Here is a 57671-nt window from a genome sequence, read left to right as displayed (position 1 = left end):
AGATGAAAATCCGGCTGGTGAATGCAGGGGTTTTTACGCCTATTGACAATATTGAAGAAACTTTAACCGCCCCTGCTGAGGGGTTCTACTGGATTGATGCCGATGTGGAGGACCTTGTAGAGCTTCAGCCTATATACGGCCTGCATGATCTGGCTGTGGAAGACTGTCTAAGTGAAGAGGATCAGCGTCCGAAGCTGGAGATTTATGAGAGTCATTATTTCATCGTGGTGAACAGCATCCGGTTCGATGATGAGGAAATCTTCCTCCGTGCACTCAATGTATTCCTTGGCAGACATTTCATTATTACCGTTACGAAGCAGAAGATCCATGAACTGCGTGTCCTGAAGCCCGTACTGTGGGAGCAGGAGGTCAGTACGCCTGACCGCTTCCTGTATCTGCTGATCGACCTCGTTGTCGACAACTTCTTCTCGGTCGGTGACCGGATTGAAGCGCGGATCGAGAAGCTGGAAGAAGACATCCTCATGCATACCAAGAAATCGCATCTGAGCGAGATCATCGGTCTGCGCAGTGAGATTCTCTGGCTGAAGAAGATGCTCGGCCCGCAGAAGGAAGTTATCAACACACTCAACAAGAAGGATCTTCGCCTGATCGACGATCAGCTGCAGAAGTATTTCAGCGATATTTATGAGAATGCGGTCAAGATCTCTGAGACCTTCGAAACATACCGCGATCTCATGGGCAACTTGCGCGAAGCTTATCAGTCCAGTATTGCGAACCGAGCCAATGAAATCATGCGTGTATTTACAGCAATTACTACCATATTCATGCCGCTGACCGTGATTACCGGAATCTACGGCATGAACTTTGACAATATCCCGGAGATCCACACCGAGTACGGCTACTATGGCGTCATTGCCGTTATGGTGACGCTAGGCTGCGGAATGCTAATTATCTTCCGTAAGAAGGAGTGGCTATGAAGCAGAGCGGACGAATACGAAGGACGAAGGCACCGTATACCCGGCTACCGGGACTCGGAGAGCCTTCGTCTTTTTGGTATGTCACCAGTATGTAATGCGTCTGCGCCGATCAGGAATTCCGGTCATCAGGACCGTAGATTGGGACTGATGCAGGCCATCAGACTCAATAATTATTGAGGGGTAACTATCCCTAACGCCGCCGGATGCTCCCGCCGGAAGCGGATGCGGATCAGCCGCAGGCGTTCGTAATACAGATCAAGTCCGTCAGCAGGTACGAAGTTGTCGCCGTAGGCTTTGTAGAGGACAGGCTTCAGGAAGTTGTCGCCGATCAGTTCATAGGCTGTCCAAATATTGTTCTGTTCTTCGGGACTCACCTCTCTCAGCTCCAGGGCAATAAGCTTCTCGGCCGAGTAGCCGTCCTTCTCCAGCTCCTCTACCACTTCAAGCACTTCACGGCGGGAAACTCCGCTAAGCACTCTGAGCTGCTCCATCCCCTGTCCCTCTTCAATCCCCTGTAATAGAACGCGCCGCAGTCTCAGCCGCTCCAGCTGCTTCTTGTACTTAAGCTCCTTCTGCTTATAGTGCCAGGATACGAAGCTCTCTTCGTCTATGGCATGATTCACCCAGCTTAGCGGAAAATCATGCTCACGCTCAGCCGCCGCGGTGATGCTAAGCCAGTCTGCACCATACTGTGAGACTTTGCCTTCACCCACACCCGGGAGCTGCAGCAGCTCCTCCTCCGTGCGGGGAAGAAATGCGCTGATCATGCGCAGCAGTCGGTTGCTGGCCAGGATATAAGGCGCCTTCCGCTCACTGGAGGCCTTCCCTCTGCGCCAGGAGCACAGCTCCTCGAAGATGGCTTCATTCCCGTATTGCTCACTGTAATACTGCAGCTTAAGCTGCTCCTGGCTGCGGCTGCTGAGGTTATCGTCATCATGAAATACCCCGTCAATCAGCGGGCGGTAGCCATCCCCCATCTTCACGGCAAGCTCGTGCCGGTAAACACACAGCATCTCATTCCATGATCCGCCTTCATACCACAGGCTGTCGCCCGTCTCCTCTTCGCCGGAGAAATCACGCCAGCCAAGACGCCACTGACCCTCTTCCTCTCCAATCCACAGCTGGGCAAAATTCTCTTCGTCCATTCCTGATCTTCTGCACAAACGGTTCATAAATACGATCTGCATATGAATCCCTTCTTTCGTCGTCTTACAGTACGCATGAGCGCTCTGAACGCAAAAAAAGCACCTCTCCCACGACATTCGTGAAAGAGGTGCTTCCTCTTAAATGCTATACTGTTAAAACCTAGAATACCATATATTACGTAACAGTCAATCTCTTTTTGACAAAATATCCTACTTGCGGTCTAAAGCCAGCTTGGCCAGACCCAGTGCTCCCGACAGACCGGCGTTATCTCCAAGCTGCGGAGGCACAATGTAGCTGCCAATCTCTTCATTGAGCGCTGGATGCTGCACATATCCGCCGAGCAGCTCCTGCAGCTTGGCATGGATCAGCGGGAAGAGCTGGCTCTGCTTCATCACACCGCCGCCCATTACGATCTTCTGCGGCGAGAGGATCAGCACATAGTTCATAAGAGCATGAGCCAGATAGTGGGCCTCCATCGCCCAGGCCGGATGATCCGCAGGCAGCTCGCCCGCGGGCTTACCCCAGCGCTTGCCGATGGCCGGCCCCGCCGCCAGACCCTCCAGGCAATCGCCGTGATAAGGGCAAAAGCCTTCGTAGTGGTCCTCAGGATGACGACGGACCAGGATATGGCCCATCTCGGGGTGGGACAGCCCGTGAACGAGCTTCCCGCCTACCACAGCACCGGCACCAATCCCGGTGCCCACCGTGATATAGAGACAACTGTCCAGCCCTTGCGCTGCTCCCCAGGTGTACTCGCCCAGCGCTGCGCCGTTCACATCTGTATCAAAGCCGATCGGAACCCGGAATTGCTCCTCAACGGCTCCAACCAGATTATACCCGCCCCAATGCGGCTTCGGTGTGGTTGTAATATATCCATAGGTGGGGCTGCCGATAACAGGGTCAATCGGTCCGAAGGAACCGATCCCGATAGCCTCCACAGCTTTTCCGCTGAAATAATCCATTACCTGGCCCATAGTCTCCTGAGGAGTAGCCGTCGGAAAGCTCACCCGGTCGATAATCGTCCCGTCCTCATTCCCGATACCGCATACAAACTTCGTTCCCCCTGCTTCAATCGCTCCCAACAATTTCACTGCAGCGTTCCCCCTTCTCCTGATGCATCCATATGCTGTTGCTTCTGATAATTTCGATAGACTCCTGAGATACGATAAATACAATGATAGTTTCCTGCGCTGGAACTAGCCGGTTGACCAGTCCGAGCGCATTAATGAAGCGTTCTCTTGTCCTATTATACGTATCAAATATACGTATGACAAGCGGTTGACATATAGTATAAAGAAGTGGTTTGCTGATGAGGCTTAGGCCGCATTGAACGGGACGGGGGTAGTTGGATTTTCTACAGTTGCTAATGAACGAATAGCCGATGCTAGAACAACAGTTGGAAAAACAACACTTAATGTTGCCCATTTTAGCCCAAGTAGCTAAAAGTAACATGAATAGATGTTGTTTTTCCACTTATCGCCACACATTTCGTTAGAATTAATAATTTAAGATACGTTATTCCACTTGTTGGTTCCGGGAGCCGGGAACATGCTGCTGCACAGCCTGTTTGCGGCCACGATAGGCCCGGCAGGCTGCTACAAGCCGGGCTGCTGCCGGGAGATGGGAGGCCAGATGGATATGCGCATAAGCAGCCATAATGCTGCCGCTGATGTAGCCTTCCGGCTGGCTGCCCCCTCTGCCCTTACTCTCGTAGGCATAGGTCCGGGCTGCCCCCTCAGGATAGCTCATGACGGAGTAATGAAATTCATGGCCGCGCAGACGCTCGCCCTGCTTCAGCAGCAGACAGTCGTGAAGTGCCGTAACTTCACGATACCCGAGTGCCGCCCGGCGTTCCTGCATCACGGTATGCGCAGGAATGATTCCGGCCATCTCATGCACCGTGCCGGTGCGGTCGGTCAGACTGCGGGCCAGCACCATATAGCCGCCGCACTCCGCATACAGTGGCATTCCAGCGTCTGCGGCGGATCTCAGGCCGCTTAGGAAGAGTTGGTTCGCGGCAATCACCGCCGCGAATTCTTCCGGGAAGCCGCCGCCGAGATAGATGCCGTCAGCTTCCGGCGGAATGCCTTCACCGCTGAGCGGGCTGAAGTAAGCCAGCTTAGCACCCGCATGTGCGAGCAGCTCCAGATTATCGGCGTAGTAGAAATTGAACGCCGCATCCCGGGCTACGGCAATGAGCGGGCCAGGCCCCGCCGGGCCTGCCTGTGTCTTATGTATCTGAGCAGCGGGGTTACAAAGTTCAGCCGCATATGTAAGGGAGCGGACTTGCTGGTCCGGCATCTGCATGCAGGCAAGCAAAGCTTCTTGCTCCGGCGCCACAGGCTGCCCTTGCACAGCAGGCGCGGCCGCAGCAAGCTCCAGCAGCCGTTCCAGATCCGTGCCTTGCTCCAGCATGTCGGCGGCACGCTCGAACAAGGGCGCAAGCTCCCCGCGCTCCACAGCGGGCAGCAGGCCCAGATGCCGCTCCGGGATGTCCAGCCCGCTGTCGCGGGGGAGCCAGCCAATCACGGGAATCCCGCAGGCTGCTTCAATGGCAGCCTTAACTAACCGGTAGTGACCCTCGCTGCCGCAGCGGTTCACCAGAACGGCGGCAATCTGCACCTGCGGCTCCAGCTGCCGGAAGCCCAGCACTATCGCCGCGGCACTGCGCCCCATGCTGCGGACATCGACCACCAGCAGCACAGGGCTGGCGGTCAGGATGGCGATCTCCGCCGTGGATCCGGTCAGTGCTGTGTCTTCCTTGCCGTCATACAACCCCATCACGCCCTCAATGACGGACAGGTCAGCATCCGCCGAAGCCTGCAGGAAATACTCCTGCAGATAGTCGCTTGAAGTCATCCAGGAGTCCAGGTTGCGCGAGGGATGGCCTGTGACCGCAGTGTGATAGGCGGGATCGATATAGTCAGGGCCGCATTTGAAGCCCTGAACCTTCAGGCCCCGCCGGGCAAAAGCGCGCATCAGCCCCAGTGTGACCGTTGTTTTGCCCGAGCCGCTGCCTGTGCCTGCGATGACCAGGCGGGGATGCGCCTGCGGCTCACGGGGGGCTGATCCAGGCTTTTTTTCATATCCGGCTGCATTCCTCAGCTCATTCACCGCTCTTCCCCTCCTTCTCTCCGGGATAGACAATCCGGGCTACGGCGATGGTCACATTGCCGCTCTTGAGCTTAGGCTGCAGGAGCGAATGCGCACCTGAAGACAGCAGCGCAGCAGGTTCACAGACACCGTAAGCCCCGGTTGCCCTGAATACCACCTCAGACGGATGGTCCAGATCTACTGTATTGAGCTGCTCCGGGGTGTACAGAACCAGCTCCCAGCTGTATTTGACGCACAAGGCCAAGAGTCCCGCTTCATCCCCCTTGATCCCGGCTGTCGCCACATTCCGCACACTATCGAGCGACAGACGAAGCTCATTCAGAGTGCGCAGGACCACGGCTTCCAGCTCTTCCGCAGACGTCCCGCGGTTACAGCCGAGTCCAAGCACCAGACTGCGCGGGCGATACACTACAGTGTACTCGGCCAGAGTAGTATCTGCCGGTGCGTCCTCCTCTGGTTCCTCCGTCACCCGGTCGCTTACCACAATCGCTGCACTGAAGCTGCGTCTGCTATACCGAAGCTCGGCTCTGCTTGCGAACATAAAGACATGCTCCGGCACCTCAGCACCCGGCGGCAGCCAGTCACGTTCCCCGCTCTCCTGCACAAAGGCTACCGGCTCCCCGTTAACGAGCGCAGCACTAACCCCCTTCATGGAGGTGAAGCTGTCGGCACGCCAGCCGTACTCCCGGCCCAGCAGATCAACAGCGAAGGTGCCCTGCACATCCGAAGCCGTGGTGATCACCGGATGGCTGCCCAGCAGCTCCGCAATCTCCAGTGTCAGCCTATTCGCTCCGCCAAGATGGCCGGAGAGCATGCTGATGACATGCTCCCCGCGCTCATCGATGACGATGACGGCAGGATCGGTTCTTTTATCCCGCAGCAGCGGAGCCGTCAGCCGGACAGCCGCCCCCAGTGAGAAGAACAGAATGACCGCCTCATAGCTCCCGAAGAGCCCAGGCAGCACCCCTCTGACCGGTCCGTCAAATACAGTGATCTCCCCGCTCCGCGCCTCCAGCTCTCCGCTATACTTGGCATAGACAAAGACCTCAGTCCCGCCAAGCCGCCCGCCGAGCTTCACAGCCAGCTCTATGCCACTCCGCGTAATGGCAACAGCCGCATACCGCTTACTCACCGGAGCCGATTCCTTCCCTGCAGCCGTGGGTGAAGGTCTTGTCATACAGCTTGGAGCGGTGCTGATCGCGGTCCGTCAGCCCGGGGGCCAGCGCCCAGCCGGCCAGGATCATGGCATGCATGGTGATGCCGGCACCTTGCAGGTCCGCCTCCAGCTTCTCAACCGTGGTCCGCAGAATCTGCTGATCCGGCCAAGTGGCCCGCTTCACGACCGCCACCGGGGTCTCCGGGCTCCAGCCTGCGGCCAGGAATTCACTGCTCACATGACCGGCCAGTGATGCACTCAGAAACAGCGCCACCGTGCAGTGATGCTCCGCCAGCTTGCGCAGCTGCTCGCGCTCCGGCACGGGTGTGCGCCCTTCCGCACGGGTCAGAATGACCGTCTGCGTCAGCTCCGGCACGGTCAGCTCTGCGCCAACCGCCGCCGCAGAGGCAAAAACCGAGCTGACGCCCGGTACAATCTCGTAAGCGACGCCACGTAGCTTCAGCAGCGACATCTGCTCCAGAATCGCGCCGTACATGGCGGGGTCTCCGGTGTGGACGCGGGCTACGCTTTTACCGGACTGCACGGCAAGCGTCATCAGCTCCACCTGCTGCTCCAGATCCATGCCCGAGCTCTGAAGCACCTGCGCACCGGGCTTAGCGCTGCGGATCAGCTCCTCGCTGACCAGCGAATCCGCATACAGCACCAGATCAGCGGAGCGCAAGATTCGGCTGCCTTTTACAGTGATCAGCTCGGGGTCACCCGGTCCGGCACCTACAATGTATACCTTCGACGCAAGCTCTGTCATTTGCTCACCACCATCAGACTCAGGTACTCCACTTCCTTGCCCCGCAGGTCCCGTGCATCGCGCCAGACAGTCTCATAGGGGGAGGTGACCTTGGTTACCACCGAGGCGCGGCCGGACAAGCCCAGCTCATCCAGCACATCCAGCACCACATCCAGCACCTTGGCCACCTTAAGGAACACCACCGTATCATGATGCAGCAGCGCTTCCCGAAGCGCCTCCCTGTCGTCCGTAGCCGGGATGATCCCCACCCGCTGATTGCCGTCTGCCAGGGGCTGCTCCAGCGCAGCCGCCGCGCCCAGCACCGAGGATATTCCCGGAACCGAGACGACCGGCACACCGGGGTGCAGCTCTTGCATCAGCCGGGCCAGATGAATGAAGGTACTGTAGAGATTAGGATCGCCTTCGGTCACGAAAGCCACATCCCGCCCCTGTCTCAGCTCTCCCCAGCACAGCTCTACCGTACGGGTCCAGCCGCCAGCCAGCAGCTCCGGGTCCTTCGTCATCGGAAAGACCAGTCCGAGCATGATTTTGTCCTGCGGGTCTACATGCAGCTCAATGATTTCATAGGCGTAGGATTTGCCGCCCTTCTTGGTTGCCGGGTAGGCAATCACCGGACATTCCCGCAGCAGACGGCAAGCCTTAAGCGTAATCAGCTCCGGGTCGCCGGGGCCAACGCCTATGCCGTATAACGTTCCGAGCGCCCGGGGAGTCAGTCTTTCCTCCAGCTCCAGCTCTTCTGCATCCAGCGGGTCAAATAACGCACTGGCCGCCTGTATCGCTGCTTCTGTCCACAGCGTCCCTGCCGCTTCTCCTGACGATATTTCCTGTCCCTCCGCAGCCTGCTCACGCGGCTCAGTTACATCGGTCTTCATTGCGGGTTCCTCCTTCGTTATTGTCTGATGATTAATGAAGCCTCCGGCCGCTGACCACATAGACGGGATTCATTCCGTCGAACCGGGTCATGCCGAGAATCGGCTTGCCGCGCGACGCCTGAAGCATCGTCACCTCGCAGGCCAGCCCTGCGGCCTTAAGCGCCTCCATGCTGCCATGCAGGGTCTCCACCGTAATCGCCCCAACCACAATCCTTCCGCCGGGCTGAAGCCTCGCAGCGCTATGTTCAATAATGGCCGCCAGCTCACCGCCGCTCCCGCCGATGAAGACGGCATCCGGGTCAGGTAGAGCCGTTAAGCCCTGCGGCGCCTTCGCCTGAATGATCTGGAAATCCGCCCGGAACTTCAGACGGTTCGCTGCCATATTCGGCAGGTTCTCCGCACTTTTCTCCAGAGCGTAGACCCTCCCGAGTCTGGCGATCCGCGCACATTCCGCAGCCACCGCACCCGAGCCGGAGCCGATATCCCACACGACTGCATCCTCGGACAGGTTCAGCTCCGACAGCACCAGAGCGCGGACCTCGCGCTTCGTAATCAGGCCTTTCTCCGGCTTACGCTGCCGGAACTCCCCGTCGGGATAAGCGAATCCGCGCCGCACGGGAGCGGAGACCTCCTGCTTACGGCGCAGGATCACGACATTAAGCGCCGCGAACTCCCTGGTCTCCATTTCCTCCAGCGTCCAGAACCGGCAGATCTCCTCTGCGCCGCCAAGCCGCTCGCAGACAAACGCCTCATATTCCACCATCCCGAACTCCTGCAGATAAGCGGCAATGACCGCAGGGGTGTTGTTCTCGTCTGTCAGCAGGGCGATTTTGTGCCTGCCGTCTATACGCTGGGCCAGTCCCTGAATGGGACTCCCGTGCAGACTGATCAGCTCCGCATCCTGCCAGCTGTCCCCGAGCCGCGCGAACGCAAGCTGCACGCTGCTATAATGAGGGATCACCTCCACATGCTCCGGCCCGAACCTGCGGACAAGATACCCGGCAATCCCAAAAAAGAACGGGTCCCCCGAGGCCAGCACCACCGTCCGCCGCTCACGCCACACCTCCTCCAGCTTGTCTGTAAAAGGCTTCAGCCCGCCTTGCAGCACGATTTTCTCCCCTCTGTATCTGCCGAAAAAATTCAATTGCCGCTCGCCGCCCAGCAGCACCTCGCTGTTGTTCACTATGCTTAAGCTATCCGGGGTCAGGCCGCCGGCACCATCCTCACCGATCCCGATCACATAAATCAGGTTATCCATGAATCTCCGCCCTTCCCAGCACCCTGCCCTTCATTGTAATGAGCACCATTTCCACAATCATGCCTCCGTTTATATGCGCCAGACTCTGTTCACAGGCATGCCTGCACAGCTGCTCGAAAAAAGTGTGATTCCCCGCCTCAGTCATCATATCCACGACCTGTGAGGCTGTGTTGGCGGCGGCAATCTCCTGCACCTGCTCAGGGGACGCTCCCGCACCCGCCGCAACGGCTGCCAGAAATCCGAAATCGACGGGCGCGTTCTTGGAGTGAATCAGCATGGCCCCCTGAGCCACCTTGGAGAATTTGCCGGCCATCCCGACGAAGGTAACCTTGCGAATTCCGTATGCCTTGGCATGCTCCAGCGAGAAGCCCACATATTCCCCCATCTGTATAAAAGCTTCCTCCGGAAGCTCTGCGAACATCGCGATGGCGTATTTCTCGCTGCTGCCGCCTGTGGTGAGCACAACCTGCCGGTTCCCCGCCGCAGCCGCCACCGAGATAGCCTGAACCACACTCGCCTTGTAGGCCTCGGTGGAGAATGGGGTCACCACCCCCCGCGTGCCCAGGATCGAAATGCCGCCCAGAATACCCAGCCGGGGATTCAGCGTCTTCATGGCGATGCTCTCGCCCTCCGGCACGCTGATGACTACCCTCAGGCCCCGCACTGCACCGTGCTCCTCCAGTACGGCGGATACCGCCTCCTGAATCATCCGCCGGGGCACCGGATTAATCGCCGCCTCTCCCACGCCCACCGGCAGCCCCGGCTTCGTCACCCGGCCAACACCGCGGCCCCCGTCAATCTCCACGCCCGGCTGATCCCGCCAGCTCACCGCCGCCTCGATCCACGCCAGATGCGTCGCATCCGGATCGTCTCCGGCATCCTTCACTGTGGCACAGCTTGCCGTGTGCGACCCTGCGCGCTGCCAGCCAGTCAGCTCAAAGGTATGACGGAACCCGGCCGGCAGATCAATCTCTACCACAGGCAGGCTCTCCCCTGTAATGAGCAGGGTGGCCGCACCTGCGGCTGCCGCTGCGGCACAGGCCCCTGTCGTGTAGCCCCTGCGCAGCGGAGGAGCGGGCGTTTCACCTGCGGATTCGGGAGCGGGCAATCCGGGTTCTACAGCCTGCTTTACCTGCTCAGCCGCTGGCTTGAACTCGAGGCAGCTGGCTTGCTCCGGTTGCTCAGTTGCCTGATCGAATCCGGACAATCCGGGTTCGATAGGCTGGCGTACCTGCTCGGCCGTCTGCCCGATCGCGGGGCTGCTGGCTTGCTCCAGCCGTTCAACTGCTTCTGCGGATTCGGGGCCGCCTACTTGCTCCAACTGCTCAGATCCCTGATCGAATTCAGGTCCGGCTGCTTGCTCTACCCGCTCTGCTTGCCCTGCCCCTGCCTCCCCGCTTTCTTGGCCCCGGTTCTGCCTGACGGCTTGATCGGCTATTTCCTTGGTCATGGCACTCCCTCTTTGCTGATGGTCTAAGAATGAATCCTCAGAATCTGAACAATCTGCACACCGCTGAAGCTTATCCGCTGAGCGTTCGCCCTGGGCAGGTAACCTGTCTTACTCTCTATATAACCTGATTATACTGCTGCTTCTAAGCAAATCAGGAGATTTTTATACAAATTCTGGATCCATTGCACTTTGTACATTAGTTGAACCCCAAATCCGCCAAAAAAGTAAGTCTGCTGCATTTTGTACATTAGAATTTGGCGGGGGAGGTGTTTTGGAGCTGTTATCCACAAATCAAGTGTATGAACTACAGTAGAACCAGATTTCAACTATAAAATCACGAATTCTGTTGTACAGAATACTATTAGAACTAAAGAAGTAAATAATTTGAGATAGTTGTATTCTGTACATTTAAAACCCGCAAAAAGGGAGGATTTCCTCATCTAACTGTAATCTGTACAACTATATCTGCCCAAATGAAGGAGAACACCGATTATAGAAAAGTATAATTGCACGTTTTACAGCTAATTGGCTATTCACTCGTAGATCAGAGCATTTAGTTGTACAGAGTGCGATTAAGCATACCACTTGCACCTTAAGCGGGATATGACAACTCACCAGCCCTACGCTTCAGCGATCTGATTCTCTGATCAAGCTAACCCAGCTCGCCCGCCGCCCGGCGGACTGCCAGCAGACTTAGTGCGTTCACTGCGGCGACCACGATTGTACTGCCGCCTTTGCGGCCGATATTGGTGATGTAGGGAATATCCAGCTTGCGCAGCTCATCCTTGGATTCCGCCGCAGAGACGAAGCCAACGGGCATGCCGATGACAAGTCCGGGCTGGGCGGCGCCTGCTTTTACCAGACGGATCAGCTCCAGCAGGGCAGTCGGCGCGTTGCCGATGACATAGATTCCCCCCGGTGCCTGGGCGCAGGCCTTGCGCGTTGCGATAATCGCCCTTGTGGTTCCCAGCGCCTTCGCCTCGTCCACCACATCAGGATCTGAAATATGTACCCGGACCTCGCCGCCGTACCGCTGAATCCGCTCCTTGGCAATGCCCGCCTCCACCATCCGCACATCCGCTATAATCGGCTTGCCCTGCAGAATGGCGTGAATCCCCGCCTCAATCGCCCCGGGATGGAACACCAGGCTGCGCCCCAGCTCAAAATCAGCCGAAGCATGAATAATCCGCTGTACAATCGGGTACTCCAATGCACTAAACGAATGTTCACCCAGCTCCTCCGTAATCATCTGAAAGCTTAGACCCTCTATCTCCTGCGGCTGTACGGTCACCGGCTTGAACTCTGTCCCGAAATCCACATTCATCCCTCTTCCCTCGTCATTAGCAGCGCATTCTTCACAGCAGCCGTAATCTCGTCAAAAGAATCAAACACCGTTCCGCCATCCCCGAAGGGCAGCCCCGGCCGCATAATCAAAATCACATATAACCCCATATCCAGCGCGGCATGCAGCTTCTCATCCACCGAGCCTTCGGCCCCGCTCTCCTTGGTAATCATCACCCGGGTGCCGTACTGCCGGTATAAGGCCTCATTCATCTCTCTGCTAAAAGGGCCCTGAAGCGCAATAATATTCCGCTGCTCAATCCCAAGGGTCAGACACTTCTCCAGATTCTCCAGACAAGGCAGCAGCCTTACGGTCAGCCGGATATCCGGATCTCCCAACAGCTCCTCCGCAAAAATCTCCAGCGTTTTGCCGCCGGTAGTCAGCATCACAGAGCCCTTCAGCTCCTTAGCCTTGCGCGCAGCCTCTTCATAGGAATGCACTAGCAACAGCCGGGGGTGGCTGTTATAGATAAGGCTCTGCCGCTCGTAGCGGAAGTAAGGCAACCCCAGGGCAGCAGCAGCTTCCATTGCATTAGCATGGGCCTCCAGCGCAAAAGGATGGCTGCCGTCCACCACGGCACGGTACCCGCCCGCTTGCAGCAAAGCGATCATCGCCTCGCGGTCCAGTCTGCCGACGCGGGTGCGGATGCCTGCGGCCATAAGGCGTTCTGCCCCGCTGGGCGTCACCACGCTGGCCTGCAGCGGCAGGCCTTGGCGCAGGAGGCTCTGAGCCAGCTCGCGGGCGTCGCTGGTGCCGCATAACATGAAGATCATCGCGGCTGGCGAAGCGCCAGATCGTCTGCCAGAGCCGCCGCCTCCGTTACATCATGCCGCCCATGGCAGTGATGCTCATGCGCGTGATGCGTGTGCCCATGTTCATCATGCCTGTGATGCGCACACTCGTGATGTGCATGCTCATGCTCCCTATGGCAGTGATCATGCGTATGCCCATGTTCCCCGTGGCAGTGGCGCCCGTGTCCATGTCCCTCATGACTGTGATGCCCATGCCCGTAATGTCCATGCCCATGCTCCCCGTGCTCCTCCTCACCATGATGGTGATGGTGATGGTGATGATGGTGCAAAGAGGCTGCATCGCGGTATTTGCAGTTATCGCAGTTACTGAAGGCACGGCCTTCCAGCGTCTCCTCGATCCGCTCTGTCAGCATATCCGCCAGCAGCGGATGTGCGCCCAGTGTGCCGCCGATCTCCACTTCAAGCCCGGGATGCTCCGCTGCGAATTGCGCCACTCTCTCTGCGAACTGCTGCATTAGCACTCCGGTGAACAGCAGGTACGGCAGAACAATAATTTTGCGCGCACCCAATGCAAGGCAGCGCTCAAGCCCGTCCGGCAGCGAAGGCTTGGCGATGGCAATGAAGCAGCTTTCCACGCTGCGGTAGCCTGTTCTCTCCCAGAGCAGCCGGCTTATTTTATACAGATCGCTGTTGGCATCCGGGTCACTGCCCCCGCGTCCCATCAGTAGCACGATGGTGTCCTTATCCTCTATGGTGGATGCACCGTTCCCGCGCAGGTCCAGGTCCATTCCGCCAGCCACCTTCACCTGCAGGAGTGGAAGTCGTTCTGCTTCCTGAATCCGCTCCAGCAGAATATCGACGGCACGGTCCTGCACCCCCAGCGGACGTCCGTAGATGAACTTCACCCCGGGATATCTCTGCTTGGCTTCATCAATGGCCATTGGAATATCAAGCTTGGAATGCCCCGCCGCGAACAAAATAATCGGCACTACGTATATCTCCGCCGCACCACCCTCAATGCATCTGGCAATTCCGCCAGCGATGGAAGGCGAGGCCAGCTCTATGAAGCAGGTCTCAACCTTCAGCTCCGGCTTACGGGCTGCGAGCCGGCGGGTGAATTCCAGCAGCTCCTCATTTCCCGCTTGAACCCGGCTCCCGTGTCCCACCAGTAATACCGTTCTCATCGTCTGCACTCCTTCTTTGCTGTTATCGTTATCTGATGTATGGGCTGCACTCCCTGTTGCGCTGTCCATCCGTTCCCGGAACGCATGATACCGCTCCTGCTCCCGGCCATGAGCCCTGTAGTCCTCAACTGCGGCAGCTACAGCGGCTACCGCTTGCTCTTCGTCCATCCCTTCACGCACCAAAATCCCTGCATGGGCACCCCGCCCGGACTTCTTGCCGCCGAGATACAACTCATAGCTGCCGCGCGACATTACCAGTCCGATATCATCCAGCACAGCGGAGCTGCAAGCCATCCCGCAGCCGGCTACACTGATGTGCAGCTCTCTGGGCACAGCCATTCCATGCAGCAGGGTGTGGAGCCGGACAGCAGCACTTAACGCTCCGCTTCTGCGCAGCTCACAGAATCCGCAGGTCTTCACCTTCACGTAATCTCCAGGTGTACTTACATTCAGTCCGGCCTCCAGCAGCCTTGCTCCTGCCTCTGCCTCTTCATTCCGGCTGCCGCGCAGCAGGAAATATCCGTCCTTCGTATAGATCAATTGCCCATCGCTGCCTGCAAGCTCAGCCAGCAGCTTCATCTGATCACCGTTGAAGCTGCGGCTGCCGGTTGCGGGAGCAATCTCCAGCTCGAAGGAAGAATCGGTGGATGCCTTCAGGCGACCGGATAAGCTCCGCAGCCGCTCCACCTGCGGAGCAGCAGCCAGGCTCTGCGCAGCAGCCTCTTCCGTCTGTCCTGGTTCCGCTTCGCCACAGCCCAGCGCCCATTCCATCCGAACCGAACCTGATGCTTCTGCACTTTTCACCTGTCCCGGCTCGGTCTCGCTTCCAACATCTGCTGCATCCCTCTGCCCAGTCTCTGCTGCTCTCCCAGCATCCACAGTTTTGGCCGCTCCGGCTCCAGCTGCCCCCTCTGTCTGCCCGGACTCCGCCGCAGCCAGCGACCACGGTTCTGCGGCTGTGCGCAGCCGCTCGTGCGGCTTCAGCGTCTGCGTCTGTGCTCCGAGACTGTACTTGCGCTCATATCCGCGCGGCGTAATCATCAGGTCCTCATAGACAACGGTAGCAGAGTTGCCGACCACCACGGTTGAGAGCATGCCGATCTCATGCTCCAGCATATCCTGCAGCGTCGTTACGACTGTCTGCTGGCGGTCACGGTAGGCGCTTTTGACAATGCCTACCGGTGTAGCCGGATCACGGTAACGCAGCAGAATAGTGCGCGCTTCTTCAATCTGACGCGTCCGTCTGCCGCTGCGCGGATTATAGAACGCAATGACGAAATCTGCTGCCCCCGCCGCTTCCACACGCGCAGCAATGCTCTCCCAGGGGGTAAGATGATCGCTCAGGCTGATCGTGCAGGAATCATGCATAATCGGCGCTCCAAGCAGCGAGGAACAGGACTGGATCGCCGATATTCCCGGGATCACCTCCACCTGTACCCCCTCTGAGCGGCTCCAACCGCGTTCGATCAGCACCTCGTATACCAGCCCGGCCATCCCGTAGACACCGGCATCGCCGCTGGAGATTACTGCAATCGTCTGTCCCGCTTCTGCTCTGCGGACGGCCTCCTGGGCCCGGCTGACTTCTTCAGTCATCCCCGTGCCGACAATCTCCTGGTGCCGCAGCAGCGGCCTGATCAGATCTACATAAGTGGTATAGCCGATGACCGCCTCACTCTCATCCAGCGCAGCCAGTGCGCGGCCGGTAATATGCTCCAGCGCTCCGGGGCCGAAGCCGATAATCAGCAGCTTTCCTTGTTTCTTCATTCTTCTTCCCCCGTTCATGAATAGCTGTGGTTAAGCGCAAGCAGCTTATGCAGTTTGTCCTTGAATTCCCCGGCGGTGCGGGGAGCGCTCTGCCCTGCGGTCAAGCTGGCAGGCAGGCTGAACCATAAGTCAGCCAGCAGCGGCAGTCCCAGTCCGATGGACAATAGCTCTTCCCGTCCCGCAAAAATCTCCTCCGGAGTCCCCGCCGCCCGGCATCTTCCATGCTCCAGCACAATAATCCAGTCCGCCCAGCGGTAGGCCAGGTCCATATCATGCGTAGCCATAACTACGGTTGTCCCTTTATCATGTATGGCTTCAAGCCCCTTCAGCATCTTCGTTTCCGATAACGGGTCCAGATAAGAGGTCGGCTCATCCAATAGAATCAGCTCCGGCTCCATAGCCAGTACACCGGCGAGTGCCGTGCGTTTCTTCTGGCCCAGGCTAAGCTGGTGCATCGGTTTATCGCTCAGATCGGTCAGATTCAGCAGCTCCATGACCTCCCGGCAGCGCGCAGCAATAGCCGGTTCAGCCATGCCGCTGCCGCGCAGCCCGAACGACACATCCTCCAGCGGTGTGCTGAGGATCAGCTGCTGCTCAGGGTCCTGGAAGACCAGGCCCACCTTCCGCCGCAGAGCGGCCAGCTCTTTTTTGGAATAGGATAACGCCTTCCCTCCTTGCACAACCGTACCCTGCTGCGGGCGCAGAATGCCGACGGCATGCAGGAACAGCGTCGATTTGCCCGAACCGTTATGACCGAGTACCGCCGTCTTGCTGCCTGCGGGGATGGAGAACGTCAGTTCATGCAGTGCAGGCTCCTTCGTATCCGGGTAATGAAAGACCACTCCGTCACAAGCCAAGCTAGATTCCTGATCCATGGCCGGCTCCTTTCATATGCTTATGATAAAATACGCCTCAGCCAGCAGCAGCACCGCAATACCAGCATAAGCCTGAACAGTATAGCGCCGTGGCACAGGACGCGCCGTATAAGGCGGGAGAATAATCTCGTCTGTGAAGCCGCGGGCCAGCAGCCCCTGCGATAATCCGTAATAACGGTGCATCGTGTTGCCGAATAGCGCCCCTGCCATGGCCGCAGTCTCCCGCAGTCTGGCCTTGTAGCCCCGGCGGCCTCCGCGCAGCCTGCGGGCCAGCAGCAGACCATGCGCTGCATCACTCAGCAGGAACAGGAAGCGGTACATAATCAGCATCAGCTCCAGGACAATCTGCGGCATCCGCAGCCTGCGCAGCACCTGCAACAGCTCACTAAACGGAGTAGTGAACATCAGGAAGAAGAAACAGCTCATGCAGGCAGAGATTCTGGCCAGCAGCTCCCCTGCCCGCTGAAGCCCGGCCGCTGTAACATATACCTGCAGGTTCAGTCCCGGAAGCGGGAATATTCCTGCCTCTCCCGCTGCCGGATGCCCGAATTCCACGAGCAGCGCCGGTACGCTAAGGGCATAGAACAGCAGCGCTGTGCCGAACAGCATGCCATAAGCACGGAAGGGAATACGGGCCTGTAATACACACCAGGACATCATCCATAGGGTGATTGCAGCCTGTAGTACCGGATGTACGGTGTAAGATAGCAGGAACATCAGGGCTGCGAACGAGCTTTTCCACATCGGGGACAACTGGCGCAGAGCATTATTGTAAGAGAGAACGTCAATCCGCCGGATCACTTGCTGCTATGCTGCTTCGTCCCGCCTTGCTTGCCCTTGAGCAGCCCCAGGGTATAACCGATCACACCGGCACCAATCGCGGCCTGCAATGCAAACAGCATACTCTCCGTCTCACCCGGCAGCTCGGTCAGCGGCTTGAACCACGGCTTATAGTCAGGATTCATTTCGGTAATCACACCTTCAGCCGCATCATCGGCCCCTCCGAATTCCCCATTAACCAGCAGCAGCGGCAGAATGACCAGCAGAATAACAACCAGCAGCATCAACCCATTTTTCCATTTATTGCTCATTAGGCTCTTCCTCCGTTCACCTTGCGTTTCAGCAGCGACAATTCATTCGGGCTATACGATTTCAGCCAGTTCCAGAGCAGTACCGTCAACAGCCCTTCACTGATGGCCAGCGGGATTTGCGTCACGGCAAAGATGCCCCCGAATTTGAGAAAAGATGCCAGAACGCCGCCATCCGCCGCCGGAAACGCCACCGCTAGCTGGAAGGACGTCACCACATACGTACTAAGGTCCGCTACCGCTGCGGCGCAGAACAGGGCCAGCTTCTCGCGGTCCGGCATTTTCATCATCAGTTTATACACTGCATATCCGGCAAAAGGACCCGCCACCGCCATCGAGAACGCATTGGCTCCAAGCGTAGTGATCCCGCCGTGCGCCAGCAGCAGCGCCTGAAACAGCAGGACAATCGAGCCGATTACGCTCATGGGCAGCGGCCCCAGCATTACCGCACCTAGTCCGGTACCGGTGGGGTGGGAGCTGCTTCCGGTCACGGAAGGCATTTTGAGCGCAGACAGTACGAAGGTAAACGCCCCGGCCAGACCCAGCAGCAGCTTCAGCTCCGGATTCTCCCGGGTCATGGCTCTCAGCTTGAAGATTCCAAGGACAAAGAACGGGATAAACGCCGCCCACCAGAACACTGCCCAGCCAACCGGCAGGAATCCTTCCATAATGTGCATCGCCCGGGCCGTCCCCGGTTCGTTCAGCATAAAGTACACCGTAAATCCGGCAACCAGTGCCGCAAAGCTCCACCATCTGTGCTTTTTCATTTGTCACCCTCCATGTTTGTTGATTTCCCATTACAGATCATAAAGCCCAAAAAACCCACCCTATAGGGTGGGAGTGTATGTACGCAGGCAAGTTCGATAGAGCGCGCAACCCGTGGCGAAGCGGAACAAGGTGCTTTTCACCGTCCCATCACTATGGGCCGTATCCTTGTATCCAGCAGCTATAACCGGGGATCACCTTGAAGCACCAAGCTTTCTCCGGTCCATCAGGGCAGAACGCCTCTTCTCATTAACCTATCCGTACACCGCTCCTATCCGCGTAGAGTCGTGGTGTGCGTAGACAAGGTAGGTCTCCTGGCTTGGAATACAGGCGCTGCAGACTTCGTCTTCCCCGGGGGCTTCCCGAGTGACCTCATGAAGTGCAGCTCTTCCATACAGTGGCGGGACCGCTCGGGAGTTGCACCCGATTCCCTGTTATCCCTTGCCGCTTCCGGCAAGAGCACCTTGTTTCATCGCTAATTCATCTCAAATCATAGCTGACAGAGATTGGCCTGTCTGTGATATAAATTGGAAAAGCTCGCCTGCAGCCAATCATGGCTTGTAGAAATTTTATTTGAGTAATATAATTATTAACTATATAACCTGAACGTGGAGGCATCCGATGAAACTTGATCTAACCGAACAATCTTTGCCCGTGTACGAGGCCCTGTCCAGTACCGTGCGCCTGCATATGCTGCGGCTGCTGTCCGATAAGCCCATGAACGTGAAGGAGCTGGCCGCAGCCCTCAAGCTCAGCAGTGCGATTATGACCATGCATGTGCGCAAGCTCGAAGCCGCCGGGCTGATCCGCAGCCATATGGCTCCCGGCAAAAGCGGCCTGCAGAAGATCTGTACACTGGCCGCCGACGGGGCTGAGATTGTTTTTCCGGGACAGGCCCGGACTCCGCGCAGAGGGTACCGCAAGGACATCCCTGTGGGGCATTATTCCGACTTCCAGATCGAGCCTACCTGCGGACTGTCTACGACAGAGAGGGTCATCGGGCACTTTGACGATCCCCGTTATTTCTGGGACCAGGAGCGGGTGAACGCCGGGATTCTCTGGTTCGGCAAGGGGTTCGTCGAGTATAAAATCCCGAATTTCCTGCTGTCGAGCCAGCAGCCGGAGGAGCTTGCCATCACGATGGAGATCGCCTCCGAAGCCCCGTCGGTCAACAATAACTGGCCGTCGGATATTACCTTCACACTGAACGGACAATCGCTCGGCTTCTGGACCAGCCCCGGTGACTACGGAGACAACCCGGGAAAATACACCCCGGCCTGGTGGCCTGCACTCACCAATCAATACGGCCTGCTCAAGCAGCTGCGGATTACGCAGACAGGTACCTACATGGACGGGCAAAAGCTGTCGGAGGTCACCCTGGATCAGGTAGGCATCCGCAACAAACAATGGACCTTCCGGCTCTCTGTCGAGGAGGATGCCGAGCACATCGGCGGTCTCACCCTGTTCGGTAAAGGCTTCGGCAACTACAACGAGGATTTGGTGTTTGAGTTGTTTTATACAGATGGCGTGGCAGATTTGCCGGGTCCTATATGAAAGCCAGATTAGGGTGTGTAGAAGGTAGGTAGGTAGGTAGGTAGGTAGGTAGGTAGGTAGGTAGGTAGGTAGGTAGGTAGGTAGGTAGGTAGGTAGGTAGGTAGGTAGGTAGGTAGGTAGGTAGGTAGGTAGGTAGGTAGTAGAGATAGATTAGTTAGATTAGTTAGACTAATTAGGTTAGTTTTCGTTTCAGCTACTTTTAGAGCTAATACTCCTTATTTCTGCTTAACGCCCACTTTCGGCCGATTCAGGGGCATTAGTGCTCTTCATTTCTGCTCAACGCTCACTTTCGGCCAATTCAGGGGCACTTATGCCCCTCATTTCCGCTCATCGCTCACTTTCGGCCAATTCAGGGGCACTTATGCCCCTCGCAACATCCATCCAGCCCACTTCCAACCGCACCAAAGGGATTTTCCCCTCTCTTTTCCTCATCCAGCCCACTTTCAGCCGCATTAGAGGGATTTATCCCTCTCTTTTGCTCATCCAGCCCACTTTCAGCCGCATTAGATGGATTTATCCCTCTCTTTTGCTCATCCAGCCCACTTTCAGCCGCATTAGATGGATTTATCCCTCTCATTTCCTCTTCCAGCCCACTTTCACGCCGCTTAGAGGGATTTATCCCTCTCATTTCCTCCTCCAGCCCACTTTCACGCTGCATTAGAGGGATTTATCCCTCTCATTTCCTCTTCCAGCCCACTTCACGCCGCATTAGATGGATTTTCCCCTCTCATTTCCTCTTCCTCCCCCTCACCTCCACAACGCAAAAAAAGCCCCTCCAACTGCCGTATTGTACAGGTTGTAGGGGCTATCGGTGATCGATTCGTCTCTTATGGCAAGAGCGGCTTCTGCCTATCTTTTCGCCTGGCCCCTAGCCGTTAGGCGTGGGCCGTCATTCCGCCACTGGCTGCCACTTGCCGCCGCCCGGCAACGGACAGCTGCGGGCCTTCAGCCGGGCCACGACAGGAATGATACAGCCGCAGGCGGTACAGGTCACGCCATCCTGCAGCTTGGGGCAAGCCCCGCAAAGCGCAAGCCGCTCGGCATAGACCTCGTCTGAAGCGGTATTGCCGGGGTTGAACATGGAGGACGCCAGAATGCGGGCAATCTGTGCTTCCGTGACCTTGTACTCCTCCCGGCATCCTTTGCAGGCTGAAGTGGTTGTCATGCAGTTCTCTCCTTAGGCTTGTGGAGTGATGGCCAGTACCGTTACCGACATTGGCGGCAGCTCTACAGTCAGCGTATCCCCTTCAAGCTTGAAGGCGCTGAATGCCTGCGGTGTTACAGCTTCCGGCTGCTCAAAGCTATTGTGGGCATCGATGGAAGCTCCGGCCAGCGTCGTTCCGCTTACGGATGCTTGACCAGCCAATCCGCGCAGGGCAAGCGGCAACACTGCCGATGATGCGTGATTCAGGTTACACAGGCTGACATGAATGATGCCCTCAGCATTGACTGAAGCCGAAGCCGATACTTCAGGAATCTCTACGCCTTCGTAGCTGTATACCGGGCTGTCTACAGTCAGCTCCAGCAGTTCTGCATCCTGATGTACTTTGTACATGTTAAATACATGGTAAGTAGGAGTCAGGAGCATTTTCTCGCCTTCGGTCAGAATAACTGCCTGCAGCACGTTCACGGTCTGGGCAATGTTCGCCATCCGTACACGGTCACTATGCTTGTGGAAAATATTCAGCGTCAAGCCGGCCACCAGCGCATCGCGGATCGTGTTCTGCTGGTAGAGGAAGCCCGGGTTTGTACCCGGCTCAACATCATACCAGGTGCCCCACTCGTCAACGATTAGGCCCACTCTTTTCTCCGGATCGTATTTGTCCATGATGGCGATATGGCGGGTAACCAGCTCATCCATGAATAGTGCCTTCTTCAACGTTGTGAAGTATTCGTCTGTTCCGAAGCCTGTAGCCGCGCCCTTATGATTCCAGTCCGAAGTAGGCAGGGTGTAATAGTGCAGGGTAATTGAATCCATGAAGCGGGTAGCTTCACGCATCAGGACTTCCGTCCAGTTATAATCATCCGCATTCGCCCCGCAGGCGATCCGGTGGATCTTATTGTCACCATAGTTACGTACATACGTCTGATATTGGCGGTACAGATCAGCATAGAACTCAGGACGCATGTTACCGCCACAGCCCCAGTTCTCGTTGCCCACGCCGAAATACTTAACGCTCCAGGCATCTTCCTGGCCGTTCTTCTGACGCAGCTCAGCCATTGGCGAGACTCCGTTGAAGGTCAGATATTCCACCCACTCGGACATCTCTTGAACAGTTCCGCTACCTACGTTACCGTTGATGTACGGCTCGCAGCCCAGCATCTCGCAGAGGAGCATGAATTCATGCGTACCGAAATGGTTGTTCTCTACCGCGCCGCCCCAGTGTGTGTTGATCATCCGCTTGCGCTCTTCGCTCGGGCCGATACCGTCCTTCCAGTGGTATTCATCGGCGAAGCAGCCGCCCGGCCAGCGAAGTACCGGAATTTTCATTTCTTTAAGCGCTTCCACTACGTCGTTGCGGATACCCTTGGTGTTCGGAATAGGGGAATCTTCGCCCACCCAGATGCCTTCATAGATACAGCGTCCAAGATGCTCAGCGAAATGTCCGTAGATGTTGCGGTCAATCTTACCTTTGCGGATGTCGGTGTTCAGTACAATGCGTTCTGCCATGGGAAGTTAACGCTCCTCTTTAGATTAATATATTTGTTAATCATTTAACACTTATATTAACATTATAATCAAGCTTCCTCCGGTTCGTCAATCTTTATCTTAACCGCATATCTCTCACTCCCGCATTTCACTTCCCCGCCAAAAATGATATTATGGACACACAAATACAGCATAATTGGAGAGTATGATGATTAGACCTATCAATAAAGATATATCGCTTCTTAGCCAGAAATCTGCGCCGGCCACGGAAAAGGATCTGCCCGTGTTAATGGATCTTGTGGAGACCCTGAACGCCAACTCCGACCGGTGCGTCGGCATGGCTGCGGACATGATTGGCGTCAACAAGCGCATCATCGCCATCCGCGTGGAGCAGCAATTAACCCTTTCGATGATCAATCCGGTGATCGTCAAGCGTGCCCGTCCTTATGACACTGAGGAAGGCTGCCTGTCGCTCGAAGGCGTACGTCCTGCGAAACGATACGACTATATTGAGGTAGAGTACCTCGATTATAATTTTAAAAAGCACCGGGATAGCTTTACCGGATTTACGGCGCAGGTTATCCAGCATGAGGTGGATCACTGCGAGGGTATTGTCATTTGAGCCGGGACCTGAGAGCGATAACCTTCAGCAAGACGGCCGCCGAGCAAATTCTGAGGAATGAGACCGATACCCGTACGCTTTTGTCAGAATATCCGGAGTACAAGGAAGAAGTGCTGCTTGAGATCAATGCCCTATCGAGCCAAAAGCGCGCCAACCTGATCCATAATCTGCTCGCCAGCTATACCAGCAGCGCCAAAATAGCGAAGAGCAAAATTGTCAAAAGCGGCTTTAATCAAACCACTATCAACTCTTTTCTTCCTAATATTATTAAAGCCCGCTTTGCCATTTATCTGATCGAACAGCTGCAATTAGCGGTGTCCGCCGAATCAGCCTCCGGACCTGTCCGGTTCAATTTCTGGGACGGTTATATTCTGCAGAAGCTCCTGTTCAAGGAAAAGCTTGTACGAAAGCCTGTATCGCTCCCTCTGTTCCGGGTATGCTGGAAGCTGATTATCCGCCCCAAAGTGCTGATGCCGCTTGTCAATAAACAAGGGATCTACTGCTTCTATTCCCGTACTTTAATTAAGCGCCTGTCCGCTCTGATCGGAGACAAGGCATGCCTGGAGATCGGTGCGGGTGACGGTACCTTGACGAGATTCCTGAACGATAACGGCACGGCCTGCCAGGCAACCGATGATTATAGCTGGGCGCATTATATCACCTACCCGGATTTTGTGGAAAAAGCCGATGCCAAAGCCGCCCTGAGCAAATACGCTCCTAAGGTTGTACTTTGTTCCTGGCCGGTGCCCGGCAACCCGTACGAGAAGCATGTTTTTAATACGGAATCTGTGGAGCTGTATATTGTAATCGGCACAAGAGATCCGGCGATCACCGGTGACTTCGACGCGTATGATAAGGCTAAGCATTTCAGCATGGAGCTGAATGAGGAATTATCCCGCCTGCTTGTGCCGCCCTCCGGGGACAATGCGGTTTATCTCTTCACACGCAAACAAGACAGTACACACTCACGATAGGTGAGTATCTACTGTCTTGTTTTGTGTTGATGTAGAGCTAAAAAGGAGTATACAGAAAATATCCTCCTAACGTTCAATATAAAGGAAGAAAAATGTTATATTTTGTAGAATTCTTATAGTATAATGGTACTAATTAAAACTAGTATAGTCGAGGTACTAATATATGAAAACAGCATATCACGATGCTATGAATAGTTGGAACGGTTATAGCCACCAAGGAAAGGTCGCCTTATATGCTACCCTTTCAATGATTAATGAATTAAATCTAAACAAAGCTACTTCAGCGGAATACGAACTGGAACTGGAATACCTTGAGGATTTCACTATCTTACATGACGAATTGCCTATTCAGATACACCAAGTTAAGACATATAATTCAGCAGCTCCCAGCGAATACAAAGATGCAGTATGGACTCTTCTTGGTAAAAGTCTTATGTTCGAAAGTATTAAACAATGTTATCTACACACTTCTGAAAAGCTTCCTTTAAAAGCAAAATTAAAAGAGGCGTACGCTAGTGCTGTTGCTCCTTCAACTTCAAAATCAGAAATTTTATACAGTCCACATGACTACTATACATATGTAAATGACCGCAACGGTTACGATGAAGCCTTCAACAAGTTCGACTTATATCTTTACAACAGTGATAGCTTTTGTAGTTTAAACGGTATTAAACCGCTGGTTTTGAATCAAATACGATTGTATTATTCCAATCGCGGTATATCTCGTAGTTCTGAGCATGTAGACAGAGCTTATTACGTTCTTCTAGCTACCGTAGATCAACATATTACAATACGGCATGAATCGTTGCAGTTCGATTCAACTACAGTCGAAAGAAAACTCCCTTTTTCCTTCTTCATAAATTTATTAGAGCAAAATTATGAAGAACCATCAAAATCTTATTATATCTCTCACCTTAAAGAGCTTTTTTACTCTTCTTGTGAGCAATTTATGTACAAGCTTCAGCAGCAGCATTCAGAATCGGATGCGTACAAACGTATTAATAAATTTTCGAAAGTAATAACGCAAATGGATGACTTGTCTTTTTTAAGACTCTGTAAAAAATGGAGTCCCAATGTACATGCTTCCGAGCTTAATTTGAGTACCTTTCATGGATTAATTCCAACCCAAGGACTTAGCGATCCTTTTCTCAAATCACTATTTGTTTTTAGTGAACCCTTACAAGAAGATAAGTTTATGTTCATGAAAAAAAACAGCCTACAACAAAACATATCTTATTTACCTACCACTCTACATGATAGACCAACTACTATCTACGATGACAACGAAATTGATGAGCATGAGATGGGAAGGATAGCATCACTAATAATACAGAATTCAGATATCGATGATTTACATGAGGTAGATGTAATGATTTCTTCCTATCTTTCTATGGAATCACTAGAAAAAACAGCCTCCCGCTACACAAAGGACATTCCGGAAATCGAAGACAGCAATGAAGATATCCATAAGCACGAAAAATTCATGCGAATTAAACAAATTAGAATGATCCCGTTCAATATAGCCAGGGAGGAACTAAAATAATGCAAAGCCTTCTATTAGAGTTATTTAACCAAAGTAATTTTAATATTATCAATCCTTTATTTATGGAGGAACAATCTGGTTTTCTAGCTTCGAGTGCTGAAACCCATAAAGCTAATTATTTTCTAGTTGTTTTTGAAAATGAAGATAATTTTATATTTAACGAAGTGAGCGAACGATTACATCAGTATTACGGTGCAATGAAAACTATGGATCAAGGTTATGATCGTAGAATGGATAAAAACCTAACTATTATTATTGCTCTGAAAAGAGCGAGCCTAACAATAAACGAAACTCTGAACAGAACCATCTTCGAACTTGAAGAAAATCCTTATCAATTTAGATCACTCGTTTTAGTTTATGGTGATGATGAAGTAGCACAAATTAGTCAGTTACGAAAAGAACAAGATCTTTTACCTTTTTTATATTCTCTCATTAACAACAGAGATAGCTTTTATGAATTCAAAAAATACCCTTTTGAACTAACTGCATATAGTTTAACAACACGATTATTTATCAAACTCCCCTTTATAAATTATAAAGGCCTTAATGAGGAACTTAGCCTCTTATCTAATGACATAGAGGAACGTTTAGATACACTCAACCTAAATGATACGAGAGAAAGCGCGCTATCATTACAAATGAGCCTGAGTTCTCCAACTATATCACCAGAACAAAAATCACTTTTGTTATCACAATGGCTTGGAGTGATAGATAATGAATAATTATCATATAAAAAGAATTCATATTGAAAACTTCAAATTAATCGATAAATTAACCCAATCATTGAGCTTGCAAGGATATGATTTAGTAATGCTTGATGGACCAAATGGATTCGGTAAAACTACTATTTTTGATGTTATTGAATTAGTTCTCACCGGGAAAATAAAGAGAATTATGTTAGACGATGGCCGTATTACATATAAACAAGACTTATTGCGTAAAGACCCTAGTAAAAAGTGTGAACTAAAAATTGAATTCATTAATAAGAACGACAACTCGTGCTTTACTATTTCAAAAAAGTTTAATGAAGCAGCAAAATCATATAAGGCAGACAATCTATTTAATTTTGATACTTTTTTGTTAGATTCATTTGAATGCGAAGAAAATAAATATAAGCCAATTGATCAGGCTTATATCAATGATTTATTTAATGTCGAAGATATAAATCGCTATTATAATCTGTTTTATTATGTACAGCAGGAAGATAATACTTATTTTTTAAAACAAAAAACCAAAGAACGGATGGATGCAATATCTCATCTATTTGATACCAAACAAGAGCAAGACCAAAGAAAGTCAATCAATGATTTACATTTATTATTACGACAAGAATTATCGAAGGTTAATAAATTAATAAGAGAGAAAAATAACGAGAAAACAAAAATCAACGAAATTGTCCCATCTCCTTATACAAATAATGAAGAACTTCAACCCTATTTTAATTTATTAATAAATCTTGAAGATCCAAAACCTTGGGATCTTAATCCCCCTGTAATTACAGATCGCGATGCATATAACCACATTATCGATGAAATTAAATTGATAAGTGATCTTAGAAGACATTTTGATATGTTTATTAAAGCCAAAAGTAATACACAAATCGATAATGTTATAAAGCAAAAAGATTTAATAAAGGAAACCATTTTATTTTACCATCACTTAGAAAACTACGAAGCAATAAAGGATTTACATCAAAAACAGAAATCACTACAAGATTTTAAAACAAAATTTTCTCGAGAATCATTTTCAAAAAATTCTGTGAAAGTTATTACAAGTGATATGATTAAATATCTTGATATCCCTTTTAATTTAGAAGAAATTAATGTATTGCTCAAGGAGATACAAATTGAAAAATCTAATGCTAGTGATCTTGAAACTTTGATAAGAGAATTAAATCTTTCACGAGATCAAGTCTCTATTAAATATAAAGAACTATTGGATAAACATGATAAATTAGATACAAAACACTGTCCGCTTTGTGGTGCTGCCTGGTTTGATTATCAGGAATTACTTGGAGAAATCAATAAAAAGCAAGATCTTTTTATTTCTTTGTATACGTCCACTAATACTCGATTAGATGATCTATTTAAATCCCTTTTTGAAAATTATTTGAATAGCGCGTTAATTTGGGTTAATGAGTATCTCGATAAACAGGAAAATCAAATTAATGATGCTTTTATTGAGAGCTTCACAAAAAGCATAGTAAATAAAAGCAAGTACGAAAGTTTTGTTGCGTGGTGTATTAAAAATAACATTTCAATAATTGATCTATGTTCAAAAGAAAGACAAATCATAGAAAATCTTGAGACTATAATCAGTGAAATTACTGATTTACTTCTTAAACTGAGACATCCAATTGAAGATAACTATGATTCAGTAGGAAAACAACATATTGATTTCAAAAGAATATATAAAGATATTTTTAATGAAAACAGCGATCATGTGTTGGAAATCACGCAAGAGCAGATAACCAAAAAGATTAAATATATTGATCATATATTTTTTTCGTCAAGAGCTATACAACTATCCAAAGTTACAAAAGCTCTTGATCAACTACAACATAGACGAGATGCTATCACAAAAAAAGATGAAGAGCTAAAAAAAATAATTGATGAATATGATAAAGCGATTAAGCAACATTGGAATAAAATTATGAAGGACATTGAAATCCCTTTTTATATTTACAGCGGTAAAATAATTCAATATTATCAAAAAGGTCTGGGCATTTTTATTAAAGAAAGTAAAAATGGCGAGGCTAGAACTATTAAGTTTGTTTCCCATGATTTTAGCGAGCATGACGCAGTAAACTACTTTAGTTCTGGTCAACTATCTGCCCTGGTACTCTCCTTCACCTTATCTCTCAATAAGGTTTACGGAAATACCGGTTTAGGACTAATCTTAATTGATGATCCTGTTCAAGCAATGGATGAAATAAACATGGCCTCTCTTACAGAGTTATTGAGAAACGAGTTTGAAGACAAGCAGATTATCTTGTCTACACATGAAGATGATGTTTCTAGATATATCCGTTATAAATTTAATAAGTACGGAAAATTCACTCATAGGTTTAGTGTGAAACATGATTTTCATTTTTTAATGGGGACTACTTAAATAAATTAATAAGTATTAAGGATCAAAAGCCGATACAGAAAAGCCCAATAGTAGTTAGACAACCTTAACTGCTCAATTGCCTTCATGTATAATTCGGAATGCCCTTTGGGCATCGCGGATGGATATACAATTCTAAGCCCCCCCTTGCGCATCTTGCTGCGTAGGGGGGGCTTAGAATTTTGCCCAGTTATATGGCCTCAGCCCAGATCTCCCAGCTCAATCTGCACGATTCCCCGGTCATCCCGCACCTCGGCGATTCCGCCGATCAGATGCATCAGGCTGCCGAACTCCAGCTCCTGGAACTTGCGTGCCGCCGTATCCCGCTGCAGCTCCCAGAGACATTCGGCCAGCTCGCAAACTACAGGCACATCACAGCGGATCTCCGCCAGCTCGCGGGAGAGATGCAGCATGTCGAGATCCGCTTCAATCTTGGCGCGTACGCCCTTGGGCAGCAGATGCAGGTTCTCAATGACCCCTTCTACCGTGCCGTATTCGGTCAGCAGCTTGGTGGCGGTCTTCTCGCCTATGCCCTTCACGCCCGGATAATTATCGCTGGTGTCGCCCATGAAGCCCTTCAGGTCGATCACCTGCGCAGGAGTGAGGCCCCGTTCTGCCAAAAGCTCAGCCGGATCATACACTTTATAGTTAGAGCGGCCTTTTTTCATAATCACGACCTTGACGCTGTCATTCACCAGCTGGAGCATGTCGTGATCCCCCGTCAGAATATAGACCTCCGACTCCCCGCTGTAGCACGAAGCCAGTGTACCGATGCAGTCATCTGCCTCGTACCCGGCCAGCCCGATATTCGGCACGCCCAGCTCTGCCACAACCTCCTTCACGAGGTCGAACTGCGGGATCAGCTCCAGCGGCGCGTCAATCCGGTTCGATTTGTAGCCTTCGTACTTCTCCGAGCGGAACGTGCCCTTGCCCATATCCCAGCAGCAGACCACATGTGAAGGCTCAAACGTACTCATTGCATCGAAAAAATACTGCAAAAATCCATACACCGCATTCGTCGGCAGTCCGGCGCGGGTCTTGCGGATATATCCACCATAAGAGGTAGCATAAAAAGCGCGGAACAGCAGAGCCATTCCATCGACGATCATGACCCGGCCCTTCATTTCTGTTGCTGTGCTCATGTGTAACCTCTCCTTGTATTCCTTAATTTAGGCGTTGCTCCAAGCTTCGGCGTACTGGTCTTCCTTGTAGCCTACGGTAACCTTCTTGCCGTCAGTGACTACCGGACGCTTAATCAGCATCCCATGTGCGGACAGCAGCGCAAGCTGCTCGTCTTCGCTTAAGTCTGCAAGCTTATCCTTCAGGCCAAGCTCCCGGTAGACCTCACCACTCGTATTAAAAAACTTCTTCAGCGGCAGGCCGCTGTGCTTCACCAGCACGCGCAGCTCCTCCACAGTTGGCGGCTGCTCTGCGATATGCTGCAGCTCCAGCTCATGCCCTGCTTCCTTCAGCCATTTCACTGCGCTGCGGCAGGTGCTGCATTTCGGATATTGATACACCTTCAAATCACTCATCGGCTTCTCCTTCTATATATAAAATATAAAGTGCATACAAATTGCTGCCCGCTGCTGCAGCTGACAGCTGCGGCCAGAACATGTCCGGCGCTTACTTACCGCGCCGACTGCCGGAGCTTCTCCTGCAGCAGCGCCATATCCGGCGGCAGCGGAGCCTCGAACACCAGCTCGGCATGCGTCACCGGATGGCGGAAGGCCAGCCGCACCGCATGCAGCGCCTGGCGCGGAATGGACGCGTCCAGCTCCGCGATCTGCGCGAGCCGGGCGGCGTCGCCCGGCGGCAGCGCCGCGCCGTCTGCGGTCACCGCCAGCTCTTGCACCTGTTGCGCCGCGCCGTCTGCGGTCACAGCCAGCTCTTGCACCTGTTGCTCCTCGCCGCCTGCGATCACCGCCGGCTCGCCCGCACGCCGCTCCTCGCCCGGCGCTGACGCCTCCGCCCGGCTGCCAGCCGCCTGCCCATACAGCGGGTGACGGTACATCCCGTCACCGATCAGCGGGCAGCCGACCGACCCCATATGCACCCGGATCTGGTGGGTGCGCCCGCTCTCCAGCTTCAGCTCGACGCGTGAAGCCGCGCTGCCATAGACCTCCTTGACCTCATACCGGGTCAAGGAGGGATAGCCATCCGGCGTCACAATCCGCCGGTGCGGCTCCAGCGGGTCGCGGTCGATAGGACCGTCGATATCGCCGCTGGGCAGAGCAGGCACGCCGTGCACGAACGCGGTATACCGCTTGTCCACCGTTCCGGCAATCATCTGCTCGGAGATGTGCTGGTGGCTGTAAGGGTTCTTGGCAATCACCAGCACCCCGGAGGTCTCCTGGTCCAGCCTGTGTACGGGGCGGAAGCGGACCCGCTCGCCCTTCTCTGCCCAGTAATGAACCACACCATTCGCCAGGGTCTCGGTATAATGGCCGTGGGTCGGATGGACAATCATTCCTGCGGCCTTGCTTACCACAAGCAGATGCCCGTCCTCATACAGAATCTCGAAGGGAATCGGCTGCGGCAAAATATCCTCTGACGTCTCCTCCTCCATCCGAATCTGCACTAGATCGCCGGTGCTAACCTTAACGCTGATATAAACACGCTCTCCGTTCAGTGTAATGCCGAGGTCCGTCATTTTGAGCCGGGAGAGCAGCTTGCGGGAGACATCCATCCGCTTTTGCAGGATGGTTTTGAGCAGCCAGCCGTCCTCGGACGGCGGCACGATATAGGAGATGGGGGGATAATAGCTGGTCATTTGTTCCGGAACACCTTTTTGCTGCGCAGATATTCTACTTCAGCAATCTCCAGCCGGGTATTGGCGGCACGGGCCAGAGCGAAGAAATAGTCGGACAGCCGGTTCAGATAGATTACCGCCTCCGGGTTAATCTCCGCACTGCGGCCCAGCGTCACTGCCCGGCGCTCGGCCCGGCGGCAGACCGTCCGGCAGACATGCAGCACCGAGGACAGCTGGCTTCCGCCGGGCAGGATGAAGCGCTCCAGCACCGGATTCTCGGCCTGAAGCGCATCGATCCAGCCTTCCAGGCGGGTGGCCATCTCGCTTTTCACCTTATAGCGGTTCTCACTCAGCTTCACGAATGCCAGATCCGATCCGCAGTCAAACAGCTCATGCTGAATCTCCAGCAGCTGCTCGCGGACATCTAGAAACCGCTCGTCTTCCATCAGGCTCCGTGCCTGGCCAACGAAGCAGTTCAGCTCGTCAATGGTGCCGTAAGCCTCGACGCGGACATCGTCCTTGCCTACCCGGCCGCCAATCACCGAGGTCTCCCCCTTATCCCCCGTACGCGTATAGATCGCCATGATACTTCCCTCCTAAGTTGCAAAATCACATAGTAATAGTGTAATCGTTCTTAGGTAGGGTGGCAAACAAAGATCAACATTAAAGACATGTAAATAAAACCCTGAGGAGGAAGTCCGTAATCGTCCTGCCGCACAATTCGCCTCAAGGCTTACGAAAGGTAATGCAATACATCAGGCCCTTGCACACTTCCTTGTACGCTACCTCCAGCATCTCCGGCGGAATCAGCCCAAGCATCTCCGGCATGTCCGCTCCCTCTGCAAAATATCCCTTAACCACCGGCACCTTCCCGTACGTTCCCTTCACCAGCTTCTGCGTCTCATCGGCAATCATCAGCTTTGTGCCCGGCTTCGCCACCCGGATCATCTCCAGTACCGCAGCACGCGGATCACTGAAATAATTGATTCCGCCAACATGGTACACGCAGTCAAAGCTGTTGTCCTGAAAAGGCAGCTCCTCAGCAGTCCCTTGGAACAGATGTGCCTCCAGCTTCCACCGCCGCAGATTGCGCACCGCCTGCTTCAGCATTCCGCTGGAAATATCCAGCCCGTACAGCTCGGCCGGTGCGTTCTTGGCCTTCATGTTAAGGTACGGGAAATTATCGCCGCTGCCCACCGAGGTCTCCAGCACACGCTGACCGCCGCGCAGCTCAAGCGCAGACAGAAACTGCTCTCTATAGCTGCGTTCTCCGCCGAACTTCAGCGCGAAATACAGCTTGTTGGACAGCCGGTAGAAGCGAGCAATCCGGTTGTACAGCTCCAGGTACTTCCGGTTACTGCCGGCGGCATCCGCTTCCTCCATAAAAGCCAGATACCCGTGCTTCCACGGATACTGCCGTCCATTTGCCGGATTGACCGCCCCCGTACTAACCAGCTTAAGCTCTTCATATGTATTCGGGTCCCTCAACAGCTGATCATGCAGCATGAATATCTTCCTCTTTCCTTACACTGTACAGTTCCAGCCCGTACTCAGTGATGTTCGTGATATTCATTATATGCCTACAATTGGAAGCGGACATCAGTCCCGGGTCTGCCGCCGTCTCCGCCTTTGGTCGTACCCCACAGACTTAGATATACGACATTTTTTTATTTTTTTCGACAAAAAGCAACAACAAAATCAGCTCTCCAGCCGATGATATTCAATATAAGTATAAATAGCTTCACTATATAATGGGGGGATTCACATGGCTAATGTTGTTCACAAGGCAATTTCCAGGCTCCGGTTCAAAAGCATACGTATGAGAACATTTGCATTCATCCTGCCCATCTTTCTGATCACGCTGGTGCTGGTCGCTCTGTTGTCGTACATGTATTCCAAAAGCATTATCCAGCGCGAGGTTAAGCAAAAAATGAATGTGCAGATATCGGATATTTCTAACGAAATTAATGCGAACTTAAATGTCCACAGCAAGGTTCCCGAGGTTCTGGCAAGGACGCTGGAGAGTCACGCTGCGGAATTCACACTGGATCAATACCGTACCATGCTGTCTAGTGCGCTGAAGGCCAATCCGGATACATATGGTGTGGGTATTTATTTTGAACCCGGACGGTATGACAGCAAGCTGAAGTACTTCTCCACCTATGCCCACCGAGACGGCGACAAAATTGTGACAACCGAGCAATACAATGACCCCGATTATAATTATCACGGGCAGAACTGGTACACTATCGGCAGAGACCATGCAGCGTTTACAGATCCATTCTACGACACGATTACAGGGACAACGATGGCTACGTTTACTGTTCCTTTCCGGGATACCACGAATACCTTGCTGGGTGTCATGGCCGGCGATATCGATCTCAAGACGCTGCAGAGCAGGATCGAACAGACCAAGGTGGGAAATACAGGCTGGGCCTTCCTGCTGGACAAGCAGGGGAATTACATTGCCGGACCGGATGCCGGGAAGAATATGCAGCTGAAAATAACAGATGAAAAAAGCGCAAGTCTGTCCGCAGCGGGAGCAGAAATGCTTCAGCAGAATCAGGGGATGGTAACCTATGCCGATTCCGGCGGGACCATCCAGATGTATTATGAAAAGCTGCCGGATACCGGCTGGACCGTGGGTCTTGCCATGCCGGAACAGGAGCTGTATGCGCCGCTTAAAGGGCTGCTAAGGTCTATTCTGCTGGTTAGCTTTGCAGGTCTTATCCTGACGGTAGCAGCCGTATATCTATACAGCCGCTATATTACCCGTAAGCTGACTCGGGTCAATGAGATGTCCCGGCAGATGGCTGCCGGAGACTTCACCGGGAAGCTGGAGGTAGACAGTGAGGATGAATTCGGCAATATGGCCGGGCATTTGAACCAGATGATTACCAATCTGAGCAGACTCCTGGGGACCATTGCCGATCACTCGCTGCAAGTCGCCTCGACCTCGGAGGAATTAATGTCTAGCGCCAACCAGACCAATCACACCACAGAGGCTATTGTGGAGAATATTCAGGATCTCTCAGCCGGAGCGGATCAGCAGATGCAGTCCACCCGCGAGTCTGCAAGAGCGATGGAGGAGATGGCCGCCGGTGTGCAGCGGATCGCGGAGGCCTCGATGGACACCGCAGCAGCGGCTGGGCGGGCGGCAGGCCAGGCGCAGAACGGGTATTCCGTCATTACGGAGGCCGTGGACCGGATGGAAGAGATGGAGCGGACCGCCGCAGATGCTTCCAGCATGATTACCTCTCTTAGCGCACAATCCCAGCAGATCGGCAACATCATTGGTCTGATCAAAGGCATCAGCGATCAGACCGGCATGCTGGCCTTAAACGCGGCGATTGAGGCTGCCAGAGCGGGCGAATACGGGCGGGGCTTCTCCGTGGTTGCCGGTGAGGTGAAGAAGCTGTCCGAGCAGACAGCCGAAGCCGCCGGGCATATCAGCACCCTGATTCTTGAGATCCAGCAGGGCAACCGTGCCGCATCCGATGCGGTGCTGGCGAATGCCGGTGCCGTTCAGGAAGGCTCGCGGATGGTAGGCGAGGCCGGGCGTCTGTTCACGGATATTCTCGGCGGCATCGGCGAGATTAACACCCAGGTTCATGAGATGTCTGCTTCCTCCGAGCAGCTGCTGGCCGGAACCGAGGAACTAACCTCCTCGGTGGCGGAGATGGCAGAAGTGGCCAGGCAGGCCGCAGAGCGTTCCCAGAGCGCTGCCGCGGCCTCCGAGGAGCAGCTCGCCTCCATGGAGGAGGTAGCCGCAGCCTCTACCGAGCTGGCGAAGATGGCCGATGGGCTACAGCAGGCGGTGGCCACGTTCAAAGTAAACTAACATGCATGTATAACCCCCTGACAGGTCCCTTTGGACTGGCGCAGGGGGTTATTTATATAGATTCGCTCCCCTCACTCCCCTTCAAAAAAGCCACCAGCTCGCGGTTGACCCGCTCCGGCTGCTCATGATTCACGCCGTGACCGGCGTCCGAGATGACCGTATAGCGGAACCCGCCAGCGTCCAGTGTTCTGGTGAACTCCCGCTTCTGCTTCAGCCTATAATCTCCCAGCAGGAAGTATAGCTGATCTTGGAACGTAACCGCTTTCTCTTGTTCGTAGGGCTGAAGCTTATGGGCGAACATCGCCTGCTGGTTATGATTCTGCATTAACAGCACCAGATGCTCCCCGACTTCGGGATGCTTGTCGAACAGGCCTGAGGCCGGGGAGCTGAGCTTGCGGGCTGCCCTGAGCAGATTGCTGCGTGTAGGAACAAGAATCTCCGGGAACATCATCATCAGCGTATGTATCATGCTTTTAATTGGAGCTGTGACCATTCCTCCCTCCATGCAGACAGCCCTCAGCACTCTTCCCGGCCCGTTCACCGTGTAATTGAAGGCCATATATGCTCCGTTCGACACTCCTGCCACACAGAATTGGTCAAGCTTCAGCCCATCTGCGACCTTGTTAATCCAATCCACCTGGTCAAAGGTCCGTTTATGGAACAGCTCACCTGGAACACTCTTCCCCGGTCCTCCCAGCGTATCTATCGCAATGCAGCGGAAATGCCGGGACAACTCCTTCATATTCAGCAGCCACATCACGGCCGAATTATCGCCTACCCCGTGTAATAGGAGCAAGGGCGGTGACTCCGGCTCTCCCGCTGTTATACAATGAGTTGTCCCATAAGGGGTCTCCACATCAAGCTCCTGGAATTCCGTCCCCCACGCGTCAAGAAGTTCGTTATAGGACCTTAGAACCTGCTCTTTGCCGGCCTCGCTTTTAAATACCTTGATCATTTTCATACTCCACCTTCCGGTACTTCATTATTCAAAAAAAACGGACATCTCCCAAAGGAAGACATCCGCTTGATATAATCGTGCCGTATTAATTGCTCTTGCGGTGGCGGCCTCTCATATACTCATTAATCTTGAGATCCAGCAAGCTGCTGATTGCTATTACATTATCCGAGGTAAAGGACTTCTCCTGCATAAAGAGCTGTTCCATTCTGCTGCGGAGCATCTGAATTTCATCTTCCAGCGAGAGCCTGCGTGCATTCGCATCTTCTCTGGCAGGAGGTCGCCCGCTTCCGGAGCCACATTTCCCGCCAAAGGAGGATAAGTAATAATCTGCGCTCAGCACAATCACCCTTCCTGATAAAAGTATTGCGCGTCATCCAGATAAGAACTGTGTGGTTCTATGCAACCAGATATGAAGCGCCTTTATTCCCGGAATAAGAGGTCCATGTAAGTGTATTACAGGTGTTTCTTGTCCTTAGAGTAAAATAATACCATATCAGAAGGTGATCGGCTATAGTTCTATTTACTTCTTTGTCGAGCCTTGTCAGGCCCCTTCCCGGGCCAGCTGTGAGACAAATGCCCCAATTCGCTCAACCGCTTCATTCAACTGGGACACCGAGGTGGCATAGGAGCAGCGCAGATAGCCTTCTCCGCCCAGACCGAAGACACTTCCCGGAACGGCGGCGACCTTATATTCAAGCAGCAGACGCTGGGCGAACTGGTCGGAGGTCAGGCCGGTGGCCTGGATACTAGGGAATGCATAGAAGGCACCCTGCGGCTCATGACACTCAAGTCCCGCCTCCCGCAGCCCCTTGACAATCAATCGGCGGCGCTGGTTATAAGAGTCTGTCATGCGGTCCTTCTCTTCCATTCCGTTGGTAAGGGCCTCCAGCGCAGCCACCTGACCCATCGAAGGCGCACACATGACGGTATACTGGTGAATCTTCAGCATGGCTGAGATCAGGTCCGGGTGACCGCAGGCATAGCCCATCCGCCAGCCGGTCATGGCGAAGGCCTTGGAGAACCCGCTGACCAGGATCGTCCGGTCAAGCATCCCCGGCAGCGAAGCGAAGCTGACATGGTTGCTTCCATACGTAAGCTCGGCATATATCTCATCCGAGATGACGATAAGATCATGCTTCTCTACCACCTTGGCAATCGGCTCCCAATCTTCACGGCTCATGATGGCACCCGTCGGATTGCTTGGATAGCAGAGAATCAGAATCTTCGAGCGCGGGGTAATCTTGGCCTCCAGATCCTCGGCAGTCAGCTTGAAGTTATTCTTCCCGAAGGTCTCAATGCCTACCGGAATACCGCCGCCGATAGCCGTAATCGGAGAATAAGAGATGTAACAGGGCTCGGGTATCAGAATCTCGTCTCCTGGAGAGATCAGGGCACGCAGAGCCAAATCAATGGCCTCGCTGCCGCCGACTGTGGCGATAATCTGGTTCGCCGGATCATACTTCACGGCGAAGCGGGTCTCCAGATACTCGGCAATCCCCTCGCGGAGCTCGGGCATTCCGGCATTGGAGGTGTAACCGGTGAAGCCTCGTTCGAGCGAATAGACGCAGGCCTCTCTCACATGCCAGGGCGTCTTGAAGTCCGGCTCGCCGACACCGAGCGAGATAATATCCTTGCTGCCTGCCGCCAGATCAAAAAACTTGCGGATGCCCGAAGGCTGAATCTGCTGGACCAGCGGGGCCAAATAAGAGTTCATCGACTTGCCTTTATCTCCTGTGTGCTGAGCGTTATTAATGATCATGACATTACATCCTTCACGGAGATATCATCAGACGGTTGTCTTCCTCATGCTCTTCAAAGATGATACCGTCCTGTTTGTATTTTTTGAGCGTAAAGTTCGTCTTGGTAGAGAGCACAGCATCAATCGGTGACAGCTTCTCAGACACAAAATTAGCGACCTCGCGCAGATTGCGCCCTTCCACTTCCACCAGCAGATCGTAAGCGCCGGACATCAGATAGACGGATTTAACCTGCGGATACAGATAGATCCGTTCGGCAATGCCCTCGAAGCCGCGGCCCCGTTCCGGGGTAATCTGCACCTCGATCAGCGCCGTCACCCGTTCATCATCGACTTTGTCCCAATTGACCACCGTCGCGTATTTCACAATGACATGATCCTGCTCCATTTCAGCGATCACGGTCTTCACATCTTCTTCCTCCGCACCAAGCAGGGTCGCCATTAATGCCGTTGAGCTTCGCGCGTCCTCCTTGAGCAGTTCCAGCACTTTCCTCTTCAATTCATTCATTCTCAGGGCCTCCTGCAAAAAAGAGTTTAGTATTAATATGACATGAAAAGTACCGTTCTGCAAACAAAATAACCCCGCCGAGGCGGGGCTATTTGACTTATTCCCTTTATATTTTCTCCTGCATGGCCGGGTAAGCGCTCTAATGCTTCACAGGGCCATCGCCAGGGTTACATATAATAGGAACCGTTATGATGCTGCTGGACGTTCGGCTGATGCTGCGAAACATTCGAGTTCTGGTTATAAGCTCCTGCCCCGCCTGTTTTCTCACGCACGAACTGCTGCAGCTTCTGCTGGGTCTGCTGGGCACTCTGAATCTGCTTGTCCACATCCTGGCGCAACGCTTTGCCCGGAACGGTGTACATGTTCATTTGCGACATCTGCATATACAGTTCTCCCTGAATTCTGAGGGTATCCATGGTCAAATCATTGAATACCCGTCTGACGGCGGGACAATTCGATTCTGTAGCTGCTGTGGTGTACTCGCGGACTGTCCGCTTCAAATCGGCCAAAATCGTGTAGAGTAAATCTTCATCCGCCATAAACGGCGTTCCATTCTGTGCGTACACGGTAAAACCTCCTTCAAAGTTTGTGGGTTCTGCCTGTTATTGCGGCTGTGATGGTGCGTACTGCTGATGCTGATGGAGCAGCTGGACCAGCATATCCATGTGATGGGTATGACTCTGAATCTGCTGGATGCAGATCCCCTGCACGGCAGAGTTCTGAGTGGTTCCGGCTGTAGCCGCGAGCTGCTTAATCAGCAAATCCTCATTGGAAATGGAATCGGAAATGTATTCCAATTCTTTTCCGCTAAGTGCCTGCATTTGGTTAGATTGCATGTTCGGTAGTCCCTCCTTCTGGTTGTTCAAGCGTTCCTTAGTATGCTTCCGGAGAAGGCTGTTTATGTGCCCGAAGGTACATTAAGCAAGCTCACATATGATGAATAATCCTTAAGGTCTTGACGCATGAGACTCTTCAATAGTGCAAATAATACTACTCTGAATGACATAAAGGAGCGAACAGATCTATGAAACTCGTCAGCGGGCAACTGCCCTGGGAACACACACTGCCCAAGCCTCCGGTATATCCGGTGCTTGAGGAAGATATAACCTGCGACTGTCTCATTGTAGGCGGCGGGATGGGCGGTGCGATGATGTCTTACCGCATGTCCCTCAGTGGAGCAGATACCGTTCTTATCGATAAAAGAACGATCGGTACCGGAAGCTCCCACGCCAATACGGGACTGCTGCAGATCGCCAATGACAAGTCGCTGACAGCTTGCATGAATACTTTTGGGGAAGAGAATGGCGTGCTGTTCTACAGACTCTGCCAGCAGGCCATGCGTGCGATTCTTGACCTGCCCGGCAAGCTGGACATCGATCCGCAGATCATCGAACGCACCAGTCTGCTCTATGCCAGCGTCCCGGAAGATGTGGATATGCTGAAGCTGGAGAATGAGAATCTGATCAAGCACGGCTTCGATTCGGAGTTCTGGGAGGCGGAGAAGATCCGCGCCCATTACGCCTTCTCCAAACCAGGTGCGCTGTATGCTAAAGGAGATGCGGAGACCAATCCGCTGCGCACCGTACACAGCCTGATTCATAAAGCGCACTCCGGCGGAGTAAGGGTCTATGAGCATACCGAAGCCCTTCATTATGAGTACAATCCAGACGGCGTAATCTGTCATACCGGACAGGGGCGGATTGTTGCAAAGAAAGTCGTCTTTGCTATGGGGTACGAGACCCAGGAGATGAAGAAGGACCGGGGAGCAGAGCTGATCAACACCTATGCTATTATGACCGAGCCTCTGCCACATCTTCCAAAATGGCATGAGCAGAGCCTGCTCTGGGAAACGGCCCGGCCTTATCTGTATTTCCGGACTACTCCTGAAGGCCGGATTATCGCCGGCGGCAAGGATGAGCAGCTTACCAGCGTGGAGCGGCGTGAGGTAAGGGTCCTCTCCCAGTGTGAGCGTCTGGTCGAAGAGCTTACGGCCCTGTTCCCGGAACTTCAAGGAATCAAGGCCGAATATTCCTGGGGAGCGGTCTTCGGCTCCACCCGTGACGGACTGCCTTATATGGGGCCGCACCCGGAATTTCCGCATTGCTACTTCATTGAAGGCTATGGCGGAAACGGCACGGTCTACAGCATGATTGCCGCCGAGCTGCTTGCCGATACGCTGGCCGGCAAAAGCCGTCCGGAGCTGGAGCTGTTCTCGCTGACCCGGTCGGCCAAGCCTGCGCCCTCCCCGGCGATACAGCCTTAGAGCTGCAACACAGAAAGGGATGCCCGCATAGCCTGATGGCTGCAGAGCATCCCTTTTACATGAGAACAATATAGGATAATAGCTTATTGCGCTTTTACAAATTCAGCCGACTTAATCCCTGCCTGACGTCCGAAGATAATAATCTCGGCTACCGAGTTACCGCCGATACGGTTCTCACCGTGCAGCCCGCCGACCACTTCTCCTGCCGCGAACAGGCCCGTAATCGCCTTGCCGTCTTTGTTCAAGACCTCAGTGTTGGTGTTGATCACCACTCCGCCCATCGTATAGTGAATTCCAGGGCCGATCTGAATCGCATAATACGGAGCACCGGACAGATCATTATCCATACCGGTTGTTCTGCCGAACTCGGCATCCGACTTACTTTTCACCGCACTGTTCCATGTTTCCACGGTGGTCTTAAGTGCAGCGGCTGGAACCTTCATCTGATCCGCCAGTGCCTCGATGGTATCTGCGGTCTTGACTACACCCATCTTGATGTATTGATCTACCGCCTTGACACGGGATTTCACTCCGGCGTCGAACACGAGATAAGCGGATTTCTCAGGAAGTGTATTAATTGAAGCCGTCACCTTGTCACGGGTATCCATCTCATTGCCGAAGCGCTTGCCCTCAGCAGATACAAGAATAGCCCCTTCTCCCCGGACCGCTTCACCGATCAGGTAGGATTTCTCCTGCTGTACAGTCGGGTGAACCTGAATCTGATCCAGGTCTACGGTAGTTCCGCCGACCTTCTCAATCATGGCAATGCCATCGCCGGTGCTGCCAATCTGGTTGGTCGTTACCAGTCCTTGCAGATCCGGGCGAACCTTGGCAATCAGTTCCTTGTTGGCACCGAAGCCCCCGGTGGTTACGATAACTGCTTCTGCGCTGATCGTTTTGTCATCGGCCTGGTTGAACAGCACCTTCACGCCGTTCACCTTACCGTCCTGTACCGTAAGCTCCTTCACATCCGCATTGACGAACAGCGGAATTCCCTGCTCCTGAACATTGCGGACAAGTCCTGCTACAAGATATTGTCCCACGGCCGAGCCGTCCTCCGGACGATGGGTACGCTTCTCCTTCATTCCGCCGGTAATCGTAATATTGTTCAAGCGGATTCCGATGGAATCGAGCCAGTCAATGGCCCCTGCGGATTGATCCACGAAGAAGTGCAGCAGCTCCTTATTGTTCGTATCATGTCCGCCCTTAAGGGTCTCTTCATAGAACAGTTCGTTGCTGTCTTCGATGCCCTGCTCCTTCTGGAACTTGGTCTGCGAGGCATTCATTCCCGAGGAGGATTTCGTAGTATTGCCGCCAGCTACCGGCATCTTCTCCAGGATGACCGGGTTCATGCCGGCCGCTTTGGCTTCCAGTGCAGCAGACATTCCCGCACCGCCCGCGCCGACGATGACGATATCATATTTATCTTTTAACTGATCATACGGAGTATAGCTCGCTTCGGATGCCCCCGATACGGCCTCTGCTGTCTCTTTAGGTGTAGCCGTTGCTGCAGGCTCTGTGGTCGCGCTGTTTGTTCCCTTGCTCTCATTCTTGCTGCTGCCCGCATTGTTGTTTCCGCAGCCTGCAATGACCAGCATCACGGAGAGAATGAGGATAAGCGCCGCTGTTAATCTCTTATTCATGTGAGTTGTGCCCCCTTGTGCATATTTTCACAATTATCATAGCGCCAAAGAAGCGGTTTGTGGAACCTTCCGTAAATTATTAAAGAGTTTTGTAACTAAAGTAAGCGGGTATGCAGACCTTAAATGTTCACACACCCTCCTCCTCCTTCACCTCATAAGGCACATCCACGATAAAATGTGCTCCCGGCCCGCAGCCGGCGGCAAGCTCAAGATGACCCCCCAGTTTGTCTACACTTTTCTTCACCAGATATAGGCCGATTCCCCGCTGTTCACCCTTGGAGGAGTAGCCCTGAACGAAGATCTTATCCCCCAGACCCGCCGGAATTCCCGGACCGTTGTCGCTAACCTCGCATAGCAGCCGCCCTTCTTCATATTGAAAAGCAAGCTCCACCCGCTTCACGGGTTGCTCACAGAGCTCCCCCAGCGCCTCCAGAGCATTATCCAGCAGATTGCCGGCAATCGTAATCAGCTCATGAATCACCTGCGGATCAGCCGGCTCCGGCAGATAGCTGTCTCCGGTCAGCAGCAGCTCCATCCCCGCTTCGCGTGCCCGGCTCAGCTTCCCCAGCAGAAATCCGGCCAGCACCGGGTCCTTGATCTGTCTTGTGATCGACCCGATCTCCTTCTGGTAATTGCTTACCGTTCCCAGAATATATTGCTGCAGCTCATCATACAGACCCATATGCGTCATGCCCATAATGACATGCAGCTTGTTCATGAACTCATGGGCACCGGAGCGCAGCGCTTCTGCATAGACCGAGACTCCCGACAGCTTCTCTGCCAGCACAGCCAATTCGGTTTCATCCCGGAAGGTAGCAATCGCGCCAACGATATTCCCGTTCACCCGGACTGGCAGGCTGTTCACCAAAAGAGAGCTGTCTCCCAGCTCCAGCTCCCGGTCCTGTATCCCCTCTCCCTCAGCCAATACCTGCTCAAGACCCAGCTCCGGCCAATACTCGGCAATCTGCCGGTTCATGGCGCTCCCGCCAATCCCCGCTGCCCGCAGAAGCCGCTGTGCTTCCATATTAAGGATGGTAATCCGCGCCTCCTGATCTACGGCAATAATTCCCTCACGCGTGGATTCCAGCATCGCACTGCGTTCCTGGAGCAGCTTGGAGATGTCCTCCGGCTCCATCCCGAACACCATCCGCTTGATCCGGGCCGCCAGAATGAATGCTCCTCCCGCTCCAAGCAAGGCTCCCGAGACCAGAATCGCAATAATCGTCCACTCATTCATCAGAACCAGCCGCTCGACCCGCTCCAGGGACAGACCGGCAATGACCACACCCACCTGATGCCCCCGGTTGTTATAGACCGGCACGAAGCCGCGCAGGGATCTGCCGAGCGGACCGGCCCCTTCGGAGATGCTCTCCCCTCCGCGCAGCGATATCTCCTGGCCGCCTCCCGCAAAGGGAAGACCTACCAGCGAAGCATCCGGATGAGAATAGCGGATTCCCTTCATATCTGTCACGACCACGAACATAATATCATTGCGGCGGGCGATCCTTGAGGTGTAGTCCTGAATCTCCTTGCTGTTGCCCTCACTGAGTCCCTCAGAGACCAGCGGAATCAGGGCGATGGTACGGGCAATCGTAATCGCCTTATCCTCCAGCGCCTGCCGGGTCTGCGGAATAATCTGATTCCGGAAAATAAAATATAAAATCAGCAGTACCAGCAGGACAACGGCAGACACCATGACGGCAATCATTGTGCGCAGACTGTAGCTTTTTTTCCTGGCCACTGGTGCGAAGACCTCCCTTCATGTCCCATATTCCTATACCATTCGAACTATATTATTTGAACTAGAATTTGTAAAGCTACTCCAGAGTGATTGTTTCTGGGGATGGAACTATGCAGCAAGCCCAGCCGTTCTGCCGGAGACAGGAGGGCTGGGCTTGCTCGGGTGATATGACCACAACACTTTTATAAGCTATTGAATGATGACTTACTGCTTCTTGGCCTGTTCCAGCGCCTGGGTCACCGCTTCAATAATTCCGCCGCTGGAGCCGGAAGCACCAGAGAGAGCGTCTACGCCTTCTGTGGTTTGTTTTTCAATAATTTCAGGAATCGTATTCTCTACAGCCGCATCGATCATCGCCTGCGTCTCCTTATGCTCCTGTACGGTAATGGCGTCGATCTTCTCATCTTTGATCTCTACCGCCACTTTAATATCACTCTTAACCCCTTTGCCTGTTCCATCATAGGTCCCGTCCACATACTTGCCGGAAGATGATGAGCATCCAGCTGTTAGTACTGTTGCAGCCGCGAGGGCAGAGAACAGCAAGGTTTTTGTCCACTTGTGCATGAATAATTCCTCCTTCTGAAAGTTCCTATTTCTTAAGTGCCTTCACAGCTTCATCCGCTGCGATCCGCCCGAAGGTAGTGATGTCTGCCAGTGCATTACCGCCCAGACGGTTCGCGCCGTGTACTCCGCCGGTTACTTCGCCCGCAGCATACAGCCCGGCAATGACCTGATCCTTGGTATCCAGCACCTGAGCCTGGGTGTTAATTGCTACTCCGCCCATGGTATGGTGGATTCCCGGTGTTACCTGAATTGCATAATATTTACCCTTTTCAAAAGACAGCTCAAGATCCGGCCGTTCAAACTCTGTATCCTTGCCGGAAGCAACGAAGCCATTATACGTTTTCAGTGTATCCGCAAGTGCTTTGCCATCTACACCAATCTGTGCCGCCAATTCTTCAGGTGTTGCCGCTTCTTTGACCAGATCCATTCCAAAATAAACCTCAGTTGCCTTCAGGTTCGCACGCAGCTCATCATTGAAGATCAGGTAAGCTACTTTACCGGATTGGGCCAGAATATTCTGGGACACGACATCGCGGGTCAGCAGTTCATTCGTGAATCGCTTGCCTTCGCTATTGACCAGAATCGCACCGTCTCCGCGTACCCCTTCCGTGATCAGCACGCCTTGATTAGGAATGGTGGTCGGATGAATCTGAATCTCCTTCATGTCTACAAGCTTGGCACCAATCTTCTCTGCCATCGTTGTACCATCTCCGGTTGCGCCCGGGTGGTTAGTGGTAGAGAACCCTTCCAGCTTCGGCTGATACCCCTTGATCATGTCCATGTTAGCTCCAAAACCGCCAGCCGCCAGGATAACGGAATTCGCACTAATCGTGTACTGCTTGCCATCCTTATCCGTCACCTTCACTCCGGTAACCACGCCGTCCTTGTTCTTGACGATCTCATCGGCAGTCGTCCGCAGGCGCACATCAATCTTGTACTCCTCCAGCTTCTTCTTCAGCGCGACTACGATGAAATTCCCTGCCGCTTCCCCGCCTGCCGGACGATGAATCCGGTTCACGCTTGCCCCGCCTGCGCGTCCCACTTCAGACAGCTCGGCTCCATTCTCCTTCAGCCACTCCACCGAAGCCGCCGCACCGTTTGTAAGTGTTCTGACCAGATCCGGGTTGTTCAGGTTCTTGCCGCCCTTCATGGTATCCTCGAAATGCAGCTCCGGACTGTCTGTAATGCCAGCCGCTGCCTGATAAGGTGTTCCTGCCGCATTCAATCCGCCTTCCGCACGGACGGTGTTGCCTCCAAGCATAGGCATTTTTTCGATCAATATCACTTTGGCTCCCTGATTATGCGCTTCAATGGCAGCAGTCATTCCCGCGCCGCCGCCGCCGATAATAACAATGTCCGTAGACTCCCCTTTGGTGCTGTTACATGCAGGCAATACCACCAGACTTGCCAACAGCAACCCCTTGCCCAGCAGACTTCCCCATCTCTTTCTGTTCATTCAGTTCTCCTCCAATTGTTATTGTGCATATTTTCACAATCATCATAACCTGAAGGAGCCCTGACAAGAATATTTAGTAATTAAAGAAATGATAAAGTAAATAAAGGTAGTGAATTTGCTTGAATGTGTTTATAGATTTATAATTGGAGCTTATACAACCGTATCACTAGGAGGAACAGAAACTATGGAAAAAAGCGAAAAATATTGGCTGGCCGGTGCTGTTCTGGCAGCAGCCGGTGTCTCCCTGATGAGCTACACCGCGAGCCGCTATACTTCATTCAAAAGAGTAGTTACCCGAACCATCCATCTGGAAGATATCGCCGCTCTGGAAATTACCCGCCTATCTTCTGTTCCCGGTGAACAGAAGGATATTGTGCTTACTGAGCCGGAAGCGATTAAGCGGATCTACGATGATTTCTCCAGCGTCCGCCTGATGAAATCCGCCCGCAATGTGAGCACAGACAGCAAGTACAGCTATTACATTACCATCGTCCAGGCCGACCGGAAGCAGCGGTTCGACATTATTTTGAAGGGCAAGCATCACATGATTATCTACGACAATGACATGAACAACCCGCACCTGGTAGCCTACAAAATCATTAACGAGTTCAGTCCGCTGGCTCTGCAGCAGGCCTTCGATTGATTCTGCGCACGCTTATGTATGGCATAGCTTAATAACCTTCACAGCTAATGTGACGGCTATATGGAGTCATGGAACGCCTGGGGCACCCTCGGGACACCTTGACTCCGTTTTATTTTAAGAGAACGCTCATAGATATTTACGGATAAGTTCATGCCCTTCGGGTCTCACCTTATACATATACACCGGCCTGCCTACCGCCCCGTAGCTAAGCTCCATTTCCAGAATACCTGCCTCCGTCAGAAAAGCCAGATATTTGCGGACCGAGATCCGCGAGATGGGCGCATGACTGCTGATATCCTCCGTGGAGAACACCGGGCTCTCCAGCCGGTTAATTGTGCTCCAGATGCTCTCCAGTGTGCCTTCGGCAAGCCCTTTGGGCAGCGGCAGGGCAGCGTACTTCTCCTCTTCCGTCCCGAGCGAATGCCGCAGCAGCTTATCCAGCTGCTCCTGGCTTAGATGCTCCTTGTGCATCAGCTTATAATCTTCACGATACGCCGACAGTGCCGCCTGAAACCGGGCAAACTCGAACGGCTTGATCAAATAATCCACGGCCCCGTTCTGCAGCGCCTTGCGGATGCTGGCATTGTCACTGGCGGCGGAGATCACAATGATGTCCACCTTGCTTCCCTGCTCCCGCAGAGCAGATAGCAGCTGCAGCCCGCTGACACGCGGCATATAAATATCCAGCAGCACCAGATCTACCTGCTGCTCCTCCAGCATAGTTCTCGCTTCATCCCCTGTCGCCGCCCAGCCCGCATACTCAAAGCCCGCAACCTGCTCCAGATAATGCCGGTTAAACTTCGCCACCATCGGGTCATCTTCTACGATTAATACTTTAATGTTCATGGGGTCTCCTTGTCTTTTGTGCAACTATAACTACATATAACTACAACTAATATAACATTGCGGCGGAGAATTTTGGAGGGAGGTGTGCTGAGACATAGAATCAAAACTAACAAAAAGACACCAATTCGAGAAATTACCCGAACGGTGCCGAAAAAATTAAAATCCCAAAGATTCACCAACGAGGATAACCTTTATTCTCCCCGCTGTTTTACACATTCTTGTTTCGACGATGTAAGAACAGATACAATCCTCTGATTTACAATCTGCACAAGCACCATTGATTAGGCAGGGCGTTTTTTGCGGTGAATGTAAAAATGGGCTGGACGAACTCGAAAGACGGTTTGCGTTAATGGGAGCGGCATAGGTTCTGGCTCTTATCACTGCATCTTCAGCGGTCTTGCACACCTTATTCATCCCCACGACAGCAACCACACTTCTCGGTCCAAAAGTAATCGCTGCCACTCGATTGCCCACACTGTCGATATTGACCAATATCCCATCTTCACTAACCGCGTTGAAGCTCGTTAAATAGGTATCACATAAAAGAGATTGGCGCATGAGGTCATAACGTTCCTCCATCGTCTGCGCTGTATCACGGTCAGTGACTGTATAGCTGCCTTGACGTACCCGATCAAGAAGCCCGATTTCCTCAAGCGTGACTGAACCGCCCCAAGATACCGAAGACTGTTCCGGAATTAAGGATAGCGCCTTTTCCGCAGCTTCTATGGCGTTGTCACAGTAATAGGCCTCAAATTTTCTGCTTTGCAGATTTTTCATAACCTTGGAGGCTAACAGCCGGTTTCTCGCTTTGATTGAATCTTCTTTCGTTTGCACTGCTCTTCCTCCGTTCTGACGTTAGACAAGGTGGCTAAACTTCGTGTGTATGTATGATTAATATAGTATAGTAAAAAGAAAAAGGATGTTGCACATGCAACGCGAAGCCGCTCAGAATAACTTAGAGTCCCTCTGTCAATCACGTTTATTTTCAGGGATTTCTCCAAGTGATATTTCCCAAATGCTTAAATGTCTGTCAGCTACACGGAAAGAATATGTAAAAGATGAGATGGTTGTCCGTGAGGGCGATTACGTTGATGATGTCGGCATCATATTGCAGGGCACCGCTCAAAGTACAAAATTGAACGTCAAAGGAAAACAAATTATTGTATCCCTCCATTACCCGGGTGGATATACCGCTGTTCTCACAGCTGCCAGCCGTGGAAGAAGATGCCCGATGTCAGTACAGGCCATAGAACCGCTTGAGGTGCTGTTTATTCCTATCCAAAGCATATTGAGCCGTTGTACGAAGCTATGTATGGGACATGAACAATTACTTGGCAATCTTTTTGATAGTATTGCTGAGCGAGCGTTAGAACTGCATGACCGGAATGATTGTCTAATTATGCCGACTATTCGGGATAAGGTTTTAACTTACTTAACAAGAGTTAGGCGTGATGCTGGAACCGAAGCTTTTACGATTCCCTTTGACCGGGAAGCCATGGCCGAGTATCTGGATGTAGACCGCAGCGCCTTGTCCAGAGAGCTGGCATGGATGAAGCGGGACGGCTTGATTGAGTTTTATAGAAATGAGTTTAGGCTGCTGGAAGAAGCAGTGGAAAAGGATGTTCAGTAATAGCAAGCAGGGCTGGTGTGGTCTTTGCTTATGTGACGGCAGTTACTATGGGGGAGTTCACCGATTTTCCAGTTTTGATTGGATGATATTGGGGGGTGGTTTTCTATTGAAAAAAACTTTGTTTCGCACGCCCTTAATTTTCGAACTTTGGACGGTTATTTATATTACAAATGTTGCGCAGAAGAGTATATTTAGTTAACCATATATCTTTATATTCTATATAGATTAGTAAATTTCGCCAATCAAAACAATCTTGAAAGACTCTAGGCCTCCCAAGGTTGTTGGTTAAATCTAAAAATCGAATGGGTCCGCTATTGTAAACTCATCTTCATGCCATAATTTTTTTGACTAAGTGTCTCAAGAACCATCAATATCCTACATGGCAGTATTCAAGTTTTTCACTTACTTCTTGGAAAAGGATCTCCTTCTAATATTTTGAATGATATTTTTTTTGCTGCTATAAAAATTGGAGGTTTATCAAAACCCTCTACACTGATTTTGAAAATATAATTCCCCAGTTCTACCCTATATTTTTGATTCAAGTCAATGATTTCATCATCATTGGCTAGTTCAATAAAAACTTTGGCTGTATCCGTATGCCATAAAAATAAAGTTGAAACAAAATAAGGTTCTTCAAACTCAATATCTATCGCATATTCATTACTACTTTGGTCAATGCTACCTGACAAAACAATTTGTCCTGCATCCATGCGACAAAATTCAAAATCCATCCATAAGCATCGACTTAAATGCGTATTGATTCTCTTGATCTCTAAGTTAACTTCATCTACACTCATTGCAAACATATGAATCCTCTCCTGCTTGGTCACTATAATATGTCATCCTCCACGACCGGAACAAACGGTGATAACCAGACATCCTCTTGCCGCCTTAGAGTTCCTCGGGCTAGTACGTAGACTTTGAACTCGTTATCGTAGCCTTCGATATCCTCATCATCTCTTGTATAGAGTAAGCCATAAGAACCCGGTGCTTGGTCTGCGATGAATTGAAATAGCTCAATGATCTCCCCGGCCTCGAAACTTTTGTGATTCAAAAATCCTCCTACAGCAAGATGATACGTCCCATTTGCGGGATAGACTTTTAGGAGTCCATCACTCCAACCCAACTCTAAGATAAAGTTTTGTATATTTTTGAACACCAATTCTAAATTTTCAGAATCTTCTTCAAATGTCTCCCGGATCGTAGACCAGCCATGAAACTCGTACATCTTCTCACCCGCTTCCTAGATATTTGATGAAAACAATCAAAACCTCCCCCTCTGCCCCAGCAACCCCCGCACCACCACCCAGCTCCCCAGCGGCGCGGCCCCCAGCAGGAGCATGAGCAGCGTGATCGTCCGCAGGGACTGGTCCAGGGACAGCACGGCGATGAAGATCAGCAGGCCGAGGAGGCGGCCGCTCATCAGGCTAAGCTCCCTGAGCACTACCAGCTCCACGCGTTTGCCGGCGCTCTCCTCGGACACTCCCATCAGGTCGAAGCTGGTGGACAGCATCGGCAGCATGTAGAGGGGCAGGCAGAGTGAGGTCCCGATCCCCATGATGAGGAGGGTCGTAAAGTTCACCTTCCATAGCAGCGGAAGAAGGAAGGCGATGAGCAGCAGGCTGCCTGCCAGCATACCGCCGAGGCGGGCGCGGGGCTTGAACCATCTGCCGGCCGCATAATAGCTGATCAGGGAGACGGCGGAGGTCAGCAGGGCGAACTGTCCCAGCTTGCTCTCCTCTTGTGCTGCAATGTAGACGAGCAGACCAATCAGGAAGGAGAATACGCCTTCCCGGATGCCCTGAAATACTAGCGCCGCCGCAACTGGCCGCCAAGGACTGCGCCTGCGGGTAAGCTCGCGCCAGGGCTCCAGCCAGAGATAGGCTTCACCGCGCGGCCGTTTGCGCAGGCCGAAGCTGAGCACAGCAGCCAACCCATAGATACATAACGACAGTATGAATACCATACGGTAGCCTTGTCCGCCTTGCCAGCGGGAGATCATCCAGCCGGACACCCAGGGTCCGGCTATTCCAGTCAGGGAACCGAGCAGGCCCATCCACCCGTTATAGAAATCGCGGTTCTTGGCATCGGTAATCTCGAAGAAAACAATATTGAACGCCAGCCAGTACAGCCCGATGGATAGCCCGAGGACCCCGCCCAGCGGCCAAATGTAATGAATCGCGTCGCCCCGCAGCCACAGCACCAGCAAATAAAAAAAGCCCGATACGGCAATTCCCAGCCGTAGGGCATTCATTTTGTTATGTTCTTTCACCCACTTGCCGCCCAGCCAAAAGCTGAGACCCACCGCAAGCTGCTGGGCCACGGTGAACCAGCCGATCATGGCGAAGTTCTGCCGGCTTTTCCACAGATATACGTTGAGGAACGTCCCTGCAAGCACTGTAGCCAGAAGGTATAGCCCGCCTACAGCCAGCAGCAGCGCCGCCTGTCCCCGTTCAGAACCTCTCATGCTTAGCCCTCCCTGCTCGTCCTAAGACACATCATCTATTACTAACATGTCCAGACGGCAGGGAAAGCATGAATCCGAACTTTATTCGGCTGCGGTGCTGAGATTGCGGACAAGCTGGATGCGGTCTTCCTGCGCCAGACTATGCTGCACATGGAAGCAGGAAGGACAGACGTACAGATTCAGCGCAAAAGGAGGCTTCAGCACGGCTGCGCCGCCTAGCGCTTCCGGCGTTGCCGGGGTGAACCCGTCCACCTGCTGCGTACCGGAGTGAAGCATCAGCTCATGGCATTGCGGACATTCCGGAGCTTCCAGCTGGGCAGCCAGCAAGCCTGAGACCTTGTCCTCATAACGCTTCAGATCATAGTCATCGCCGAATTGGCCCAGCGTACCCCATACAGGCACCACACTATCCTTGTCGTCGTCATCCCACAAATTATCGTCGCTGATCTCTTCCTCCCCGGAAGCTTCCTGCGTATCCGGCTCTTCATCCTCCAGATCCTCTGCACCTATCGTTACTGTGCGGTAGCCGCTAAGCTCGTTATTGCAATGAGGACAGGTATCCTCGGGGCCAAACTCCTCATCCCATACAATCTCGGTATGGCACCATGGGCAAACTGTTGTCTCCATCTGTATAATCTCCTTCGCTTACTCACATTCGGTTCAATTCACCGTTAAATATATAATGCCGGCCGCTATAAAAGCCAGGGCTGAAAAAAACAGAATCCGAATCAGCAGCTTCATCTCCCTGCCCCCTAATTCAGAATATGGCCGCGCCGATAACATAGGACAAGGATATGGAGAGCAGCATGGCTGTCAGTCCTACGGCCCGGTTATCTGCGGCAATCTCTTCATCAATTGAAAAGACCGGAGTAAAAAACTCGAACAGGAAGTAAGCCAGCAGCAGCAGCAAAAAGCCTACAACCGACCATTTCATCGTCTCATAGATGGATGCCCCCGCTTCAATGCTGAAGCGTAAGATGTTGCAGATTCCGAAGATTTTGCCTCCGGTTGCCATGGCTACGGCCACATTCCCCTTACGGATTTCTTCCCAGCAGTTGTATTTCGTCACCATTTCGAAGAAGGACAGGAATACGACCAGCCCCAATATGGCGACAGTGAAGTAGCCTAGCAGCGCCCCCAGCGGATGTTCCAGCAAAAGATCAATATTATCCTGCACACTTTTCCCTCTTCCCTGCCGGACTATGGGCGCTACTCCAGTTCAGCTACCGTCACACCCGCGCCGCCTTCATTATAGTTCCCGAGCCGATAGCTTTTGACATGCTTGTGCTTGCGGAGGTATTCCTGTATTCCTGTCCGCAGGACCCCCGTCCCCTTGCCGTGGATAATGGAGATCTGCCCCAGATTGCCGAGAAAAGCTTCGTCGATGAAGCGGTCGGTCTCCATAATGGCTTCCTCCAGGTTCGCACCGCGCAGATCAAGCTCATTACGGATATTCTCATCGCGTGTACGCTTGACCGTTGTGGCCCTGCGCAGAGCCGGCGGAGGAGCATCCGGGGCGGAGGCCAGGAATTCCAGATCACTCAGATTGACCTTCATCTTCATGATGCCGAACTGTACCACCGCTTCCTTGGTACCACTCAGCTCAACCACAAGGCCCTTCTGATTCACATTCGCTACCTTCACTTCATCCCCTGGCTGAATCTTACGCGGCGCCTTGACCGTGCTGCGCGGCACAGCCTTCTTGCGTGGTGCAGGCTCTGCTTCATCCAGCCGGCGGCGCGCTTCGATCAGCTTATGCTCCTTGACGGATGCGCCTTCCTCCAGCGCCAGGCGGCGGAGGTCACTGATAATCTCCTCGGCTTCCTTGCGCGCCTTGGCCAGAAGTTCGCTGGCATCCTTCTCTGCCTTCTCAAGGCGTTTGTCGCGTGAGCCCTCCAGCTTCTCCAGCTCCTGCTGCTGCCGCTTACGGAACTCCTCCGCTTCGCGGCGAATCTCTTCCGCCCGTATGCGTTCGTTCTCTGCGGTAAGGCGGTTCTCCTCAAGGGATGCAATCATATGCTCAACACGCATATCTTCTTCCTTCACTTCACCGCGCGCATGCTCAAGGATTGCATTTGGCATCCCGAGGCGTTCAGCAATAGCGAACGCATTGCTTCGTCCAGGTACACCGACCAGCAGCCGGTAAGTAGGACTCAGGCTCTGCACATCGAATTCCATGCTGGCATTAATAACGCCTGCCCGTTCATAAGCGTATGCCTTCAATTCACTGTAATGTGTAGTGGCAACCATCCGGGATTCCGTCCGGTGAATATTCTCCAGAATCGCTATCGCGAGTGCGGAGCCTTCGGCCGGATCTGTTCCTGCACCGACCTCATCGAGCAGAATCAGACTCTTCGGTGTCATCCGCTTCAGAATGGATATAATATTCGTCATATGGCTGGAGAAGGTACTGAGGCTCTGCTCAATGCTCTGCTCATCGCCGATGTCGGCGTAGATCGCATCGAAGACACACAGCTGGCTGCCTTCCTCGGCCGGAATGAAGAGACCCGACATGGCCATCAGGCTGAGCAGGCCGATCGTCTTCAAGGTCACCGTCTTCCCGCCCGTATTGGGGCCGGTCACGATGATGGAGCGGTAATCATTGCCCAGCTCCACATCCAGCGGCACAACCTGCTCGGCCGGAATTAGCGGATGGCGGCCTTTGCGCAGGCGCAGGTATCCGCGGTCATTCATCCGCGGCTGGGTAGCCTTCAGGTCGCGTGCCAGACGCGCCTTGGCGAAGATGAAGTCCAGCTCGCCGAGAATGTCGATATCATAAGCCATCTCCTCGGCAATATCGCCGACCAGCGCAGTCAGACGGTGCAGAATGATCTCAATCTCACGTTCTTCGCGCAGCCGCGTCTCCCGCAGCTTGTTGTTCATCGCTACAATGGATTCCGGCTCGATGAACAGCGTTGCCCCGGAGCCCGACTGATCGTGCACAATACCGCCGAAGTGGGCGCGGTATTCTGCCTTGACCGGAATGACGAACCGGTCACCACGGATCGTCACGAGCTGATCCTGCAGCATCTTCGAGACCGAAGACGAGCGGATCATCGAATCCAGCTTCTCACGGATGCGCGTCTCTCCCCCGCGCAGCTCGCGGCGGAGGGAGGCAAGCTCCGTGCTCGCCGAATCCATTACATCGGCATTCTCGTCAATACACATGCGGATAGCATCCTCAACAGGCTTCTGCTCCGACAGCAGATCACTCTGTGCGAAGAGGGCAGGAACGCTCTCATCGTCATGCATGGCATGGATGAACCGCTTCACCCGGCGTGCCCCGCCAATCGTGTTGCCTACCGCAAGCAGCTCTGCTGTGCCCAGCATTCCGCCAATTGATGCACGCTTCAGCGCAGGACGGATATCGGTTACGCCGCCGAATGAAGGAATTCCCTTCAACCGGTCAACATTTACCGCCTCATCCGTTGCCTGCAGGAGCTTCTTCACCCCTTCGAAATCACCGGAAGGCTTCAGGAGCTCGGCGGTCAGCCGGCCCATCGGCGTCTGCGTATACTGCATCAATTTATTTAAAATCTTGCGATATTCAAGCGTATGCAAAATTTTGTCGTCCAATTACTGTCACAGCTCCCTTCATAGATGGAACCATTATACCTAATTTAGCCCATTTTCGCTATTTGGGTATGATTTCTGGGCATAGAAAACCGGCTTCGGGCCACAATAACAACGCACATATCCTTAAGCGAACGCCAAAGGAGGTTAGTTCATTGAGATTCTTAGCTCATGTAGTACGGTTCGTGGTCGCTGCAATCGTGCTGATGGTGGTCGGCTGGATTGTACCGCAGTTCACGGTCGGGGGATTCTGGAGCGCATTCATGCTTGCTCTGGTGATCGCTCTGCTCGGCTGGGTCGTTGAAGGCATTTTCGGCAAAAAAACCACGCCCTTCGGCCGCGGTATCGTCGGCTTCCTGGTCAGCGCCCTGGTCATCTGGATTGCCCAGTTTGTCGTCAGCGGTGTCAGTGTCTCGGTGCTTGGTGCCCTGCTTGCCGCACTGGTCATCGGGATCATCGATCTGTTCCTGCCGGTATCCACTCCGTTTGAAGCAGGCAAATAACGACGCAAGGCACATGCAGACAATGAAACCCCCAGTTCCCGGTCTATATCGGAATTTGGGGGTTTTCTGTAAGTTTATGCACTTCACCGGAAGTGACCGCAGAGGTCACCACAGCATTTTTCCCGCCGCGCTTGGCCGTATACAGCGAATCGTCCGTCTTGCGGAACAGCAGCTCCTTGCCGTCTCCAAGCTGGTAGTGACACAGTCCGATGCTGACCGTAATGGGCTTGTTTCCGGCATACGGATGGCACATGGCAGCAATGCTGATACGCATTTGCTCGACAGCAGCGTAGGCTTCCTGGAAGCTTTTATCCGTAAAAATCACTGCGAATTCTTCCCCGCCATACCTTGCCGCGAAGTCATTCAACCCGATCAGGCTGCCCATCTTGGCCGCCACCTCTTTCAGCACAAGATCGCCCACCCAGTGTCCGTATCTGTCATTGACCTGCTTGAAATTATCGATGTCCATTAACGCCAGCTGCAGCCTCAATCCGTTGTTCTCACACTGCTCCAGCAGCGAATCCAGATACTCATGGAACGTCTTGTGATTATACAGGCCGGTTAACGCATCCATCTTCAGCAGCTTGTCCGAAATCGCCCGCTCTACCATTAGCTCCTGCTCCGACTTGGTGAGCTGCTCCAGATATTCGCGCGTCTCGCGGCCACGGAGGATCACCGCCTGCGCCGTCAGGGCAAAAACAACATACACACACTCCACCAGCACGAACTCCAGCAGCGGCTTGCCAAGCAGCGGCCGTTCAAGCCCAAAGTATACCCCCGCGTAGAATACAATGCTAAATGCTCCAAGCGAGTACAGCAGCCGCTGGTCGAAATAGATGAGGGCCAGCATAAGGGGCATCAGCAGCATCATCTGGGCACCGTCTACATAAGGCTCCAGCACAAAATACATCAAATAGGAAACCACAAAGCTGCAGACCACAACCGCCTGCTTATGATAACGGAGCGAGCGCCGCAGCCAGACCTCGGCAGAAGCCATACTCAGGACAATCATCAGGTTGCAGACTATGAACATATGCCCCTTGCCGGGACTGAAGATCGTCTCCATCTCAGCCGAACGGGAGTACAGCATATACAGGAACTGGGCGAGCAGCAGACAGAGTACGATGATCCAGTAGCCATACAATATTCTCCGGTGCCATCTCTCTGCACTTTGCAACGCGTAATCTATAATGATCTGACTCCCCTGCTTCTAGCCGAATAATATGAAGCTTTAATTATATTAGGCTTAATTATAATTAATTTTAAACTCTTTTGCATCATATTTTTGCAAAATTCGACAAAGTTTGCAGCGGTGGTGACGGCGGCGGTCGGAGTCTTTTTCATAGATTGATCAAGACAACTTGACCGATTTAGGCTATGCTAAGGACAACTGCCCAAGTAGATGAGGAGGATGCATATGATCAGGAAGTCGGCTATTCTGTGTTCTATTATATTTGTGCTTCTGCTAACGGCCTGCGGATCGAACACGAGCAATTCTGATAGCGCAAACAACGCAGCTGCCGGGAGCAATCTGACGGCGGAGGAAGAACTCGTAATTACAGCCACCAATTATAGCTTTGACCAGCCGGAATACCATTTGAAGAAG

At 52.8% G+C, this 57671-nt stretch carries 55 protein-coding genes and 1 riboswitch (1 of these 56 only partly in view); of the genes, 13 read left to right on the top strand and 42 right to left on the bottom strand.

Annotated features, from left to right (window positions below):
* The first annotated feature begins 2 nt into the window (after positions 1-2).
* Complete coding sequence (gene corA, locus MKY12_RS07245; protein ID WP_209873045.1) at positions 3-938, top strand: magnesium/cobalt transporter CorA; 936 nt, start codon at positions 3-5, stop codon at positions 936-938.
* Positions 939-1108: 170 nt separating this feature from the next.
* On the opposite strand, the gene MKY12_RS07240 is transcribed toward corA, so the two are convergent.
* The 15 genes from MKY12_RS07240 to MKY12_RS07170 all read right to left on the bottom strand — a co-directional run bounded on the left by MKY12_RS07240 (position 1109) and on the right by MKY12_RS07170 (position 18472).
* A complete protein-coding gene (locus MKY12_RS07240) occupies positions 1109-2125 on the bottom strand; it encodes an HRDC domain-containing protein (RefSeq protein ID WP_036722453.1) in 1017 nt (338 codons plus the stop codon).
* Between the two features lie 168 nt (positions 2126-2293).
* Complete coding sequence (locus MKY12_RS07235; RefSeq protein ID WP_339313292.1) at positions 2294-3175, bottom strand: ROK family protein; 882 nt, start codon at positions 3173-3175, stop codon at positions 2294-2296.
* A 424-nt stretch (positions 3176-3599) separates the two neighbouring features.
* Positions 3600-5198 carry a cobyrinate a,c-diamide synthase gene (locus tag MKY12_RS07230; protein WP_339313291.1) on the bottom strand — a complete coding sequence of 533 codons (1599 nt, stop codon included), beginning with the start codon at positions 5196-5198 and terminating at the stop codon, positions 3600-3602.
* Positions 5191-6375, bottom strand: coding sequence for a cobalamin biosynthesis protein (locus tag MKY12_RS07225; protein WP_339313290.1), 1185 nt, complete (start codon positions 6373-6375; stop codon positions 5191-5193). The genes MKY12_RS07230 and MKY12_RS07225 overlap by 8 nt, the downstream gene beginning before the upstream one ends.
* Complete coding sequence (gene cobM, locus MKY12_RS07220) at positions 6323-7120, bottom strand: precorrin-4 C(11)-methyltransferase (protein ID WP_339313289.1); 798 nt, start codon at positions 7118-7120, stop codon at positions 6323-6325. Before cobM ends, MKY12_RS07225 begins: the two co-directional genes overlap by 53 nt.
* Positions 7117-7992, bottom strand: coding sequence for a precorrin-2 C(20)-methyltransferase (cobI, locus tag MKY12_RS07215; RefSeq protein WP_339313288.1), 876 nt, complete (start codon positions 7990-7992; stop codon positions 7117-7119). The genes cobM and cobI overlap by 4 nt, the downstream gene beginning before the upstream one ends.
* 31 nt (positions 7993-8023) lie before the next feature.
* The gene (gene cbiE, locus MKY12_RS07210) at positions 8024-9250 is read right to left on the bottom strand and encodes a precorrin-6y C5,15-methyltransferase (decarboxylating) subunit CbiE (RefSeq protein ID WP_339313287.1); all 1227 of its coding nucleotides are present in this window, start codon (positions 9248-9250) and stop codon (positions 8024-8026) included.
* Positions 9243-10358, bottom strand: coding sequence for a cobalt-precorrin-5B (C(1))-methyltransferase (locus MKY12_RS07205; RefSeq protein WP_339314813.1), 1116 nt, complete (start codon positions 10356-10358; stop codon positions 9243-9245). Before MKY12_RS07205 ends, cbiE begins: the two co-directional genes overlap by 8 nt.
* A gap of 994 nt (positions 10359-11352) precedes the next feature.
* Positions 11353-12018: a precorrin-8X methylmutase gene (locus MKY12_RS07200; protein ID WP_339257381.1), complete on the bottom strand. Its 666-nt coding sequence runs from the start codon at positions 12016-12018 to the stop codon at positions 11353-11355.
* A 2-nt stretch (positions 12019-12020) separates the two neighbouring features.
* Positions 12021-12815 (bottom strand): precorrin-6A reductase, encoded by a 795-nt coding sequence (gene cobK / locus MKY12_RS07195; protein ID WP_339254974.1) that lies wholly within the window; start codon positions 12813-12815, stop codon positions 12021-12023.
* Positions 12812-15742, bottom strand: coding sequence for a precorrin-3B C(17)-methyltransferase (gene cobJ, locus MKY12_RS07190; RefSeq protein ID WP_339254973.1), 2931 nt, complete (start codon positions 15740-15742; stop codon positions 12812-12814). Before cobJ ends, cobK begins: the two co-directional genes overlap by 4 nt.
* A gap of 14 nt (positions 15743-15756) precedes the next feature.
* A complete protein-coding gene (locus tag MKY12_RS07185; protein WP_339254972.1) occupies positions 15757-16617 on the bottom strand; it encodes an ABC transporter ATP-binding protein in 861 nt (286 codons plus the stop codon).
* Positions 16618-16629: 12 nt separating this feature from the next.
* Positions 16630-17418, bottom strand: coding sequence for a cobalt ECF transporter T component CbiQ (cbiQ, locus tag MKY12_RS07180; protein WP_339254971.1), 789 nt, complete (start codon positions 17416-17418; stop codon positions 16630-16632).
* Positions 17415-17708: an energy-coupling factor ABC transporter substrate-binding protein gene (locus MKY12_RS07175; RefSeq protein WP_036722466.1), complete on the bottom strand. Its 294-nt coding sequence runs from the start codon at positions 17706-17708 to the stop codon at positions 17415-17417. The genes cbiQ and MKY12_RS07175 overlap by 4 nt, the downstream gene beginning before the upstream one ends.
* Positions 17708-18472, bottom strand: coding sequence for an energy-coupling factor ABC transporter permease (locus tag MKY12_RS07170; RefSeq protein WP_036722468.1), 765 nt, complete (start codon positions 18470-18472; stop codon positions 17708-17710). Before MKY12_RS07170 ends, MKY12_RS07175 begins: the two co-directional genes overlap by 1 nt.
* 284 nt (positions 18473-18756) lie before the next feature.
* A riboswitch (cobalamin riboswitch) is annotated at positions 18757-18952 on the bottom strand.
* Between the two features lie 139 nt (positions 18953-19091).
* Between MKY12_RS07170 and MKY12_RS07165 the strand changes: the two genes are divergently transcribed.
* Positions 19092-20024, top strand: a complete 933-nt coding sequence (locus tag MKY12_RS07165) for a helix-turn-helix domain-containing protein (protein ID WP_209873003.1) — start codon at positions 19092-19094, stop codon at positions 20022-20024.
* A 349-nt stretch (positions 20025-20373) separates the two neighbouring features.
* Here MKY12_RS07165 and MKY12_RS07160 read toward each other — a convergent pair whose 3' ends face one another.
* The 3 genes from MKY12_RS07160 to MKY12_RS07150 all read right to left on the bottom strand — a co-directional run bounded on the left by MKY12_RS07160 (position 20374) and on the right by MKY12_RS07150 (position 22695).
* Entirely contained in the window at positions 20374-20682 is a 309-nt protein-coding gene (locus tag MKY12_RS07160; protein WP_339313286.1) for a hypothetical protein, read from the bottom strand.
* A gap of 231 nt (positions 20683-20913) precedes the next feature.
* Positions 20914-21189: a DUF6171 family protein gene (locus MKY12_RS07155; RefSeq protein WP_036722478.1), complete on the bottom strand. Its 276-nt coding sequence runs from the start codon at positions 21187-21189 to the stop codon at positions 20914-20916.
* Positions 21190-21201: 12 nt separating this feature from the next.
* Positions 21202-22695: an alpha-N-arabinofuranosidase gene (locus MKY12_RS07150; protein WP_209878336.1), complete on the bottom strand. Its 1494-nt coding sequence runs from the start codon at positions 22693-22695 to the stop codon at positions 21202-21204.
* A 184-nt stretch (positions 22696-22879) separates the two neighbouring features.
* On the opposite strand from MKY12_RS07150, the gene MKY12_RS07145 reads away from it, so the two are divergent.
* The 5 genes from MKY12_RS07145 to MKY12_RS07125 all read left to right on the top strand — a co-directional run bounded on the left by MKY12_RS07145 (position 22880) and on the right by MKY12_RS07125 (position 28924).
* Positions 22880-23296 carry a peptide deformylase gene (locus MKY12_RS07145; RefSeq protein WP_339313285.1) on the top strand — a complete coding sequence of 139 codons (417 nt, stop codon included), beginning with the start codon at positions 22880-22882 and terminating at the stop codon, positions 23294-23296.
* Positions 23293-24270 carry a hypothetical protein gene (locus MKY12_RS07140; RefSeq protein ID WP_339313284.1) on the top strand — a complete coding sequence of 326 codons (978 nt, stop codon included), beginning with the start codon at positions 23293-23295 and terminating at the stop codon, positions 24268-24270. The genes MKY12_RS07145 and MKY12_RS07140 overlap by 4 nt, the downstream gene beginning before the upstream one ends.
* Before the next feature lie 163 nt (positions 24271-24433).
* Positions 24434-25813 (top strand): ABC-three component system protein, encoded by a 1380-nt coding sequence (locus MKY12_RS07135; protein WP_339313283.1) that lies wholly within the window; start codon positions 24434-24436, stop codon positions 25811-25813.
* Complete coding sequence (locus tag MKY12_RS07130; protein ID WP_339313282.1) at positions 25813-26535, top strand: ABC-three component system middle component 1; 723 nt, start codon at positions 25813-25815, stop codon at positions 26533-26535. The genes MKY12_RS07135 and MKY12_RS07130 overlap by 1 nt, the downstream gene beginning before the upstream one ends.
* Positions 26528-28924 (top strand): AAA family ATPase, encoded by a 2397-nt coding sequence (locus MKY12_RS07125; protein WP_339313281.1) that lies wholly within the window; start codon positions 26528-26530, stop codon positions 28922-28924. Before MKY12_RS07130 ends, MKY12_RS07125 begins: the two co-directional genes overlap by 8 nt.
* Before the next feature lie 197 nt (positions 28925-29121).
* On the opposite strand, the gene MKY12_RS07120 is transcribed toward MKY12_RS07125, so the two are convergent.
* The 5 genes from MKY12_RS07120 to MKY12_RS07100 form a co-directional block, all read right to left on the bottom strand.
* Complete coding sequence (locus tag MKY12_RS07120; protein WP_339313280.1) at positions 29122-30063, bottom strand: 5'-3' exonuclease H3TH domain-containing protein; 942 nt, start codon at positions 30061-30063, stop codon at positions 29122-29124.
* Between the two features lie 27 nt (positions 30064-30090).
* Positions 30091-30456 (bottom strand): arsenate reductase family protein, encoded by a 366-nt coding sequence (locus MKY12_RS07115; protein ID WP_036722484.1) that lies wholly within the window; start codon positions 30454-30456, stop codon positions 30091-30093.
* Between the two features lie 95 nt (positions 30457-30551).
* Complete coding sequence (locus MKY12_RS07110) at positions 30552-31694, bottom strand: RluA family pseudouridine synthase (protein WP_339313279.1); 1143 nt, start codon at positions 31692-31694, stop codon at positions 30552-30554.
* Positions 31691-32257, bottom strand: coding sequence for a cob(I)yrinic acid a,c-diamide adenosyltransferase (locus tag MKY12_RS07105; RefSeq protein ID WP_036696754.1), 567 nt, complete (start codon positions 32255-32257; stop codon positions 31691-31693). The genes MKY12_RS07110 and MKY12_RS07105 overlap by 4 nt, the downstream gene beginning before the upstream one ends.
* A 142-nt stretch (positions 32258-32399) precedes the next feature.
* The gene (locus tag MKY12_RS07100; protein WP_339313278.1) at positions 32400-33179 is read right to left on the bottom strand and encodes a methyltransferase domain-containing protein; all 780 of its coding nucleotides are present in this window, start codon (positions 33177-33179) and stop codon (positions 32400-32402) included.
* A 313-nt stretch (positions 33180-33492) separates the two neighbouring features.
* On the opposite strand from MKY12_RS07100, the gene MKY12_RS07095 reads away from it, so the two are divergent.
* Positions 33493-35514, top strand: a complete 2022-nt coding sequence (locus tag MKY12_RS07095) for a methyl-accepting chemotaxis protein (RefSeq protein WP_339313277.1) — start codon at positions 33493-33495, stop codon at positions 35512-35514.
* A 52-nt stretch (positions 35515-35566) separates the two neighbouring features.
* Here the strand turns inward: MKY12_RS07095 and MKY12_RS07090 are convergent, their stop codons facing one another.
* The 6 genes from MKY12_RS07090 to MKY12_RS07065 all read right to left on the bottom strand — a co-directional run bounded on the left by MKY12_RS07090 (position 35567) and on the right by MKY12_RS07065 (position 39572).
* Positions 35567-36469 (bottom strand): alpha/beta hydrolase, encoded by a 903-nt coding sequence (locus MKY12_RS07090; RefSeq protein ID WP_339313276.1) that lies wholly within the window; start codon positions 36467-36469, stop codon positions 35567-35569.
* An 88-nt stretch (positions 36470-36557) separates the two neighbouring features.
* On the bottom strand, positions 36558-36812 hold the full coding sequence (locus tag MKY12_RS07085; RefSeq protein ID WP_051477788.1) for an aspartyl-phosphate phosphatase Spo0E family protein: 255 nt from the start codon (positions 36810-36812) through the stop codon (positions 36558-36560).
* 201 nt (positions 36813-37013) lie between these two features.
* Positions 37014-38231 (bottom strand): aminotransferase class I/II-fold pyridoxal phosphate-dependent enzyme, encoded by a 1218-nt coding sequence (locus MKY12_RS07080; RefSeq protein WP_036696744.1) that lies wholly within the window; start codon positions 38229-38231, stop codon positions 37014-37016.
* 13 nt (positions 38232-38244) lie between these two features.
* Positions 38245-38736 carry an Lrp/AsnC family transcriptional regulator gene (locus MKY12_RS07075; RefSeq protein WP_036696743.1) on the bottom strand — a complete coding sequence of 164 codons (492 nt, stop codon included), beginning with the start codon at positions 38734-38736 and terminating at the stop codon, positions 38245-38247.
* Positions 38737-38903: 167 nt separating this feature from the next.
* Complete coding sequence (locus MKY12_RS07070; RefSeq protein ID WP_339254949.1) at positions 38904-39302, bottom strand: spore coat protein; 399 nt, start codon at positions 39300-39302, stop codon at positions 38904-38906.
* A 36-nt stretch (positions 39303-39338) separates the two neighbouring features.
* Positions 39339-39572: a hypothetical protein gene (locus MKY12_RS07065; RefSeq protein WP_339313275.1), complete on the bottom strand. Its 234-nt coding sequence runs from the start codon at positions 39570-39572 to the stop codon at positions 39339-39341.
* A 188-nt stretch (positions 39573-39760) separates the two neighbouring features.
* On the opposite strand from MKY12_RS07065, the gene MKY12_RS07060 reads away from it, so the two are divergent.
* Positions 39761-40999, top strand: coding sequence for an FAD-dependent oxidoreductase (locus MKY12_RS07060; RefSeq protein WP_339313274.1), 1239 nt, complete (start codon positions 39761-39763; stop codon positions 40997-40999).
* Positions 41000-41082: 83 nt separating this feature from the next.
* Here the strand turns inward: MKY12_RS07060 and MKY12_RS07055 are convergent, their stop codons facing one another.
* The 4 genes from MKY12_RS07055 to MKY12_RS07040 all read right to left on the bottom strand — a co-directional run bounded on the left by MKY12_RS07055 (position 41083) and on the right by MKY12_RS07040 (position 46403).
* Positions 41083-42642, bottom strand: coding sequence for a flavocytochrome c (locus tag MKY12_RS07055; RefSeq protein WP_339313273.1), 1560 nt, complete (start codon positions 42640-42642; stop codon positions 41083-41085).
* 127 nt (positions 42643-42769) lie between these two features.
* Positions 42770-44383, bottom strand: a complete 1614-nt coding sequence (dcuS, locus tag MKY12_RS07050) for a DcuS/MalK family sensor histidine kinase (RefSeq protein WP_209878361.1) — start codon at positions 44381-44383, stop codon at positions 42770-42772.
* Between the two features lie 204 nt (positions 44384-44587).
* The gene (locus tag MKY12_RS07045) at positions 44588-44947 is read right to left on the bottom strand and encodes an FMN-binding protein (RefSeq protein ID WP_036722498.1); all 360 of its coding nucleotides are present in this window, start codon (positions 44945-44947) and stop codon (positions 44588-44590) included.
* A gap of 25 nt (positions 44948-44972) precedes the next feature.
* On the bottom strand, positions 44973-46403 hold the full coding sequence (locus MKY12_RS07040) for a flavocytochrome c (RefSeq protein WP_339313272.1): 1431 nt from the start codon (positions 46401-46403) through the stop codon (positions 44973-44975).
* A gap of 184 nt (positions 46404-46587) precedes the next feature.
* Between MKY12_RS07040 and MKY12_RS07035 the strand changes: the two genes are divergently transcribed.
* Positions 46588-47046, top strand: a complete 459-nt coding sequence (locus tag MKY12_RS07035) for a hypothetical protein (RefSeq protein WP_339313271.1) — start codon at positions 46588-46590, stop codon at positions 47044-47046.
* A 126-nt stretch (positions 47047-47172) separates the two neighbouring features.
* Here MKY12_RS07035 and MKY12_RS07030 read toward each other — a convergent pair whose 3' ends face one another.
* Both MKY12_RS07030 and MKY12_RS07025 read right to left on the bottom strand, forming a co-directional pair.
* Entirely contained in the window at positions 47173-47892 is a 720-nt protein-coding gene (locus MKY12_RS07030; protein ID WP_339313270.1) for a response regulator, read from the bottom strand.
* A 156-nt stretch (positions 47893-48048) separates the two neighbouring features.
* Entirely contained in the window at positions 48049-48726 is a 678-nt protein-coding gene (locus MKY12_RS07025) for a lactate utilization protein (protein ID WP_339313269.1), read from the bottom strand.
* A gap of 94 nt (positions 48727-48820) precedes the next feature.
* On the opposite strand from MKY12_RS07025, the gene MKY12_RS07020 reads away from it, so the two are divergent.
* Entirely contained in the window at positions 48821-49522 is a 702-nt protein-coding gene (locus tag MKY12_RS07020; RefSeq protein ID WP_339313268.1) for a Crp/Fnr family transcriptional regulator, read from the top strand.
* A gap of 398 nt (positions 49523-49920) precedes the next feature.
* Here MKY12_RS07020 and MKY12_RS07015 read toward each other — a convergent pair whose 3' ends face one another.
* From MKY12_RS07015 to MKY12_RS06990, 6 genes are all read right to left on the bottom strand, one after another.
* Positions 49921-50328: a hypothetical protein gene (locus MKY12_RS07015; protein WP_339313267.1), complete on the bottom strand. Its 408-nt coding sequence runs from the start codon at positions 50326-50328 to the stop codon at positions 49921-49923.
* Between the two features lie 23 nt (positions 50329-50351).
* Positions 50352-50750: an Imm7 family immunity protein gene (locus tag MKY12_RS07010; RefSeq protein WP_339313266.1), complete on the bottom strand. Its 399-nt coding sequence runs from the start codon at positions 50748-50750 to the stop codon at positions 50352-50354.
* A gap of 36 nt (positions 50751-50786) precedes the next feature.
* Positions 50787-51989, bottom strand: coding sequence for an MFS transporter (locus tag MKY12_RS07005; protein ID WP_339313265.1), 1203 nt, complete (start codon positions 51987-51989; stop codon positions 50787-50789).
* 81 nt (positions 51990-52070) lie between these two features.
* Positions 52071-52616: a hypothetical protein gene (locus MKY12_RS07000; protein WP_339313264.1), complete on the bottom strand. Its 546-nt coding sequence runs from the start codon at positions 52614-52616 to the stop codon at positions 52071-52073.
* Between the two features lie 130 nt (positions 52617-52746).
* Entirely contained in the window at positions 52747-53166 is a 420-nt protein-coding gene (locus MKY12_RS06995) for a DUF350 domain-containing protein (RefSeq protein ID WP_036696710.1), read from the bottom strand.
* 32 nt (positions 53167-53198) lie between these two features.
* Positions 53199-55565 carry an endonuclease MutS2 gene (locus tag MKY12_RS06990; RefSeq protein WP_339313263.1) on the bottom strand — a complete coding sequence of 789 codons (2367 nt, stop codon included), beginning with the start codon at positions 55563-55565 and terminating at the stop codon, positions 53199-53201.
* Between the two features lie 152 nt (positions 55566-55717).
* On the opposite strand from MKY12_RS06990, the gene MKY12_RS06985 reads away from it, so the two are divergent.
* On the top strand, positions 55718-56065 hold the full coding sequence (locus MKY12_RS06985; protein ID WP_036696706.1) for a phage holin family protein: 348 nt from the start codon (positions 55718-55720) through the stop codon (positions 56063-56065).
* A 43-nt stretch (positions 56066-56108) separates the two neighbouring features.
* Here the strand turns inward: MKY12_RS06985 and MKY12_RS06980 are convergent, their stop codons facing one another.
* Positions 56109-57242: a diguanylate cyclase gene (locus tag MKY12_RS06980; protein ID WP_339313262.1), complete on the bottom strand. Its 1134-nt coding sequence runs from the start codon at positions 57240-57242 to the stop codon at positions 56109-56111.
* A gap of 240 nt (positions 57243-57482) precedes the next feature.
* On the opposite strand from MKY12_RS06980, the gene MKY12_RS06975 reads away from it, so the two are divergent.
* Positions 57483-57671 carry the 5' end (the start) of a cytochrome C oxidase subunit II gene (locus MKY12_RS06975; RefSeq protein WP_339313261.1) on the top strand. The gene runs 198 nt beyond the window's last position, so only the first 189 of its 387 coding nucleotides appear in the window; it begins with the start codon at positions 57483-57485; the stop codon falls past the right edge of the window.

It is taken from the genome of Paenibacillus sp. FSL M7-0896, assembly GCF_037975415.1.
Lineage (GTDB): Bacteria > Bacillota > Bacilli > Paenibacillales > Paenibacillaceae > Paenibacillus_AQ > Paenibacillus_AQ silagei.
The sequence above is the reverse complement of the archived record's forward strand: the minus strand, read 5'-3'. Positions and strand labels throughout refer to the sequence as shown.

What these genes read in the sequence shown, in the direction of transcription:
- MKY12_RS07165 (WP_209873003.1), top strand. Translation starts at nt 19,092, where the DNA reads ATGAAACTTGATCTAACCGAACAATCTTTGCCCGTGTACGAGGCCCTG.
- MKY12_RS07155 (WP_036722478.1), bottom strand. Translation starts at nt 21,189, where the DNA reads ATGACAACCACTTCAGCCTGCAAAGGATGCCGGGAGGAGTACAAGGTC.
- MKY12_RS07170 (WP_036722468.1), bottom strand. Translation starts at nt 18,472, where the DNA reads ATGAAAAAGCACAGATGGTGGAGCTTTGCGGCACTGGTTGCCGGATTT.
- MKY12_RS07125 (WP_339313281.1), top strand. Translation starts at nt 26,528, where the DNA reads ATGAATAATTATCATATAAAAAGAATTCATATTGAAAACTTCAAATTA.
- MKY12_RS07225 (WP_339313290.1), bottom strand. Translation starts at nt 6,375, where the DNA reads ATGACAAGACCTTCACCCACGGCTGCAGGGAAGGAATCGGCTCCGGTG.
- MKY12_RS07135 (WP_339313283.1), top strand. Translation starts at nt 24,434, where the DNA reads ATGAAAACAGCATATCACGATGCTATGAATAGTTGGAACGGTTATAGC.
- MKY12_RS07100 (WP_339313278.1), bottom strand. Translation starts at nt 33,179, where the DNA reads ATGCTGCATGATCAGCTGTTGAGGGACCCGAATACATATGAAGAGCTT.
- MKY12_RS07115 (WP_036722484.1), bottom strand. Translation starts at nt 30,456, where the DNA reads ATGAGTGATTTGAAGGTGTATCAATATCCGAAATGCAGCACCTGCCGC.
- MKY12_RS07120 (WP_339313280.1), bottom strand. Translation starts at nt 30,063, where the DNA reads ATGAGCACAGCAACAGAAATGAAGGGCCGGGTCATGATCGTCGATGGA.
- MKY12_RS07175 (WP_036722466.1), bottom strand. Translation starts at nt 17,708, where the DNA reads ATGAGCAATAAATGGAAAAATGGGTTGATGCTGCTGGTTGTTATTCTG.
- cobJ (WP_339254973.1), bottom strand. Translation starts at nt 15,742, where the DNA reads ATGAAGAAACAAGGAAAGCTGCTGATTATCGGCTTCGGCCCCGGAGCG.
- MKY12_RS07065 (WP_339313275.1), bottom strand. Translation starts at nt 39,572, where the DNA reads ATGCAATCTAACCAAATGCAGGCACTTAGCGGAAAAGAATTGGAATAC.
- MKY12_RS07240 (WP_036722453.1), bottom strand. Translation starts at nt 2,125, where the DNA reads ATGCAGATCGTATTTATGAACCGTTTGTGCAGAAGATCAGGAATGGAC.
- MKY12_RS07060 (WP_339313274.1), top strand. Translation starts at nt 39,761, where the DNA reads ATGAAACTCGTCAGCGGGCAACTGCCCTGGGAACACACACTGCCCAAG.
- MKY12_RS07010 (WP_339313266.1), bottom strand. Translation starts at nt 50,750, where the DNA reads ATGTACGAGTTTCATGGCTGGTCTACGATCCGGGAGACATTTGAAGAA.
- MKY12_RS07015 (WP_339313267.1), bottom strand. Translation starts at nt 50,328, where the DNA reads ATGTTTGCAATGAGTGTAGATGAAGTTAACTTAGAGATCAAGAGAATC.
- MKY12_RS07045 (WP_036722498.1), bottom strand. Translation starts at nt 44,947, where the DNA reads ATGCACAAGTGGACAAAAACCTTGCTGTTCTCTGCCCTCGCGGCTGCA.
- MKY12_RS07150 (WP_209878336.1), bottom strand. Translation starts at nt 22,695, where the DNA reads ATGGCAGAACGCATTGTACTGAACACCGACATCCGCAAAGGTAAGATT.
- MKY12_RS07080 (WP_036696744.1), bottom strand. Translation starts at nt 38,231, where the DNA reads ATGATCATTAATAACGCTCAGCACACAGGAGATAAAGGCAAGTCGATG.
- MKY12_RS07000 (WP_339313264.1), bottom strand. Translation starts at nt 52,616, where the DNA reads ATGGAGACAACAGTTTGCCCATGGTGCCATACCGAGATTGTATGGGAT.
- MKY12_RS07020 (WP_339313268.1), top strand. Translation starts at nt 48,821, where the DNA reads ATGCAACGCGAAGCCGCTCAGAATAACTTAGAGTCCCTCTGTCAATCA.
- MKY12_RS07005 (WP_339313265.1), bottom strand. Translation starts at nt 51,989, where the DNA reads ATGAGAGGTTCTGAACGGGGACAGGCGGCGCTGCTGCTGGCTGTAGGC.
- MKY12_RS07055 (WP_339313273.1), bottom strand. Translation starts at nt 42,642, where the DNA reads ATGAATAAGAGATTAACAGCGGCGCTTATCCTCATTCTCTCCGTGATG.
- MKY12_RS07090 (WP_339313276.1), bottom strand. Translation starts at nt 36,469, where the DNA reads ATGATCAAGGTATTTAAAAGCGAGGCCGGCAAAGAGCAGGTTCTAAGG.
- MKY12_RS07130 (WP_339313282.1), top strand. Translation starts at nt 25,813, where the DNA reads ATGCAAAGCCTTCTATTAGAGTTATTTAACCAAAGTAATTTTAATATT.
- MKY12_RS07095 (WP_339313277.1), top strand. Translation starts at nt 33,493, where the DNA reads ATGAGAACATTTGCATTCATCCTGCCCATCTTTCTGATCACGCTGGTG.
- corA (WP_209873045.1), top strand. Translation starts at nt 3, where the DNA reads ATGAAAATCCGGCTGGTGAATGCAGGGGTTTTTACGCCTATTGACAAT.
- cbiE (WP_339313287.1), bottom strand. Translation starts at nt 9,250, where the DNA reads ATGGATAACCTGATTTATGTGATCGGGATCGGTGAGGATGGTGCCGGC.
- MKY12_RS07105 (WP_036696754.1), bottom strand. Translation starts at nt 32,257, where the DNA reads ATGGCGATCTATACGCGTACGGGGGATAAGGGGGAGACCTCGGTGATT.
- MKY12_RS07160 (WP_339313286.1), bottom strand. Translation starts at nt 20,682, where the DNA reads ATGCAGCGTGAAAGTGGGCTGGAGGAGGAAATGAGAGGGATAAATCCC.
- MKY12_RS07075 (WP_036696743.1), bottom strand. Translation starts at nt 38,736, where the DNA reads ATGAATGAATTGAAGAGGAAAGTGCTGGAACTGCTCAAGGAGGACGCG.
- cobI (WP_339313288.1), bottom strand. Translation starts at nt 7,992, where the DNA reads ATGAAGACCGATGTAACTGAGCCGCGTGAGCAGGCTGCGGAGGGACAG.
- MKY12_RS07040 (WP_339313272.1), bottom strand. Translation starts at nt 46,403, where the DNA reads ATGAACAGAAAGAGATGGGGAAGTCTGCTGGGCAAGGGGTTGCTGTTG.
- MKY12_RS07030 (WP_339313270.1), bottom strand. Translation starts at nt 47,892, where the DNA reads ATGAACATTAAAGTATTAATCGTAGAAGATGACCCGATGGTGGCGAAG.
- MKY12_RS07110 (WP_339313279.1), bottom strand. Translation starts at nt 31,694, where the DNA reads ATGACCAGCTATTATCCCCCCATCTCCTATATCGTGCCGCCGTCCGAG.
- cobK (WP_339254974.1), bottom strand. Translation starts at nt 12,815, where the DNA reads ATGATCTTCATGTTATGCGGCACCAGCGACGCCCGCGAGCTGGCTCAG.
- cobM (WP_339313289.1), bottom strand. Translation starts at nt 7,120, where the DNA reads ATGACAGAGCTTGCGTCGAAGGTATACATTGTAGGTGCCGGACCGGGT.
- MKY12_RS07185 (WP_339254972.1), bottom strand. Translation starts at nt 16,617, where the DNA reads ATGGATCAGGAATCTAGCTTGGCTTGTGACGGAGTGGTCTTTCATTAC.
- MKY12_RS07035 (WP_339313271.1), top strand. Translation starts at nt 46,588, where the DNA reads ATGGAAAAAAGCGAAAAATATTGGCTGGCCGGTGCTGTTCTGGCAGCA.
- MKY12_RS07145 (WP_339313285.1), top strand. Translation starts at nt 22,880, where the DNA reads ATGATGATTAGACCTATCAATAAAGATATATCGCTTCTTAGCCAGAAA.